42 protein-coding genes (2 of these 42 only partly in view) are annotated in these 57,671 nt (G+C 58.2%); 17 read left to right on the top strand and 25 right to left on the bottom strand.

From position 1 onward, the window contains the following. Together ACYZUC_RS26540 and ACYZUC_RS26535 are read left to right on the top strand one after the other, a co-directional pair. A protein-coding gene (locus ACYZUC_RS26540; protein WP_461991422.1) for an AAA family ATPase crosses the window boundary here: on the top strand, positions 1 to 636 show its 3' portion. Its footprint begins 366 nt before the window's first position; 636 of the gene's 1,002 nt are visible here — the last part of the coding sequence; its start codon lies beyond the left edge, outside the window; it ends in the stop codon at positions 634 to 636. Beyond that, positions 633 to 1,964 carry a DUF58 domain-containing protein gene (locus ACYZUC_RS26535; protein ID WP_461991420.1) on the top strand — a complete coding sequence of 444 codons (1,332 nt, stop codon included), beginning with the start codon at positions 633 to 635 and terminating at the stop codon, positions 1,962 to 1,964. The genes ACYZUC_RS26540 and ACYZUC_RS26535 overlap by 4 nt, the downstream gene beginning before the upstream one ends. Positions 1,965 to 2,030: 66 nt before the next feature. On the opposite strand, the gene ACYZUC_RS26530 is transcribed toward ACYZUC_RS26535, so the two are convergent. The 6 genes from ACYZUC_RS26530 to ACYZUC_RS26505 all read right to left on the bottom strand — a co-directional run bounded on the left by ACYZUC_RS26530 (position 2,031) and on the right by ACYZUC_RS26505 (position 14,405). Then, positions 2,031 to 2,570 carry a hypothetical protein gene (locus tag ACYZUC_RS26530; protein WP_461991418.1) on the bottom strand — a complete coding sequence of 180 codons (540 nt, stop codon included), beginning with the start codon at positions 2,568 to 2,570 and terminating at the stop codon, positions 2,031 to 2,033. A gap of 67 nt (positions 2,571 to 2,637) precedes the next feature. Next, entirely contained in the window at positions 2,638 to 7,296 is a 4,659-nt protein-coding gene (locus tag ACYZUC_RS26525; RefSeq protein WP_461991416.1) for a Tc toxin subunit A-related protein, read from the bottom strand. A 41-nt stretch (positions 7,297 to 7,337) separates the two neighbouring features. Next, a complete protein-coding gene (locus ACYZUC_RS26520) occupies positions 7,338 to 12,497 on the bottom strand; it encodes a Tc toxin subunit A (protein ID WP_461991414.1) in 5,160 nt (1,719 codons plus the stop codon). A 242-nt stretch (positions 12,498 to 12,739) separates the two neighbouring features. After that, positions 12,740 to 13,084, bottom strand: a complete 345-nt coding sequence (locus ACYZUC_RS26515) for a hypothetical protein (RefSeq protein ID WP_461991412.1) — start codon at positions 13,082 to 13,084, stop codon at positions 12,740 to 12,742. A 334-nt stretch (positions 13,085 to 13,418) separates the two neighbouring features. Then, a complete protein-coding gene (locus tag ACYZUC_RS26510) occupies positions 13,419 to 13,778 on the bottom strand; it encodes a PilZ domain-containing protein (protein WP_032828936.1) in 360 nt (119 codons plus the stop codon). Between the two features lie 252 nt (positions 13,779 to 14,030). Beyond that, entirely contained in the window at positions 14,031 to 14,405 is a 375-nt protein-coding gene (locus ACYZUC_RS26505; RefSeq protein ID WP_008031709.1) for a tetratricopeptide repeat protein, read from the bottom strand. A 175-nt stretch (positions 14,406 to 14,580) separates the two neighbouring features. On the opposite strand from ACYZUC_RS26505, the gene pyk reads away from it, so the two are divergent. Both pyk and ACYZUC_RS26495 read left to right on the top strand, forming a co-directional pair. Then, the gene (gene pyk / locus ACYZUC_RS26500) at positions 14,581 to 16,032 is read left to right on the top strand and encodes a pyruvate kinase (RefSeq protein WP_461953484.1); all 1,452 of its coding nucleotides are present in this window, start codon (positions 14,581 to 14,583) and stop codon (positions 16,030 to 16,032) included. Between the two features lie 259 nt (positions 16,033 to 16,291). Then, complete coding sequence (locus ACYZUC_RS26495; protein WP_461991409.1) at positions 16,292 to 17,602, top strand: delta-60 repeat domain-containing protein; 1,311 nt, start codon at positions 16,292 to 16,294, stop codon at positions 17,600 to 17,602. Between the two features lie 212 nt (positions 17,603 to 17,814). On the opposite strand, the gene ACYZUC_RS26490 is transcribed toward ACYZUC_RS26495, so the two are convergent. Genes ACYZUC_RS26490 through ACYZUC_RS26480 form a run of 3 tightly spaced genes read right to left on the bottom strand, consistent with a single transcriptional unit; the run spans position 17,815 to position 20,627 of the window. Continuing rightward, on the bottom strand, positions 17,815 to 18,564 hold the full coding sequence (locus ACYZUC_RS26490; RefSeq protein WP_008041963.1) for an enoyl-CoA hydratase-related protein: 750 nt from the start codon (positions 18,562 to 18,564) through the stop codon (positions 17,815 to 17,817). Between the two features lie 28 nt (positions 18,565 to 18,592). Next, positions 18,593 to 19,528, bottom strand: coding sequence for an iron-sulfur-binding ferredoxin reductase (locus tag ACYZUC_RS26485; RefSeq protein WP_461991406.1), 936 nt, complete (start codon positions 19,526 to 19,528; stop codon positions 18,593 to 18,595). Beyond that, complete coding sequence (locus ACYZUC_RS26480) at positions 19,521 to 20,627, bottom strand: GGDEF domain-containing protein (protein ID WP_461991404.1); 1,107 nt, start codon at positions 20,625 to 20,627, stop codon at positions 19,521 to 19,523. Before ACYZUC_RS26480 ends, ACYZUC_RS26485 begins: the two co-directional genes overlap by 8 nt. 481 nt (positions 20,628 to 21,108) lie before the next feature. Between ACYZUC_RS26480 and ACYZUC_RS26475 the strand changes: the two genes are divergently transcribed. The 6 genes from ACYZUC_RS26475 (at position 21,109) to ACYZUC_RS26450 (ending at position 35,041) form a co-directional block, all read left to right on the top strand. Continuing rightward, positions 21,109 to 22,632 (top strand): fumarate hydratase, encoded by a 1,524-nt coding sequence (locus ACYZUC_RS26475; protein WP_461991402.1) that lies wholly within the window; start codon positions 21,109 to 21,111, stop codon positions 22,630 to 22,632. A 185-nt stretch (positions 22,633 to 22,817) separates the two neighbouring features. Beyond that, positions 22,818 to 27,464: a SpvB/TcaC N-terminal domain-containing protein gene (locus ACYZUC_RS26470; RefSeq protein ID WP_461991400.1), complete on the top strand. Its 4,647-nt coding sequence runs from the start codon at positions 22,818 to 22,820 to the stop codon at positions 27,462 to 27,464. Beyond that, a complete protein-coding gene (locus tag ACYZUC_RS26465; RefSeq protein WP_461991398.1) occupies positions 27,461 to 30,292 on the top strand; it encodes an RHS repeat domain-containing protein in 2,832 nt (943 codons plus the stop codon). The genes ACYZUC_RS26470 and ACYZUC_RS26465 overlap by 4 nt, the downstream gene beginning before the upstream one ends. A 65-nt stretch (positions 30,293 to 30,357) precedes the next feature. After that, the gene (locus tag ACYZUC_RS26460; protein WP_461991396.1) at positions 30,358 to 32,124 is read left to right on the top strand and encodes a sensor histidine kinase; all 1,767 of its coding nucleotides are present in this window, start codon (positions 30,358 to 30,360) and stop codon (positions 32,122 to 32,124) included. After that, positions 32,118 to 33,452 carry a sigma-54-dependent transcriptional regulator gene (locus tag ACYZUC_RS26455; protein WP_461991395.1) on the top strand — a complete coding sequence of 445 codons (1,335 nt, stop codon included), beginning with the start codon at positions 32,118 to 32,120 and terminating at the stop codon, positions 33,450 to 33,452. Before ACYZUC_RS26460 ends, ACYZUC_RS26455 begins: the two co-directional genes overlap by 7 nt. Before the next feature lie 266 nt (positions 33,453 to 33,718). Further along, positions 33,719 to 35,041, top strand: a complete 1,323-nt coding sequence (locus ACYZUC_RS26450) for an MFS transporter (RefSeq protein ID WP_461991393.1) — start codon at positions 33,719 to 33,721, stop codon at positions 35,039 to 35,041. Positions 35,042 to 35,177: 136 nt separating this feature from the next. On the opposite strand, the gene ACYZUC_RS26445 is transcribed toward ACYZUC_RS26450, so the two are convergent. Then, positions 35,178 to 35,933: a COG4705 family protein gene (locus tag ACYZUC_RS26445; RefSeq protein ID WP_461991391.1), complete on the bottom strand. Its 756-nt coding sequence runs from the start codon at positions 35,931 to 35,933 to the stop codon at positions 35,178 to 35,180. Positions 35,934 to 36,233: 300 nt separating this feature from the next. Between ACYZUC_RS26445 and ACYZUC_RS26440 the strand changes: the two genes are divergently transcribed. Further along, positions 36,234 to 36,863 (top strand): flavin reductase family protein, encoded by a 630-nt coding sequence (locus tag ACYZUC_RS26440; RefSeq protein ID WP_461991389.1) that lies wholly within the window; start codon positions 36,234 to 36,236, stop codon positions 36,861 to 36,863. Here the strand turns inward: ACYZUC_RS26440 and ACYZUC_RS26435 are convergent, their stop codons facing one another. Together ACYZUC_RS26435 and ACYZUC_RS26430 are read right to left on the bottom strand one after the other, a co-directional pair. Beyond that, entirely contained in the window at positions 36,864 to 37,094 is a 231-nt protein-coding gene (locus ACYZUC_RS26435) for a hypothetical protein (RefSeq protein ID WP_008034307.1), read from the bottom strand. Between the two features lie 41 nt (positions 37,095 to 37,135). Further along, positions 37,136 to 37,489 carry a putative quinol monooxygenase gene (locus ACYZUC_RS26430; RefSeq protein ID WP_461991387.1) on the bottom strand — a complete coding sequence of 118 codons (354 nt, stop codon included), beginning with the start codon at positions 37,487 to 37,489 and terminating at the stop codon, positions 37,136 to 37,138. A 334-nt stretch (positions 37,490 to 37,823) separates the two neighbouring features. Between ACYZUC_RS26430 and ACYZUC_RS26425 the strand changes: the two genes are divergently transcribed. Further along, complete coding sequence (locus ACYZUC_RS26425; RefSeq protein ID WP_192228607.1) at positions 37,824 to 38,753, top strand: AraC family transcriptional regulator; 930 nt, start codon at positions 37,824 to 37,826, stop codon at positions 38,751 to 38,753. Between the two features lie 137 nt (positions 38,754 to 38,890). Here the strand turns inward: ACYZUC_RS26425 and ACYZUC_RS26420 are convergent, their stop codons facing one another. The 6 genes from ACYZUC_RS26420 to ACYZUC_RS26395 all read right to left on the bottom strand — a co-directional run bounded on the left by ACYZUC_RS26420 (position 38,891) and on the right by ACYZUC_RS26395 (position 46,312). Continuing rightward, entirely contained in the window at positions 38,891 to 39,946 is a 1,056-nt protein-coding gene (locus ACYZUC_RS26420) for an ABC transporter ATP-binding protein (protein WP_008034313.1), read from the bottom strand. 16 nt (positions 39,947 to 39,962) lie between these two features. Beyond that, the gene (locus ACYZUC_RS26415; RefSeq protein WP_461991385.1) at positions 39,963 to 40,811 is read right to left on the bottom strand and encodes an ABC transporter permease; all 849 of its coding nucleotides are present in this window, start codon (positions 40,809 to 40,811) and stop codon (positions 39,963 to 39,965) included. Beyond that, entirely contained in the window at positions 40,808 to 41,716 is a 909-nt protein-coding gene (locus ACYZUC_RS26410) for an ABC transporter permease (protein ID WP_461991383.1), read from the bottom strand. Before ACYZUC_RS26410 ends, ACYZUC_RS26415 begins: the two co-directional genes overlap by 4 nt. A 192-nt stretch (positions 41,717 to 41,908) precedes the next feature. Then, complete coding sequence (locus ACYZUC_RS26405) at positions 41,909 to 43,012, bottom strand: extracellular solute-binding protein (protein WP_094470949.1); 1,104 nt, start codon at positions 43,010 to 43,012, stop codon at positions 41,909 to 41,911. Positions 43,013 to 43,229: 217 nt separating this feature from the next. Continuing rightward, complete coding sequence (locus ACYZUC_RS26400) at positions 43,230 to 44,678, bottom strand: aldehyde dehydrogenase family protein (RefSeq protein ID WP_461991380.1); 1,449 nt, start codon at positions 44,676 to 44,678, stop codon at positions 43,230 to 43,232. Beyond that, on the bottom strand, positions 44,675 to 46,312 hold the full coding sequence (locus tag ACYZUC_RS26395) for a 5-guanidino-2-oxopentanoate decarboxylase (RefSeq protein ID WP_461991378.1): 1,638 nt from the start codon (positions 46,310 to 46,312) through the stop codon (positions 44,675 to 44,677). The genes ACYZUC_RS26400 and ACYZUC_RS26395 overlap by 4 nt, the downstream gene beginning before the upstream one ends. A 160-nt stretch (positions 46,313 to 46,472) precedes the next feature. Here ACYZUC_RS26395 and ACYZUC_RS26390 point away from each other — a divergent pair, with 160 nt between their 5' ends. After that, positions 46,473 to 47,354 (top strand): LysR substrate-binding domain-containing protein, encoded by an 882-nt coding sequence (locus ACYZUC_RS26390; RefSeq protein WP_008034326.1) that lies wholly within the window; start codon positions 46,473 to 46,475, stop codon positions 47,352 to 47,354. A gap of 88 nt (positions 47,355 to 47,442) precedes the next feature. Here the strand turns inward: ACYZUC_RS26390 and ACYZUC_RS26385 are convergent, their stop codons facing one another. Together ACYZUC_RS26385 and ACYZUC_RS26380 are read right to left on the bottom strand one after the other, a co-directional pair. After that, on the bottom strand, positions 47,443 to 48,057 hold the full coding sequence (locus ACYZUC_RS26385) for an NAD(P)-dependent oxidoreductase (protein WP_461991376.1): 615 nt from the start codon (positions 48,055 to 48,057) through the stop codon (positions 47,443 to 47,445). A 41-nt stretch (positions 48,058 to 48,098) separates the two neighbouring features. Beyond that, positions 48,099 to 48,974, bottom strand: coding sequence for an MBL fold metallo-hydrolase (locus ACYZUC_RS26380; protein ID WP_461991374.1), 876 nt, complete (start codon positions 48,972 to 48,974; stop codon positions 48,099 to 48,101). A gap of 114 nt (positions 48,975 to 49,088) precedes the next feature. Here ACYZUC_RS26380 and ACYZUC_RS26375 point away from each other — a divergent pair, with 114 nt between their 5' ends. Together ACYZUC_RS26375 and ACYZUC_RS26370 are read left to right on the top strand one after the other, a co-directional pair. Continuing rightward, entirely contained in the window at positions 49,089 to 49,994 is a 906-nt protein-coding gene (locus ACYZUC_RS26375) for a LysR family transcriptional regulator (protein ID WP_223415983.1), read from the top strand. A 226-nt stretch (positions 49,995 to 50,220) separates the two neighbouring features. Next, the gene (locus ACYZUC_RS26370; protein WP_191623667.1) at positions 50,221 to 50,397 is read left to right on the top strand and encodes a hypothetical protein; all 177 of its coding nucleotides are present in this window, start codon (positions 50,221 to 50,223) and stop codon (positions 50,395 to 50,397) included. 9 nt (positions 50,398 to 50,406) lie between these two features. Here ACYZUC_RS26370 and ACYZUC_RS26365 read toward each other — a convergent pair whose 3' ends face one another. After that, positions 50,407 to 51,303, bottom strand: a complete 897-nt coding sequence (locus ACYZUC_RS26365) for a helix-turn-helix domain-containing protein (protein WP_461991372.1) — start codon at positions 51,301 to 51,303, stop codon at positions 50,407 to 50,409. A 179-nt stretch (positions 51,304 to 51,482) separates the two neighbouring features. On the opposite strand from ACYZUC_RS26365, the gene pobA reads away from it, so the two are divergent. Both pobA and ACYZUC_RS26355 read left to right on the top strand, forming a co-directional pair. Next, positions 51,483 to 52,676 carry a 4-hydroxybenzoate 3-monooxygenase gene (pobA, locus tag ACYZUC_RS26360; protein WP_461991370.1) on the top strand — a complete coding sequence of 398 codons (1,194 nt, stop codon included), beginning with the start codon at positions 51,483 to 51,485 and terminating at the stop codon, positions 52,674 to 52,676. Between the two features lie 79 nt (positions 52,677 to 52,755). Further along, positions 52,756 to 54,273, top strand: coding sequence for an MDR family MFS transporter (locus tag ACYZUC_RS26355; RefSeq protein ID WP_008042013.1), 1,518 nt, complete (start codon positions 52,756 to 52,758; stop codon positions 54,271 to 54,273). 122 nt (positions 54,274 to 54,395) lie between these two features. On the opposite strand, the gene ACYZUC_RS26350 is transcribed toward ACYZUC_RS26355, so the two are convergent. The 4 genes from ACYZUC_RS26350 to ACYZUC_RS26335 all read right to left on the bottom strand — a co-directional run. Then, positions 54,396 to 55,244: a cache domain-containing protein gene (locus ACYZUC_RS26350; RefSeq protein ID WP_461991368.1), complete on the bottom strand. Its 849-nt coding sequence runs from the start codon at positions 55,242 to 55,244 to the stop codon at positions 54,396 to 54,398. Between the two features lie 119 nt (positions 55,245 to 55,363). Next, the gene (locus tag ACYZUC_RS26345) at positions 55,364 to 56,239 is read right to left on the bottom strand and encodes an ATPase (protein ID WP_461991366.1); all 876 of its coding nucleotides are present in this window, start codon (positions 56,237 to 56,239) and stop codon (positions 55,364 to 55,366) included. A gap of 108 nt (positions 56,240 to 56,347) precedes the next feature. After that, positions 56,348 to 57,340: an NAD-dependent epimerase/dehydratase family protein gene (locus ACYZUC_RS26340; protein ID WP_008034350.1), complete on the bottom strand. Its 993-nt coding sequence runs from the start codon at positions 57,338 to 57,340 to the stop codon at positions 56,348 to 56,350. A 54-nt stretch (positions 57,341 to 57,394) separates the two neighbouring features. Next, positions 57,395 to 57,671, bottom strand: partial view of a LysR family transcriptional regulator ArgP gene (locus ACYZUC_RS26335; RefSeq protein WP_461991365.1) — the final stretch only. It continues 617 nt past the right edge of the window; 277 of the gene's 894 nt are visible here — the last part of the coding sequence; its start codon lies off the right edge, out of view; the stop codon is at positions 57,395 to 57,397.

The following is a 57,671-nucleotide window of genomic DNA, read 5'->3' as shown; positions in this document are numbered from 1 at the left end:
GAAATCAACCGCGCCCCGGCGAAAACCCAGGCGGCGCTGCTCGAAGCCATGCAGGAACGGCAAGTCACCCTCGAAGGCCGCGCCCTGCCCATCGCGCAACCGTTCATGGTGCTCGCCACGCAAAACCCCATCGAACAGGAAGGCACTTACCCGCTGCCGGAAGCCGAGCTCGACCGCTTCATGCTCAAGGTACGCATGGATTACCCCGACGCCGAACAAGAGCTCAACATGGTGCGTCAGGTCAGCCGTTCGACCCGGGCCGACATGCTCGATGTGCAACCACTGCGCACCGTGTTGCAAGCCAAGGACGTGCTGGCCTTGCAACGTATCGCCAGTGATTTGCCGCTGGACGATCAGGTCCTCGACTACGCCGTGCGCCTGGCCCGCACCACCCGCAGTTGGCCCGGCCTGACCCTCGGCGCCGGGCCTCGGGCGTCCATCGCACTGGTGCGCTGCGCACGAGCACGCGCCTTGTTGCGCGGCGGCGAATTCGTGATTCCGGATGACATCAAGGGCTGCGCGCTGTCGGTGTTGCGCCATCGCGTACGCATCGCACCGGAGCTGGATATCGAAGGGCTGGAGGTCGATCACGTGCTGCGGCAACTGCTCGATCAAGTGCCGGCGCCACGTCTGTGAAACCCTCGCGTTTGCTGCTGATCTGGCTCGCAATCCTGCTGGCCATCGGCATCGTGCTGGGCACCTTGCGCGCACTGGACATTGCGCTGCCCTCAAGCCTGTTGTCGATCCAATGGGGTTTATTACTGGCGCTACTGGCCCTGGCAATACTCGATGCTGTCCGCCTCGCGCGCCTGCACTCGCCCCGGATAACACGACAAATGCCCGGCAGCCTGGCACTCGGTCGCTGGAGCGAAGTGCGACTGGAAGTCGAGCACAACTCTCCCCAACCACTGACGATCCAGATTTTCGACCACGTCCCCGACGGCCTGAACTTCGAAAACCTCCCCCTGTCAGTCGAACTTCAGCCCGGCCAGCACAGCCAGGTCGGCTATCGCCTGCGCCCGCTCAAACGTGGCCACTTCAGCTTCGATCACTGCGAAATCAACCTGCCCAGCCCATTGGGCCTGTGGTCCGGCAAACGGCTTCTGAGCGTCACCGACCACACCCGCGTCTACCCCGACTTCGCCCGCCTCTACGGCGGCCAACTGCTGGCGGTGGACAACTGGCTCAGCCAGCTCGGCGTACGCCAGCGGCAACGACGTGGCCTGGGTATGGAGTTTCATCAGCTACGGGAATTTCGCGAAGGCGACAGCCTGCGCCAGATCGACTGGAAAGCGACCGCCAGGCAACGCACACCGATTGCCCGGGAGTATCAGGACGAGCGCGATCAGCAGATCATGTTCATGCTCGATTGCGGAAGGCACATGCGCAGTCACGACGGCGAACTGGCACATTTCGATCATGTGCTGAATGCGTGCCTGCTGTTGAGTTACGTGGCGTTGCGCCAGGGTGATGCGGTGGGTCTGAGCACCTTTGCCAGCGATCAACCGCGCTATCTCGCCCCGGTGAAAGGTGCCGGTCAGCTCAACGTGCTACTCAATGCTGTTTACGATTTGGACAGCAGCCAGCGCCCCTCTGATTATCAGGCTGCCGCCAGCCAATTAATGGCTCGACAGAAGCGCCGAGGATTGGTGATATTGGTCACCAACCTGCGGGATGAAGACAATGAGGAACTGATAAGCGCTGTTCAACGGCTGAGCAAGCAGCACCGCGTATTGATAGCAAGCATGCGCGAAGAGGTCCTCGACACCACACGACAAATGATGGTGCAAACCTTGTCGGATGCGCTGAACTACAGCGGAACAGTTGACTATTTGAACTCACGAGCAGAACTCCATGAACGCTTGGTCGCCCATGGAGTTCCGGTAAAGGATGTCCGCCCCAGAGAGCTGGGACCAGAATTGGTGACACATTACCTGGCCTGGAAACGCAGTGGAGCTCCTTGACTGCTGCCAATTCAGCAATAAAATTTTCGCTTGGGCGAATGGGTAGATATCACTCATATCGACGCATCAATCCGGTCTCCGATACTCAACTTTATCTACGGTGAGACTCTTTAACTCCAATGGAGGCAGCTCGATCTGAATATCAAAATCGGTAGTCCGCAATCCTCTTGCACCCGTAATGTCGGCACCATGAATCTGAAGATCAACAGATTGATCAGCCTGAAGTACAGTGAGGGGGTGCCTTAGATAAGGATTCCAGCTTTCGTCATCCACCAAGTCTTTTTTCTTCCCACTTAAATCAATCGGATCCTCTGTACCATTACTGAACCTTAGAATAACTTTCGAGCCTGGACCATCACCCTTGTTTTCATATTGAAAGCCCAACAAATACTCCACTTGCGCAAATTGCGGCTCCGTAAAGTATGCCGTTGAAACAGACTGCGAGTAGACTCTTTTCCCATTCAACATCAAAAAGTTTCCGTACAAAATACTTTCATACCATCCCTCCCCACCGCCATTACCAACGCGTTGCCAATTCGTGTCCCAGCCACTAGGAAACCTCCCACTTTTTACCAGATTGCGACCGCGGATTTTTTCTGCACTCATGATGCTCACCTTTCTCTGTTAACTACTGTTGTAGTATTCGAATACGCTTCGAATTTGATAGGGCCGCTCAGCCAGGCAACAGGTCCATCACAGCATTTGTGTAGTCGTTTCCTCCCGCCTTCGCCAGATAACGAATCTCGACAATGATATCTGTCAAGCTGTCAATCAAAGCCTTCTGCCGCGTGTCGTGCCGTGTAAAGTGCAGCTGCCACCGGGATATGGCACCCGTCCCCTCAAAGGGCAAATAACGCTCATCACCAAACATCATCTGATGCAAACCGGCATCTTCAATTCCGCGGCTCACACCTATTTGTTGATGGCTACGCAGATTCAAAAGAACATACGGTGGCGGCATTTGATCCTTGTCACCGTAAAAGTAATCGAGTATCCCAATGTGTGGCTTAAGCACCGTAGTACTGGAAGTTTGTGTCAGTGTGGCGCATACATCCTTGTAAGGGCCAAGCACTACCGGGAGCGATATTGAAACGCTGACAATCTGGCGACAGTAATGCCCTGGATAATCGCAATCAAAGAGTTGTTGAGTAAACTCGAAGTCAAGTTTTCCTGTCTTTTTTATTCCATCCAGTACTTTATCCCAGACCTCTTTCGGCTTAACAAACTCGCCCGTTTCATACAGCTGACGCAGAGAAACTGTCTTGATCAATTCCAGGCGACGCTCGTTTCGACTGAGAAACTCCTTCTCAAGCGACATCAAGTCAAACAGCATGGACTCGCCAGCGCACAAACCGTAGTAGTTATCCATCCACATATTGGGTCGAATGATCTGCAAATCGAAGTCGCCCATTTCGTACTGTAAACAGGTTTCGGCACTCAGGCACAATCCGGCGACTGCATCGTATGCCTGGAAGTACAGCACAGCCATCTGGCTCAATAGCCAGCGGTACAGTTCGACATTGGTTGAACGGGTTTTATAGAACGAGTACACATCCTGAGCATGAGCGTTGGCTTTCTCCGCATGTTCCAGGCTGGATCGCGCAGCATAGACCGCATGCATCTGTGCTTCTATTTGCGCGTCCAAAACCTGCATTTCACGCTCACCTTGATTGAGCGCCAGTCCCCACTCTTCCGATCTGCGTCCATAGTGAGAGCTGGTCGCTGACCTGTCCGCCGCAATCAGTTCTTTTTCCGCCGCGCCTCCCAGCAATAGTCCCATTGCTCGAAATGAACCACCGAGTACGATGCCGCCGGTACCCGCAGCTACGCCCATGATCACCATATTCGGCGCATGGTTAGCGTAGCCTTCTGCAACGTAAGCCTGGCTCGCATCGCTCATATCAGTCCTGGCTGCCATCTGGTCCTCAAGCGCAGCGACTTCCCCCGCAGTCACGTTCTGCTCAAGCAACTGGCGATAATGATCGATGCGCCCATCAATCACTTTCTTGCTTTCCTGCAGTGACTTCAGTGACTCCTCCTGTTGTTTCAGCGACTCCTGTTGGATCGCCGTGGCGTAGGCTCCCAGTTCAATTTGCTGCTTTTGCAACTGCTCCTCAAGCAAACTTCGGTCACGCGCTTCCATGCATAGTCTGACTTCGCGACCGAAACCGATGAGTGTTTGCACCGCGTTCTGGGCCGTGCTCAACATGACCCGGAACCGATAGTGCGGAATATTGCGCCAGCCCCCCGCACTGCGGGATGCACCGGACGATCCTCCCGCCTGGGCTTGAAGCAACTTCTTCGGGTCTGTCGGTGCAGCAAATAGAGGGATAGACGACTGCTTGCCATCGATCGTCAAGTTATTGCGCATATTGCCAAGGCAGTTGTCGATGTATTTCCATATACCCAGTACATCTTCATTGGCTGTGGGACGGAAAACATCTCTTCTGATAATCGAAAAATCAGTTAACCCGGAAACTCGGGCCGGCAAATTTGCCACCTGTACGTCCAGGGTACGACTGAAGTTTTCCAATGCACTGTGAGTGCCGGCCTGGCGAGGGGAAAGAATCATGTCCACACTAGTCGGCTCCCAATGGCTCATAGCCTTCGCTTTGGGAGCATCCCCCATCAGAAACAGAGCACGGATGTACTGCAGTTTTGCCGCCGCCAGACTGTCGCGGGTCAAATGCCGGTAAAGCGAATCGGCATGGGCAATGATGCACCGTACATAAGCGATAAAAATCGCTTTACGGTAATGAATGCGTTTTGCAAACGCGATGGCGTCGGGGTCTACCAGGTCTTTGGCAACGAAACTGATATCACCCGGTTCCAGCAAAGGCCGACAGAGCCAATAACGTTCATTGTTAACCATTGCGCCAGGACGGTTCATCCGCAACTGTGGATTGAAAATGTAGTGATACCAGTTTTGTGACTCTCGATAGTTGCGCTCTTCAGCCAGCCGATAGGCGATCAAAAACGGCAGGTGAAAAAATAGCTCCCAATAAAACATGCCATGGGCACTGTTGAAGTCCATAGGAATGGTCAATGGATTCGGTGCCTTATCGGGCGACTCCCAAGGCGCTGGCTCGTGAGTAAACTGGGTAGATCTGGACAATACTTCGTCAATGGAAATCGCCGCTTTAGCGACAAGTTTATCGCCAAAGGTAGAGTTAAGCTGGACCCATTTCAACTCGGTACCCAATGGCCGCAGGTCCAGAAACTGCCCTCCGGAATCCTGCTTGCTGATCAACGGCACAGGACTGGTATTAGGCACTTGCAACACTTCCAGCTTATAACGATTGCGACCATACTCTCCGCCGCTGCTTTGACCCCATACTATATCGAAGCTCTTGTTGACAGGATTACCTGTCCAGCGATATTCAATCCAAACAGTCTGCGCCCAACCATTCAATTCAACTGTACCTTCCCAGGTATCCGCCGTAACAATGCCTCCATCAATTATTTTCAGCGCCATCGGCACTGTCTCTGGTTTTTTTTGCACCTCCAATCTATTGACGGAATTACCTAAAAACACCTCATTGGCAGCACTGGACAAACCATGAGCAATAAAAAATCCAGCTCCGCTACGAACACTACTGGATGACAGCATCCATAGTCTTTCCAGTTGCGCATGAGTCAGCGCAATATCTTTTACCAACTGAACTCCAAACGCCGTTTTGACAAACTCAGTCTTGGTAATCGATGCCAATACATCGGCAGTCTCCGCACCTTCATTTTCTAAACACAAAGAAAAATCAAAGCCTATCTCACCCTGATGATGGCAAGTCAGCTTGATGCCTTTCGCCCCGACTTTTGAAAGCTCAAAATAGGTCATCAACGATAAAACATTCGCACTAGCTGCAAAAACCAATTGATTCAATGTGTAGTCAGGCCTGTCAACTTCGCACACACCCTGAACCTGCAACACATTGGTAATAACCTCCTCCCCTCCTACTACATCCAATCGACTTTTTAAACTTATATTGGTCGATATGTACTTACTGATTAATCCTTCCTGTGTGGAGTCACCTGTTGTGGACACCGATGCCGGAACAAGCGACTGGCGTACGAGGGAACGCTCGTTGATGTGCAACTGATGCTGCAATGCCATGGGATTCGCAAATCTCCCATTGATCAATACTTCGAGACTTTCCTCCTGAGCATCTTGCGGTTCGAACCTTGAGTTCAATGACGCAAACATCCACCCTGGTTTCTCTTCGTCAGCCCTCCACATGGCGTCCTTTGACGACTCGATGGGAACATCCGTTGTCGTAAAGCAAACGGCTAATACATCATCCACGTATTTGCGCGCCCCTCCAAAAGTGACCGCCAGCAGACGTGCGGAATCCTTGGGTACAACCGAGAAGTCCTTTTTTCCGAGACTGATGGGCAGTGACCAACGGCCATTGATCGCCAACTGGGCCAGTTTCATTTCCAGATGCCACTGACCCGGAGCGACTGTACCGTTCTCAAAGTGCAGATCCGGATCACGAATGCCCTCGACGTACACGACCATCAACCGTCCTGCAAAAAAAACAGGCCGGATGGCCAATACGTCAGGGCCTAGCGGTAGATCGATAGGCAGCCATTCACTCCAGCATGCCGGATGCAAATACTTGCTTTCCTGTTTTAGCTCAACAGTTGTCTTGCGCCAATAATAACCACAGGGCTCTTCCCGACGACGACCTATAAAATAATACACCGCGTTCTTGAACTGTTCGCTGCCATCCTCGGCTTCATCTATATAAGCAGATATCAGATCGAGATTGCAGGTCTCCACAAACCTTTTGAGGTGTTCATAAAGGGCCTTTTGCACAGCCGTATTACTCACACTGGCTTGAGCCAGATCGTCCTCAAGAGCTTTGAAGGAAGCTGTTTTGTTCAAGCGCATCTTCGGACTTATATAGTTCTCCGGATAATATTCAAGAGTTGAATAACCCGCCCAATCACTGATATTGCAATAACGCTTATGCCAGGCGTCCAATTCATCCTTGGAAAAATCCCTTTGGTGACCGGTCTCCATACCGCAGTAAATTGCACCAATATAGACCTGCATCGCAGCGATGGCTTCAGCCACTCGGGATGAGTCCACTAATGAGCTGACTTGAGTATCCAGCAACAAATACTGCAACAGATCTTCCAGCGAAGACAGCTCTGGAATTTCAGGTTTTGCGGGAGCGACCTTTGCACGATAAAAGTCGGCCAGGGCTACGCTGCGATACTCATCAAGCACACCAATAATGGACTTTTCCATTTTATAATCCCTTTCGAAAATACCTTCTTCGGAATTTGAAAAAAACGCTACCGTAGCATTCAGTTGAATACCATTCATGAAATACGCTAATCCAGGCCACACTGTATTGCAGCAGTCGATCAACCTCGATCAACCACCTCTACGACATAGTTTTCCAAGTATTCCGAAGTTACTTCATCCGCGCGCAATACCGCTTTGAATGTTAAGGTCCCACTCTCGAGCGGCGGAGAAAACTGCACCCTGAAATGACCGTCCTTAGCAACAATGCCTTTGGCAACTTCAACGTCACCCTCATTACTCAACAATCGGATTTCCGCCCCTGGTAATCCCACCCCATCAACCCAGGACGAAGGCCCTACCCTAGCGTTCATCAGCGGACTGATGATGTGTGGTTTATCGATGAAGTTCGTCACCTTGACATGCGCGTCCGGCGCCCAAGCTGTACTTCCATCGAAATGACGTTGCATGACCGAGAACACATGGGAATCAAGAAGTACCGGTTCTGCCAGCCTCACCGACCAACCACCTTGGGCATTCACACTGGTTTGTGCGAGACGCGTCTTACTGTTCCGCCCTTCAAATACGCTTATTTCCGCGTAGGCACTACCAGAGCCGGTCAGCAGTGGCTGGACTTCAACCGCCTGGTCCCCATCTTCTGGATAGGTCAGGACAGGAGGCGGAGCATCCAGGCGTCCCGGTAATTCCAGGCGCTGGTTAAGGCGGTTGCAGAAGAACGTCAGTTTGAAACTGCCGTTACGTTCATCAGCACACTTGATCATCCAGCTGAGCATCAGGTCATCGGACTTGATCTGTACGTATGCGCCTGTCAGCGGCGTGAAATTCAAGCCCAGTGCCTTGGCGGAAAAATCGCCTGTCCAACTCAGCATCGCGCGGGCATTTGCAAGATCCACGTCTTTTGGCAAGTGAACATCAAGGCGATACTCATGACCTCTGACGAACAACAGAGGCGCTTCCAGGCAAGGTTTGTCAGGCAGGCTCAGATCGACCCACTGATAACGCCAGTCAATGGCGGGCACTACATCCAGCAAGAACGAAACGGTTTCTTCAACTTTGTCCGTGCGCTGCGCGGTGACCTTGTATTTTCCCGGATCCATGGCTTCAAACGGATAGGCAGAACGCCCATTTTCATCCGTCAGGATGAAAATAGAGGCCCAACGCTTAGTTTCAGGTTCATCGATCGATTCTACCGTCCATGCAATTGAACAATTGGGCACAGGACGGGCCTGATTATCCGGTTTCTCAAGCACTTTCACCCACAGCAAAGTAGAGGACTCTTTTCCGGCTACCGGATAGAGATAATCTGTCGCCTGGCCATGTATTACTGCGCCATCGGCGACGTAGAGTTTCAAGGCTTGCTCACTTGCTCCGACCGCGGCGGTGAATGTTTGCATGCCTGACACCTCAAACCCGGGCACGGTGAACCGAACAACTCCGTCTGCATCAGTTTTGAATGGGCCAAGAGTCTTGTCCCCGTACTTGAGCGTTACATCGACGTCGGGCGCGACCGCTCCACTTAACAAAATCACATGGCATCGCAGGATCAGTTCCATCCCTTTTACGGCCATACTCTCGGCCACCAACAATCTGATGGAAGGCTGGCCAACGAACGTTAGATTGCGTATCAGTTTCGGGCTGAGCGTGCTGTAACGAACAAGCAACGTCGCCTTCTCAATGGGTTCCATACTTGTGACGCGCACCTTGGCAATCCCTTTGTCATCCGTTGTCGCCGACAACTTATCGGCGAGGATTCCCAGACCGCCAAACTCCACAGTACGACCGACACCGGGATTAGAGTGATCATCTACCAACTTCACTTCGACAGGGATGAAGTCAACACCACCCGCCAGATAGTCCCTGGTGTCAACGCGAAGGCTGTCCAGATCAAACCCTAGCGATCGCTCATCACAATCGATCACGACTTCGGCAATCGCTACCTGTTGCAAGCCATAGACGGCTTTCACATGCGCGACTCCCATCCAGCTGCCAGCCTTGAACCGCGCCACGGCACGTCCGTCTTGATCAGTAAAGGATTCTTCATCGAGCAAACCTGGACGATCGCAGCTCCATCTCACGGTGAGATTTACATAAGGTTTGTCGGTCAAGTCACGCACTTTCAACTCGATCAAGGCTACCTGCTCACCGGCATTGGCAATAAGCGGAGTACCGATACAGTTGATCTCTGCAGTGTTGCTTTGCCCCAACTCGCCAAACGACTGGTCGCCCCCCTTGACCGACGTTTCGGACAAGGACTCCATCATGTGTTCTGCCGCAGCGCGATAAGCAGTCTTGCCACTGTCAGGCGTTAGCTCGCCCAACTTGATGATGGCCTTCGCATCGAGGCCGCTGCGCGCAGCCAGACCGCGAATACGTAGCAACGTATCCAAAACATCAAAACTTTGAACAACCGGTCTGGCAGGAAGAAGAAACAGGATACATTCGAGTACTTCCCTTACCCCCCACCTCAACACATGGGCCAGTTGAGTCGCAGCAGAGTCGCGAATCAACCGCAGATCCTCGGCGGTCAAAATGCTCGGCAAACTGTTGACCAGCTTTAAATAGTCCAGCAATCGTTCGGCAGGTTGCTCGGTATGAATCACTGCACGCCGATACAACGTCAGTTTGTACATCGTGTGCAGCGTCAGGTCTTTGGCTTGCAGGAGGCCGAACCATTTCCAGTTTTCACGGGTGGTCAGCGTGACAAGCATCGCCGAGCTCAAGTCCAGTTTTTTTACAACTGCCGCGCGACGCACCAAATGCGCCAGCAACGACAACACCTCGTCACCGATCCTGACTTTGTCGGCACCTGAAGTCACCGCATTCAGGGCTCGTGCAGCTTCCGTGAGCAAGAGTGGAACGCCACCCTGACTCACCCATTTGAGCAGTGGCAACGTCAAGTCCTGAGAACAATCCAGATAGACCGACAGCGTTTCCTGTACCACAGCACTTTGGGCAGCCTGGATTTGCAGCAGTATGGCCAAAATGATCGAAACCACACGCTCGGCTTCATCTCGATGAAGTTTTTCTTCACTCACCGCGAATTCGATTTCTGCGCGGGCAAGCCGCTCGTATTCCTCCCCGTCATTAGCGGCAGAAGCCATCACCATTCCGCGGGAATCGACCAACTCTTTCAGTAAATCCAGCCAACCCGCATAGTCGAAATTCTGACTAGGAGGGACACCGGCTTCCAGCAACTTGTCTTCTGTGAACAACACTGGCTGCAAACGTTTATGTAAAGTCTCAAGCAAACTTGTTTCGGCTGCGGTAGGCAATTGCGGTGGTGTTAGAGGTGACAGCATCTGAACGACGAAGAGCACGCTCAGATCATTCTCCCTGCACCACTGAACACAATCTGCTGCGGCTCGCATCACACTTAAAATGTCACCATCTCCCGTGATCCCGCTTACCGAGATACGCGCCTCTCCGGTGACTTTCTGAAGTACCCCGCCCGCACCACGATCACTGAGTGTTTCTAGCAAGGCGACCATTTCAATTGGGGTCACTTTCAGCAAGGAAGCCAACTTCACGATGCGATAGAGCGATGAAAGAATGGGCAGACTGCGCTTTAGCTGCGTGGTCAAATTGTGCCCTCTGGCAACCACTCGAGCCAAGTAACGCCAGGCTTCCTGGTTCAGCCCCAAAGCACTGCATATTTGATCGACGGTGCGCCTGTCCGCACGCGTCTGCGCATCGATAAAAAAAGCACCATCGTCAACTATCAACGGAGCATCAAAGTAAGCCTTCTCGTTAAAAATAAGGTCGAACTGAGAGGGTTCCTTTCCAGCACCAAACAGGGATACTTCGTCAATCATCGCTGCGAATTCTTCAGCGGTACATTTGAACTCCTTATTGAACTCCTGAAACAGTCCAATCGCTCGCAGCGTATTGTTGGTAATCCGCAATGGCTTGGGTTTCGGATCAGCGCTACTTTGCAAGTCCAGTCGTTGCTCGGCCCTGTTGGCGGCAACTACCAGTTGGTCGCACTGTTGGTAGGACAACTTCAGCCAACGTGCCAGACGCAACATTCGGTTGATGCGTTCCAGGCGATTTTCGCTGGTATTGGTCAACTGACGGGTCGAACCTTTTACTGCAGGACTCAAACCCAAGGCAGGATCCTTGCCATCGTTGATGAAGACAGAACCAAATTGCGCGGGCCCGAAGGCTGGATTAGTCAGGATTGTCTGATTTTTTGATCGATTAGTTGCGTAGTTTTCGATTGAAAAAAAGACAGTCAACGCCTCAGCAGCAATGGACGTTTTATGACAAAAGTGCACTGAGTCCAGCAGGGCTGAAGGGGTCGTGTCGAAATTCTCTTTTATGAAATCCTCATACGGTGTACCCAGCGTTACTTTTCGCTGCTTGCCAGCGTCGGGCACGGCATCATCGTTCTCGGCAGGGTTAGTCTGGGGAAACTTGAAATTCTCTGTCAGCAATAGCTGCCCCACAGGGCCCACGCAACTGGATTGACGAAGTGCCACATCGGAAGACGCCCCGTGCGCGCCTTTCTGTTTGAAATACGGAGCTGAAGGATCAATGGTCCGCACCACCTCACCCAACAATATATTGAATTGCTGGAGCACCTGACTCCACTGCACGAAGTACCACTCGAACGGCATACTGGGGAACGGGTACCGCGACTCCAGCATCAAATCATCAACCACATGATCAGCTTGAAGCGGTACAGAGGCTTCAATGATTGATTCCATGACTTCGTTGACGATCGAGATCGTTCGTTTGACCTGATACAGGCTTGTCGGGTCGAGTCGCATAGTGCCGATATCCGGCCTGCGACTGCTGATTTTAATTGGAGCGCCACCCGCAGCAGCTTCCAGCTGACGGGCCAGCTCATACAACCTGACCAGATAAGCGCACGGGCCATTATGTGCATCCGGACTTTGCGCAGGCGTGCAGTTTTCCCAGTCAGTCTCGAACAGACCATCGAATGTCGGCGAGTCTCCTGGCGGCCTGATCCCCGTATGGTGGAGCGGATTGGGTGGGCCTTGAAGAACCAATTGATGCTCACTGAATTCGCGAGCAGCATGGACCGCCAGGACCGTGGCCTGTTCCAGGAGTCCATGGGTGTCCTTTAGGTGCACGTCGAACTTTTTTACAATGCCCTGTGGCCCCATGTCCAATAGGTCGAATACCGTCCCACCTTCCTGAATGAAACCCTGGCACCGACTCATTACCGAGGGTTCGCCAGTGTCAAGAGTAAGCCTGAAAAGCTGCTCAAGGGCAGGGTTGGAATGGTTATTACTCATTGAACTTCTCCTGCGAGCAAGGCTGGGAGGAACGGAATGCGAAAGGCAAATCTGTTGTCGTCTTGAGTTGTTTTTTACGTTGCGTGCACCACAATTCCTACCTGTTAATACTGACAGTCATGACGAACGGTATTATTAACGTGACGCGCAATAGAACTCCTTACGGGCTACTCCGCAAAGTGATGTTTCTGGAAATTCAATTAACCCGCAGATATCTGAAAGAAAAGTTTGCGGGAGTGGAACTAGGAGGGAGGGGTCAAAACATATATATCGAAAATAAACTCCGCTTTATCCCCCTTATTACCTTCTATCCACATGAAATGTACAAATACCTGCATAGGACCTGGATCTACCGGTACCGAAACATCATAAGGCGAACCGTCAAAGCGGACGGCGTATTGTCGTTCATCTTCGTAATGGACTAATACTCCGGCAGTTGAATTCGGAGACCCAAAAAAATAAGCAAGCCCTGTAAATCTAAGGGGATTGGCTACAAACGTATTTGGTTGAGGTAATGAATCGGGCGGGTAGGGATACGATTCCGCGGAGTTGAATTCTTTAGGTGGCGTGACGCGAGGGGCTACCATGGGTTTCTCCTTTTTACATGCAGTGCTCCGGAAAAAAATGCAGCGCACTATTGTTGTTGCTATTTAGCCTCCTTACTAAAGCGTCTGGCTACTGTCAGAAATAACAGGTAGTTACTCGACACCCCGAAAAATTGCTACCGCCTGTCGGTTTTGATCAAAGATCAGCACTGGTCACCGATCCGTAAGACCCACTTGCCAGTAAGACTTTTGTTCCCACAATTCCCTTCTGTTCCATCTGTCCGACAACCTCGACGACAGCGCGGCTTAAAGTCTCCGAGTTAGGGATGTGTTGCCAGGCCTGCTCGCGAAAGCGATCACAAATGCACCGCAGATTTCACGCAGACGCCGGCAACGGCTGAAAACTGAAGTACTGCTTCAACGCCTCCACCAATTGCCCAAACTCCGGCGGTGCCCATTGCAGGCTGAACCCGGCGTCATAGTGGTGAGGTGTCGCGTCTTCATGGCACCACAGGCAGCAGGCCTTGAGGTCGATGACCTGCTGGCAGCCATCGGCCATGGGGATTTTCAGGCGCAGATCAAAATCGGCACCGATCATCATCGGTAACTGACTGATGAGCATCAGCCCGTCTTCAGAGACGTTGCCCAGGAAACCAATCGGTTTGTCGGTGACGCTGTTGAACACTTTCAGAAAATACGGCAGTTGATGCCGCTCGATCCGGCGGTCAGTGAACATGCTGATTTCGCTACGCAAGGCCCTTAAGCAGAGCCGCACTAATGCTTCGGAACGGGCCTGCCTGCCGCAATCAAGCAAGGGCCAGGCAATAAGCGCGCTCTCCCCGATCCCGGTGCGACAGTCCATGAAACCGCTGCCGCTTACGCCTGCCGATCACAGGTGTTACGTCGATTTAGAAACAGGGCTCTAAACCGGTTTATTCGACTATAGCTCACCACCGGCGCTGAGCCAGCGGTTGAATGACAGCTGCAGTCAGAACCGCGTAGGGCGCACCGCCGCCGCACTGCGCAGCGGGTAGTGACCCAGCGACTGCAAGGTTTCCAGCCGGGCGCGGGCGCGGTAGGCGTACTCGCTTTGCGGGTACGATGCCTGGATGAACTGGTAGGTTTGCGCCGCATCCACGAACATTTTCTGCCGTTCCAGACACAAGCCGCGCAGCATTGACACTTCCGGCCACACATAAGGCCGCGCGCGGCTGGCGCGTTCGACTTTGGACAGTTCGAGCGTCACTTGCTCGCAATTGCCACGGTCATAAGCGCTGTAGGCATTATTCAAATGATGGTTCATCGAAAAACGGGTGCAGCCCACGACACTGAGGGCAAGGGCGGCTATGAGCACGAATCGCATGGGGGTTCTCCTGTCTTGAGCTCTGTATCGACCCTTGGGCGAAAATCTTCAGGATTGTTCGGTTAAAGAAAGAAACGAATAACAAAGCTCCTCACAAAAAGTAGTGCACATGAACAATGACTACACCCACGGAGCATAGTAGCCTCACTCAGCGCTTGAACTCAGGAGTCTTTGCATGTCCGTCCGTCGTACCAAAATCGTCGCTACCCTTGGCCCGGCCAGTAACTCGCCGGAAGTTCTCGAACAGCTGATTCTGGCTGGCCTGGACGTCGCCCGCCTGAACTTCTCCCACGGCACCCCCGACGAGCACAAGGCTCGTGCGAAGCTGGTGCGTGACCTCGCTGCCAAACACGGCCGCTTCGTTGCCCTGTTGGGTGACCTGCAAGGCCCGAAAATCCGTATCGCCAAATTCGCCAACAAGAAGATCGAGCTGAAGATCGGTGATCAATTCACCTTCTCCACCAGCCATCCTCTGACCGAAGGCAACCAGCAAGTGGTCGGCATCGACTACCCGGACCTGGTCAAAGACTGCGGCGTGGGCGACGAGCTGCTGCTCGACGACGGCCGCGTGGTGATGCGCGTTGATACCGCCACCGCCACCGAACTGAATTGCACCGTGATCATCGGCGGTCCGCTGTCCGACCATAAAGGCATTAACCGTCGCGGCGGTGGCCTGACGGCGCCAGCCCTGACCGAGAAAGACAAGGCCGACATCAAGCTCGCTGCCGAGATGGAAGTCGACTACCTCGCCGTGTCCTTCCCGCGTGACGCGGCGGACATGGAATACGCCCGTCAACTGCGCGACGAAGCCGGCGGTACCGCCTGGCTGGTGGCGAAGATCGAACGCGCCGAAGCCGTGGCCGACGACGACACCCTCGACGCGTTGATCAATGCGTCCGACGCCGTGATGGTGGCCCGTGGTGACCTGGGCGTGGAAATCGGCGACGCCGAGCTGGTGGGCATTCAGAAGAAGATCATTCTGCACGCACGCCGCCACAACAAGGCAGTGATCGTCGCGACCCAGATGATGGAGTCGATGATCCAGAACCCGATGCCGACCCGCGCCGAAGTGTCCGACGTAGCCAACGCCGTCCTCGACTACACCGACGCCGTCATGCTGTCTGCCGAATCCGCTGCCGGTCTGTATCCGCTGGAAGCCGTGCAAGCGATGGCGCGCATCTGCGTCGGCGCTGAAAAGCACCCGACCAGCAAGACCTCCAGCCATCGCATCGGCAAAGAGTTCCAGCGCTGTGACGAGAGCATTGCGCTGGCGACCATGTACACCGCCAACCACTTCCCGGGCGTGAAGGCCATCATCGCGTTGACCGAAAGCGGCTATACCCCGCTGATCATGTCGCGCATCCGTTCCTCGGTGCCGATCTACGCGTTCACCCCACACCGCGAAGCTCAGGCGCGCGCCGCGATGTTCCGTGGCGTGTACACCATTCCGTTCGACCCGGCTTCGCTGGCTCCAAACGAAGTCAGCCAGGCGGCAATCGACGAACTGGTCAAGCGTGGCGTAGTGGAAAAAGGCGACTGGGTCATCCTGACCAAGGGCGACAGCTACCACACCACTGGCGGCACCAACGGGATGAAAATCCTGCACGTTGGCGATCCGATGGTCTGAGTGATCGGTTGTTGAAAAAAGAAAGCCCCGCCGTGTGAATGGCGGGGCTTTTTTTGTTTAAAGACAGTCTGATAGATGATTTACCGCTTCTTACCTGTCAGATCTGACAGTAGACGCCCTTGCGTTCAGCCCCTTTAATCGATTCCGTCCACCTGCTATCGCTGTCATCAAGGTTTTCTCACGCTTGGCTGTTGCGGCCTGTCATTGGCAGTTCTCCATGGATAACTCACTCCGAAACTCCAAATAAAGGAATAGAACGATGAGCCAGTACACAGCCCTGACCGCTCGCGCCGACGGTGATCTCGACCCGACATTTGGTGACGATGAAGACGGTAAGAAGATTCTACGTTTCCCCGATGCCCGAGATACTTCAGGCGAATGTATTGTCGAAGGCCCCGACGGCAATATCTATGTCGGCGGCGCCGTCGATGCAGACGGCGATGACATCATTCACAAGTTAGGCATTGCCTGCCTGCACAAAGATGGCACTCCGAACGTCGATTTTGGCAACAAAGGGTACGTAATCGTACGTTTTGGCCCTATGCAGGACACCCACCTGCGGCAGATCCTGTTTGTGACGGTCGGGGGTGAAACAAGAATCCTGCTGTCCGGTATCGATACGAAAAAAGGCGAGGTTGTACTTGCTCGCCTTCATCTCGACGGGCGTGTGGATGAACGCTTTGGCGTGAAAGGTCTGCTAACGGTCAAACTGCCCGCCAACCTTTCCGAGAGCCTTGGACTGGGTTCTACACCGCTGACGACAACCAGCAGCGGCGCCTCGGGGCCTTGCACGGTGGCGGAGGGGAAAATCTATGTGGTCATGGAAATGTACATGCCGATCTGGATTGCCAGGGTCGCATTACTGATCCGGCTCAACCCTGATGGCTCGTATGATACCGGCTTCAACAAGAGTGGCTATGTCGCCGTGACCAATCAACACTGGGGCAATAGCACCATCAGCGACATTCTGGTGCACAACGGAAAAATCACCGTGTGCGGAACACTGGCGGGTCATGGCATGGTGGCTCGTGTAACTGAGGATGGCTCTTTCGACCACATCTTCGCGGACAAGGGTTTCAAAGTGTTCGACAACCTTGGCGTCGCGTTCGAAAAGCTCACCCCGTACTCCGATAAAAGTGTTCTTGTTGCAGGTTGGGGGTTAACTCCACGCCATGGCGTACTGGCCTGCCTCACCGAAAACGGTGAGTTTGAATCCACATTCAATAACGCAAAGGTGCTGCTTCAACCCCTCGGAGAAGGTGTGATGTTTTTTGGTGTTGGACTGGTTGATGGAAAAATCATTGCATCAGGCAGGTTTTGGCAAGAAGACAAAATCCCCGAATTCGTGGTGGTGCGCTACCTGATTAACGGCACATTGGATACCGTTTTTGGCCGCGGCAAAGGCTGGAGCTCAACCCGGTTCGAAAATCATTCCACGGTTGCTAACACTATGACCTTGCAAAAAGACGGGAAGGTGCTGGTACTAGGCGATTGGGGTGGCGGCGTCAGCGACGCAGCGCTCATCGCCCGCTTCCTGAACACCACACCATCGGTGGCACCAACCGCATGAAGATCCTGCACGCTGGCGATCTGATCGTCTGAGTGATCGGTTGCTGAAAAAAGAAAGCCCCGCCATATGAATGGCGGGGCTTTGTGGTTTCTGATCCGGAAGGTATGTTGTTTTCGCGGGCCCCATCGCTGGCAAGCCAGCTCCTACAAGAGCGGTGATAACCCTGTAGGAGCTGGCTTGCCAGCGATGAGGCCAGATCAGGCACCGCAAACTCAATGCCGATTGATAAACCCCGACAACGCCGCAATCGCTTCCGGCGAACGCAATCGCTGGGTGAACAACGCGCCCTCTTCTTCTATCACCTTGCGCAATTGCTCCCGATCCGGGGCTTTCATCAACTGCTTGCTGATGCGCACCGCTTCCGGTGGCAAGGACTCAAACCGCAATGCCATCTCCCGCGCCTTGGCCAACGCCGCTTCGCCACTGCCCAGCGCTTCGGTCGCAATGCCCCACTCGGCCGCTTGCTCACCGCTGAAACCTTCACCGAGCAACAACAATTGCGCCGCTTTGGCATGCCCCAGCAATCGAGGTAAAAGCAGGCTGGAACCGAACTCCGGGCAGAGTCCGAGATTGACGAAGGGCATGCGCAATCGCGCATCACGGGCGACATACACCAGATCGCAATGCAGCAGCAACGTCGTGCCGATTCCCACCGCGGCGCCAGCCACGGCAGCGACCACCGGTTTGCGGCATTCGAGCAAGTTGAGCATGAAGTGGAACACCGGGCTGTCGAGGTTGCTCGGCGGTTGTTGAATGAAGTCGGCGATGTCGTTGCCGGCGGTGAAGCACTCGGCAGAACCGGTGATCAGCACGGCGTTGATTTCGGGGTCGGTGTCAGCCTGTTTCAACGCTTCTGCCAAGTGGCTGTACATCGCCCGGGTCAGGGCGTTTTTCTTGTCGGGACGATTGAGGCGCAGGGTCAGCAGGCCGCGTTCGCGTTCAATCTGGATGGCATCAGTCATGGTCGGTCTCGCGTCTGGAAATCAGCGCTCAACCGCGAGGCAGGAAGACGTCGGCCAGCAGTTGATTGCGCGGCAGTCCCGCCAGGTACAGGCGCCGAGCGAAGGCGTCGACGCTGTCGGGGGACCCGCAGAGTAAGGCCAGGGTTTGCCGGGAAACAAGCCGCAGTTGCGCCAAAGCCGCGGGCAACTCGGTCGGCGTCCACAGTTCGATGCTGAGGTTCGGGCGGCTGGCGGCCATGGCTTGCAGGGGTTTGGCCAGATAATGCTCATCGGCATCATGAGCCAGGTGAATGACGCGGATGGTGCCCTGATGATCCTGGCGCAGGGCTTCGCGCAAAACGCCGAACAATGGGCCAAGACCGGTGCCGGCGGCCATCAGCCACAGCGGGCGGGTGTGCCAGTCGGCGTCGTAATGCAGCGCACCGCCACGCAGTTCGCCGAGACGCAGCGAGTCGCCGATCTGCAACTGACGCGCGGCGTCACTGAATGCACCGGGTTGGCGACAATCAAGGTGAAATTCCAGAAACCGGTCTTCTCCCGGCAGGCTGGCGAGGGAATATGGCCGCGCCACGTGACCGGCCCACAACACCAGATGCTGCCCGGCGCTGTAGCGCAACGGACGCTGAGGGGTCAGGCGCAAACGCAAGACGCTGCTGCTCAACCAATCGACGGCGGCGACCTCGGCCGGGCTGCCGTCCTGTAGCGGGTCGAAGGCATGCACCTGCAAATCCTCGACCACCTGACACTGGCACGCCAGGCGCCAGCCTTGCTGACGCTGTTCTGCACTCAAGGCATCGGGGCGGCTATCACTCGGCAATCCTTGCGTGCATTGCACCAGGCACGCATGACAACTGCCGGCGCGGCAACTGTAGGGAACGGACACGCCGTTTTGATTCAACGCGTCGAGCAGGTTGCTGCCCACTGCCACCGACCATTGACGATCGCCGACCCGCAACTCAGGCATCGACGTTCTCCCACGCCGCTGCGCAACGATTGCGGCCGTCGCGTTTGGCGCGATAAAGCGCCTGATCGGCACGTTGCAAGGCATCGTCGAGATCGTCGCCCGGCTCCAGCAGCGTCATGCCCGCCGACAGACTGAGATTGCCAACCTTCAGGCCGATCAACTCGACATCGGTAAAGGCAATGCGCAGCCGTTCGCAGCAGGAGGTCAGGCGTTCGCCGCTGCAATCGGGCAGCAACACCACGAACTCTTCGCCGCCATAACGGGCCAGTACATCGCCCTCGCGCAGGCAGGCGCTGGCCACACCGGCGAAGGCTTGCAGCACTTGATCGCCAGCAGCGTGGCCGTGCATGTCGTTGATGCGTTTGAAGTGATCGAGGTCGATCAGCGCCAGGCCATGCACCACGCCGGGTTCCATGGCGTTGAGTTCGCGGGAGGCCAGGCGCAGGAAATGCCGGCGATTGAACAGCCCGGTCAATTCGTCGGTGGCCACCAGGTCTTCGAGCTGGCGCATCATTCCGCGCAGGGTGTCCTGATGCGCCTGCAAGGCGAAACGGCGCTGGCGCATCCGCAGGCGTGAGGCCTGGACGTAACGGGCGTAAAGCTCCAGCCAGACCAGCACGATGAACAGCACGCACACCTGCAATGCCGCCAGCGCCGGGTCGGCCAACTGGAAGTGGTAGCCCTCCCACAGCGTGATCGCACTGAAACTGAAAAACACCAGCAAAGCGCACCGCACAAAGGCCCGACGCGACAGGTGAAACAGCCCGAACAACAGAATCAGCACGTAGAACACCAGGAACGCGCCGCGTGCCTCATCCAGATTGGCGATCAGCCAGGTTTGCCAGCCCAGCCCCAGCAACACTTGCGCCTCGGTCAGGCTGGGGTCGGAAAAACGCAGGTTGCAACCGCTGTAAAACACCGCGAACAGTGCCGCCTGACTGATGACCACCAGTGCGCTGCCGACGGCGACATTCGCCAGGGGTTCATCGTAATGACCGGTGAAAAACGCCAGCCACAGCAGCAGTAGAGCCAGGGCATAGGTGCCGGCCGCAAGGGCAAAACGTTTGAGCAAAAGGCGCTGGATAGCGTTATGGGTCAATCGTTGACTCACCGTGCGAAAGGAGGCTGATCGAGTGTCCTACTCTACAGACCGAATGCCACTTTAGTGGCGTGTCTGATAAATGACCATTCAATTTTCAGGCCGGAAAACCGGCGTCAAGGGCATGACTTTAGACCCTCCCTGAATTTGTGCACAAACATCACCAAACTGTAGGAGCCGGCTTGCTGGCGATAGCGGTGTAACAGTCGACGTTAATGTTGAATGTCAGACCGCCATCGTCGGAACGCCGCCCGCAGCAAGCCGGCTCCTACAGGTGAGTGCGCGTTCGCAAGCTTGATCTGTACGACCAACGATTGACTGCCGGCGCGTGTGCCCGCCTGCGAGGCGCGTTATACTGCCGCGCCTTTTTAGCGTCGCGCCAGCATGCCCGGCGTGCCTTGAAAGGTGCTTGCAACCGACCGATGCACCCAAGCTGCAAGCACCTTATTGAATGTTCCCGTCTTTTAGAGGAGCGCGACTCATGACCGTGATCAAGCAAGACGACCTGATTCAGAGCGTTGCCGACGCCCTGCAATTCATTTCCTATTACCACCCCGTGGATTTCATCCAGGCGATGCACGAAGCCTACCTGCGCGAAGAATCGCCAGCGGCCCGTGACTCGATGGCGCAAATCCTGATCAACTCGCGCATGTGCGCCACCGGCCACCGCCCGATCTGCCAGGACACCGGCATCGTCACCGTGTTCGTTCGCGTGGGCATGGACGTACGTTGGGATGGCGCCACCATGGGCCTCGACGACATGATCAACGAAGGCGTGCGCCGGGCTTACAACCTGCCGGAAAACGTCCTGCGTGCCTCGATCCTCGCCGACCCGGCGGGCGCTCGTAAAAACACCAAGGACAACACCCCGGCCGTGATCCACTACTCCATCGTTCCGGGTAACACCGTGGAAGTGGACGTGGCGGCCAAGGGCGGCGGTTCCGAGAACAAGTCGAAAATGGCCATGCTCAACCCGTCCGACTCGATCGTCGACTGGGTACTGAAGACCGTTCCGACCATGGGCGCCGGCTGGTGCCCACCGGGCATGCTTGGCATCGGCATCGGCGGCACCGCCGAGAAAGCCGCCGTCATGGCCAAGGAAGTGTTGATGGAATCCATCGACATTCACGAGCTGAAGAAGCGCGGTCCGTCCAACCGTATCGAAGAGATGCGTCTGGAGCTGTTCGAGAAGGTCAACCAACTGGGCATCGGCGCCCAGGGCCTGGGTGGCCTGACCACCGTGCTCGACGTGAAGATCATGGATTACCCAACCCACGCCGCTTCGTTGCCGGTGTGCATGATCCCGAACTGCGCCGCCACCCGTCACGCGCACTTCGTGCTCGACGGTTCCGGCCCGGCATCCCTGGAAGCGCCGCCACTGGACGCCTACCCGGAAATCGTCTGGGAAGCCGGCCCGTCGGCCCGTCGCGTCAACCTCGACACCCTGACCCCGGAAGACGTGCAGAGCTGGAAGCCGGGCGAAACCGTCCTGCTCAACGGTAAGATGCTCACCGGTCGCGACGCTGCGCACAAGCGCATGGTCGAGATGCTCAACAAGGGTGAAACCCTGCCGGTGGACCTGAAAGGTCGCTTCATCTACTACGTCGGCCCGGTTGATCCGGTGCGCGAAGAAGTGGTGGGCCCTGCTGGTCCGACCACCGCGACGCGAATGGACAAGTTCACCCGTCAGATCCTCGAGCAAACCGGCCTGCTGGGCATGATCGGCAAATCCGAACGCGGCCCGACCGCGATCGACGCGATCAAGGACCACAAGGCCGTTTACCTGATGGCGGTTGGCGGCGCGGCTTATCTGGTGGCACAAGCCATCAAGAAATCCCGCGTGGTGGCCTTCGCTGAACTGGGGATGGAAGCCATCTACGAGTTCGACGTGAAGGACATGCCGGTGACGGTTGCGGTCGACAGCAAAGGTGAATCGGTACACATCACCGGTCCTGCCATCTGGCAGAAAAAGATCAGTGAGAGTCTGGCGGTGGAAGTGCAGTAAGTTGCGCTGAAACGCCTCTGAAAAAACCGGCCTGTCGGCGACGACAGACCGGTTTTTTTTCGCCTGGGGGAATACCGGAATTTCCCTGACTAATAGATCTGACCTGTCAGATTTGACAGGTCACAGCCGCCGTAGCCCCTGATAAGTTGAATGCACTTGTGCGTCCTTGTCAGGTGGAAACGGAAATGGCCACGGAAGAACAAAAAGGCACTATCAATATTTCAGCCCCCGCCCAACCGAAAATCGGCGGCGCCATTGCCAGTTTTGGCGGCTGGGGAGCAGTGGGGACTACAGGTTCGGCCTCGTTGGCCATACCGGTGCCCATTTCCCAGGCTCCCAATCGGGAAATGGTGCCGGCCCTTTCGCTGAGCTACAGCAGCCACGTGGGCAACAGTATTTTCGGTATCGGCTGGCATTTGACCGTGAATGCGATAACGGTGCGCACGAGCAAGGGCGTTCCGCTTTACGACAAGCGCAAGGATCTGATGGTCGGCGCCGACGGCGAAACCTGGATGCCGGAACTGGATGCCCAGGGCGAGATCGTTGACAGAACCGTCACTCTGGGGACAACAAGCTATCGAGCCATTCGCTATCAGCCACGCATCGAGGGCGGTTTTGCCAAAATCGAACGGTTGATCAGCGACGACGATGCGGCCGGTTTCTGGCTGATTCATAGCGCCGATGGCAATCGCCATGTCTATGGCAAGACGCTGGCCTCGCGCCGGGCGGAACCCAGGGACGAGAACAAACCTCAGGAGCCTGAACGCGTCGGGGTCTGGCTGCTGGACGAAACCGTCACGCCTCGGGGTGAGCACATCGTCTATGAGTACAAGGCCGAAACGCAGAAACCGGTCGCGCCCGATTTTCGCGACTACCGTGCCCAGCGTTATTTGCAGCGAGTGCTTTACGGCAATGCCGAGGCGGAGTCAGAGCTGTATTCGTTGAAAGACGGTGGCTGGAAAGACGTCGATTTCCACTTTCATCTGCTGTTCGATTACGGCGAACGCAGCCACGACTTGATGCAAATACCGGTCTACGGCCCGCCTTACACGCAGATCGGCGATCAGTACGGCGACTGGCTCGAACGCAGCGACCCGTTCTGGAATCACGATTACGGTTTCGAACTGGGCAATCGGCGCCTCTGCAGACAAGTGCTGATGTTTCACCATTTCCGCAACGAACTGGGTGACTCACCAAAGCTGGTTCAACGACTTTTTCTGCAACACCGCCAGGGTGCGCTGGAATACAACCACCTGACTGCCGCTCATCTTCAGGCTTACGATAAACAAGGCAATGTCGAGAGCCGGCCGCCGTTCGAATTCAGCTACGCGCCCTTCGATCTGAAAAAAGCCGATCAACCCGGCTGGAAAGCGTTTCCGAAGATGCCAGGCCTCAATGACGGTCAGCGTTACCAGTTGGTGGATTTGTACGGCAAAGGCATGCCCGGCATTTTATGTCGCTACGACAAGGCCTGGTTCTACCGCGAACCGTTGCGCGATAACTACCCCAGCGATGACGTTCGCTACGGCGACTTGACTGAACTGCCGTACATTCCGCTGGCCGACAGCAGTAAACCGCTGCGTCAGACGCTCACCGACCTGAACGGTGACGGCAAGCTCGAATGGGGTGTGCACGCCCCGACCATGAATGGCTGTTTCACCATGAACCCCGACCGCCAGTGGTCAGGATTTGTCCCCTACAAAGCCTTCCCGCTGGAGTATTTCCATCCTCAGGCACAGATGACCGACCTGGTAGGTGACGGTCGCACTCACGTGGCCCTGATCGGCAGCAACAGCGTGCGTTTGTACACCAATCTGGGCGATGACAAGGGGTTCAGCGCCGGCCGAAATGTAGAACACGACAACGACGATGCCCTGCCACTGCCGAGCAATTCTGAAACCGAAGTGGTGGGCTTCAGTGACGTGCTGGGCAGCGGCAAACAGCACCTGTTCCGTCTCCGTCACAACAGCCTGGAGTGCTGGCCCAACCTCGGTCATGGGCGCTTCGGAAAAAAAATCGTGCTCAGCACCCCGACGTTTCCTTACGAGTCATTCAATGCTTCGCAAGTCTTGCTGGCGGACCTCGATGGCTCGGGTGCAACTGACCTGATCTATCTGGAATCCGACCGGATGCGGGTGTTCATGAACCACTGCGGCAAGGGTTTCACCAGCGAGTCGATTGATCTGCCCTGGCCTGAAGGTGTGCGCTACGACCGATTGTGCCAAGTCACCACTGCGGACCTGCTGGGACTGGGCTGCACCAGCGTGATCCTGACCGTACCGCACATGTCGCCTCGGCACTGGCGCTACGATTTCGTCAAAGCCAAACCGTACCTGGTCAACCGCAGCAACAACAACATGGGCACGCTCAGCCTCATCGACTATCGCAGTTCGGCACAGGAGTTCCTTGACGAGGAATACGAGCACCATCAGATCGATAAAGACAAAGTCATCGAGTCCGGTGTGCCGTTCGCCATGCATCTGGTCACGCGCCAGACCCAGATCGATGAAATCACCGGCAATAAACTGACCCAGCTCATGAGTTACCGCCAGGGTTATTACGACCCCTTCGAACGGGAGTTCCGTGGTTTTGGCTTGTTATTGCAGACCGATACCGAAGCCACCGAGGCAGAACGAAAAAGCCTGGGCTTCACCGCGCCGATCCTGAGTAAAACCTGGTTTCACACGGGCAAGACCATTGATCAGCCAAGGGTCGGGTATTACAGCAGCGATGCGCAGGCTGTTGCGCTGAAAGCCACCAAACTGGAACGTTTTCACGTACGCGACAGGGCCGGCGAACCGCTTGAGCCTGACGAAGAAACGGCCCGCCAGATCGCACGTGCGCTGAGTGGCTCGACGTTGCGCTCTGAAATTTTCGCTCGGGATAACCCGGTTGTGCCATATGCGGTCACGGAAGCTCGCTTTCAGGTACGCCTGCTGCGTGCAAAAAACGAGCATTACCCCTATGCCGTGCTGCAACCCATGGCGCTGGAATCGATCAGTTATCAGTACGAACCTGAACTGCCGGACGATCCACGCTGCGAACACAGCCTGAGCCTGAAATGGGATGAGTTCGGCAGTGTGCTCCACGCAATGACTGTCTACTACGCCCGGCGCAAAACCGACGAGTCACCACCTTTTGATGACGAGCATAAAAACCGGTACTGGAAGGACGCTCACGATGAGGCGCAGCAGCGCTGGTATTTAACCGAGTCCAAGGCCGAATCCATTCATGTGTACGACGAAGCGGCCTGGAAACCGGGCACGCCTTTCCGTCTGGGGTTGCCGTATCGGGAGCGCAGTAATGCGCTGGTGCTGGAAAAGGTGCAACTGAGCGCCAGGGATATCTGCCACGAGAAGTTCCTTGAATGGAGCAAGGACGACGGAGATTGGGCGAAGCAGTCGGTACTCGCCGGTATGTCGATGCAGCTCTACACCGATCCTCTCAACAGTCAGACCCTGGAACAAGGCTCGGCGACGGTCCATGCGCTACCGGCCCATGTGGTGATTGCCGAACTCGATGCCACGGCCTTGAGCGCTTACGACAAGCTCATGGACAAAGACGGCAACATGCCCTTCAACCTCAAGGAGAAGCTCGAATCGCCCGAGGTGGGTTACCACATCATGAAGTGGTTCTTGCCTGAAGTTGAGCAGTCGGAACCCACCGACCCGACTGACGCGAAAAACTACCTGTGGTCTGTGCACCGTGGTTTCCCCAGCTATTACGCTGCAGACGGTTTTTACAACGTCCGGCACTTCCAGCAAACCCAAAGCCACGGCATCACCAAAGTCACCTACGACCCTTACTGGTGCCTTCACACGGCCATCGAGTTGCCGGACGGTTGCATCACTCAGATCCTCGACACTGATTACTGCACGTTTCTGCCCGCAGCGATCAAAGACCCTAATCAGAATACCCAGGAAGCGCGCTACAACGCTTTTGGCGAAGTGCTGGTCACCAGTTTTTATGGCACCGAACTGGGTGAGGCGGTGGGCTTCGACCCGCTGAGCGACTACGTGCGCCCCGACGACCACAGTCCGGCCCATGCCATCGAATCGCCCCTTGCCGCCATCGGCAATTACGCCATGGCCATGTTCAGCGACGCGTTCAGCTGGATGGGCCGTCTGCCGACAACCGAGCCGCCCACTGCGCAATGGCTGACCTGGGCGCTGGCAGAAGGGTTTGTGCTACCCAGCGGCCACCTTTGCGATCACGCTCGCGAGCATCTTCACCAACTAGAAAACCCCACTGCCTTCGAGCTGCTTCTCCAGCAATACGTCGATGCCGCCCATCGTGAGCCGGTGCACATCGCGATCCTGCAAGCAGACCGTTATCCCGGCGATCCGGAGTTGCAGATTCGCATCGCCATCAGCCATCAGGACGGCTTCAGTCGGGTACTGCAAACCAAGCAGGAGGTCGAACCGGGCAAGGCTTGGGTGGTGCTGGACGACGGCACCTTGAAACTCAAGGACGATGGCACCCCGCAGGAAGCCGAAGCCGCACGACGCTGGCGGGTCAGCGAGCCGGTCGAATACAACAACAAGGGTGAAAAAGTACGGATCTACCGGCCGTACTTTGCGGATAGGTGGATAAATATCAAAGACCACTCGATGCGTGAACACGCCTATCACGACCAGCAGTTCTACGATGCCGCAGGGCGTCCGACCGAAACCGTGCTGGCGAAAAAAATGCTGCAAGGTGATCCACCGGAGCTGAAACCGCTGCGCCGGGAAATGTGGTACTGGATCTGGTGCACCGTGGCGTTTGACGAGAATGACCTGTTTGAGCCGCCGCCACCCGAAAAGCGCCGAACCAACAGGACGCTCCATTGAACAAGGGGTTCCATTCGCATACGCCACAACTGGCAGTCATCGACAACCGCGGCCTGCCAGTCCGTCAGGTCGCGTACTGGCGGCGAGACGCCGGTGAGCTCAGGCCCGAAGCGCTGGTGACGGCTCAGGAACATGACGGCGCCGGTCGCCTGGTGGCGCAACGGGATCCACGCTTCCTCGCGCCCGCGTCCCGCCCGAACATGGCCACGGTTTACAGCCTGTCTGGCGCTGCGTTGTGCACTGATAGTCGCGACGCCGGATGGCGCCTGGGCTTACCGGACAGGGCCGGGCAAATGCGCGAGCATTGGGACGGTCGTGGCAGTCATTGGCAGAATGAGTACGACGCACAGCGACGGCTGACCGCAGTCCATGAACAAACCCGGGGCTCGACCTTACGTACTGTCGAACGCCTGACCTACGCCGACAACGCTGGTGAGTTCGCCGAGCGCAATCAGTGCGGACAATTGATCCGCCACGATGATCGGGCCGGTGTGGTCTGGCTCGACCAGCAAGCGCTCAATGGCGGCGTCATCCGCCAACGCCGACGATTTCTGCCGGATCAGCCGAACGACCATCCCCACTGGCCCGTCATCGAAGCGGAGCGCGACACCCTGCTGCAACCCGGCGCGGGGTACATCACCGCGAGCCGCATCGGGCCGTTGGGGCAAGTGCTTGAGCAGACCGACGCCGCTGGCCATCGACAACACTTCAGCATTGATCGCGCCGGGCAATTGCAACGCATTGACCTGACCCTCGACTCTCAAGGCCTGCAACCGCTGTTGAAAGCGGCGAGCTACAACGCCGAAGGACAACTGCTGACTCAGGTAACCGGTAACGACGTCACCAGCAGCGCGACCTACGAGGCGGCGAGCGGCCGGTTGAAGCGCTTGACTGCCACCACGCAGGAAAGTATTCGTTTGCAGGACCTGCGTTATGAGTACGACCCGGTCGGCAACATCCTGCGACTGGTGGACCATACCCAACCCGTCACGTTTTTCTCCAACCAGCGTGTAGCGGCAGAAAACACTTACACCTACGACAGTCGTTACCAACTGACCTGCGCCACGGGTCGTGAGACTGCCAATGCCGGTCAGAACCCCGGCTTGCCGGAGCTGATCACGCCCAGTCCCATCGACCCCGGGCGGCTGCTCAACTACACCGAATTCTATGAGTACGACGCGAGCGGCAACCGCACCGAACTGCGTCATGTCCGCGATGAAAATCCGTTCAGGCAACAGCTGCGCGTCGATCCACAGAGCAACCGCGCCCTGCCCTGGAACGAGGGTGAAGACGAGCCGGACTTCCCGCGTAATTTCGACGCAAACGGCAACCAGCAATATCTGGCCCCCGGGGCACAGCCGATGACCTGGGACGCGTTGAATCAGTTGCAAAGCGTGACCACCGTCGGCCGCCCGACCGAGGCCGATGACGCTGAGGGGTTTCGCTACAACGCGGCCGGTGAACGGGTGGTCAAGTTCAGCACCCAACAGGCCCGTGCCGTGGCTCATCGACGTGTCGTTCATTACCTTCCGGGGCTGGAAGTGCGCACCACCGATGACGCCGAAGAACTTCAGGTGATCTGCGTTCCTCTGGCCCGTGGCAGCGTGCGGTGCCTGCATTGGGTCAAGGGCAAACCCGGCGATATCGAGGCTGATCAGTTGCGCTACAGCGTTGACGATCATCTGGGGTCTTGCAGCCTGGAACTGGATAAACACGCGGCCGTCATCAGCCACGAGGGTTACTACACCAATGGCGGGACAGCGTGGTGGGCGGCGCGCTCGAAGGTCGATGCGGATTACAAGACCCTTCGGTATTCGGGCAAGGAACGGGATGCGTGCGGGCTTTATTACTATGGGTTTCGGTATTTTGCGCCGTGGTTGGGGCGGTGGGTGAGTCCGGATCCTGCGGGGCATGTGGATGGGCTCAATCTATTTAAAATGGTAGGCAACAACCCACTTGTGTACAGAGATTTGCAAGGACGGGAAAAAACCCCAGTCAACAAAGAGATCATTTTAATATGGGCTGGTGAAAATCCGGGCAAGCTGAAAGATAGAGCGGAAAACATTAACAATATCGTTACACAAGCTGACGGCTACAAGGTAAATCTCTACATTGATACTTACGCCGAAGACACCTTCAATGAGACCCTTAAAGATCTAAAGGTGCATGAGGTGCACCATTTGCAAGGCAGCGAAGAATTTAATAGGTTCTATGCCACCCCCGCATCCAGCGTTTACGACGACTTTAGAAATTATGGTGAAAAAAACCTGGCATTTGCAGTAGATGTATTAAGAGTGCACTTATTAAACGAACGTGGCGGTCTTTACTCCGACTCGGACGACATTTATTACGACAGTAAGGAGGGAAAATATACACAGTTAGGAAACACATCACTGGAAGCAGAACCCGACCAAGTGCTGACTTTGTTACCCAACACAACCGAATGGAACGAAATCCCTCATGTAAACAACAGTTCATTCGCCGCCCATGCGAACAATGCATCTTTGAAAGCCATATTGGATGAAATGGTTGTACGTTATGACAAAGCAGTCGCAAATGTTGGAAGGCTAGATCCCAATGGTTTAGGGTTCATGACGCTTAATGACGAAAAACTGGACAGGACAAACCTTCTGATCTCAATGGTAGGCGCCGGTGTTCTGACAGATGTTCTCAGCCAACGAGATCCTGTATTCAATAGCATTGTCACCCACTTCGCTGATTTCCAGGCGGGTAGAACCAAGGTAATCGACCAAGATCTTATAGCGCAATCAGACATACTAATGCCTCTCTCCCGACATATAAAAAGCGGCGGAATGGGCACCTGGTAAAGAAATGAACCCTCTTCAAACACATGCTATTGTGCCCGCCCATACGGCTGCGTATTACTCATTGCATGATCCAGACTGCCCGCGCTGTGCGCCTGACGCTATACACCTTTGTTATCCTCGCCGGGGCGGTTATCGCAGCCACCCTGGCCATGCGTCACGCCGAGCGCCAGGCTCTGGTGGAAGACGCCGCCCGCGCCAATCTGCAACTGGGCCTGTACGCCACGTCCCTGCACACCCTGATCGAACGCTACCGCGCCCTCCCCGCCGTGCTGGCGCTGGACCCGGAGCTGCGTTCGGCGCTCAACGGTCCCGTCACTCCGGAACAGCAGGACGCGCTGAACCGCAAACTGGAAAAAATCAACGGCGCCGCCGAGTCCTCGACCCTGGAACTGCTCGATCACACCGGCCTCGCCGTGGCGGCGAGCAACTGGCGCTTGCCCAGCAGTTACGTCGGTCACAACTACGGTTTTCGCCCCTACTTCAGCCAGACCCGCACCCAGGGCACCGGGCGTTTTTATGCAGTGGGCGTGACCAGCGGGATTCCCGGTTACTTCCTGTCCAGCGCCGTCACCAGTGACGCTGGGCAGTTTCTCGGCGCGATGGTGGTGAAGCTCGAGTTTCCCGAACTGGAGCGCGAATGGCGTCAGGGCAGCGACACGCTGCTGGTCAGCGATGCACGCGGGATCATCTTCATCGCCAATCAGCCGGGCTGGCGCTATCGCCAGTTGAAACCGCTGAGTGACAGCGATCACGCCGAGCTCAAGGCCACCCGCCAATACGACAAGCAACCGCTGACGCTGCTCGGCTATCAATCGCTGCGGCGCTTTGACGACAACAGCGAACTGGCACGTGTCGAAGGCCCGGACGGCAAAGCGGATTACCTGTGGGAATCCCTGCCGCTGACCGCCGAGGGCTGGACGCTGCACTTGCTGCGGCGTCCGCAAGTGGCGTTCGAAGACAGTCGCAACGCCGCCCTCGCCGCTGCCGGTCTGTGGCTGACGCTGGTGTTTCTGTTGCTGTTCCTCAACCAGCGTTGGCGTCTGGCCAAGATGCGTCAGCGCAGTCGTGAAGAGCTCGAACAGTTAGTGGAAGAACGCACCCGCGACCTGCGCACGGCGCAGGACGGTCTGGTGCAATCGGCCAAACTTGCCGCCCTCGGGCAGATGTCGGCGGCGCTGGCCCATGAAATCAATCAACCGCTGACCGCCCAGCGCATGCAATTGGCGACGCTGCGGCTGTTGCTCGATCACGGCCGGGTCGACGACGCCTACAAGGCACTGAAACCGGTGGATGAGATGCTGACGCGCATGGCCGCCCTCACCGGCCACCTGAAAACCTTCGCCCGCAAAAGTCCCAGCGGCTTGCGCGAACGCCTGGACCTGGCTTCAGTGGTGGACCAATCGCTGCAACTGCTCGACACGCGTCTGCGCGATGAACAGGTCAGCACCGTGCTGCACCTGACGCGCCCGGCGTGGGTGCGCGGCGATGCAATTCGTCTGGAACAGGTGCTGATCAATCTGCTGCGCAACGCCCTGGATGCGATGCAGGACAAACCCTGCAAACGCCTGGAAATCCGCCTCGAAGCCGACGAACAACTGTGGCGCCTGAGCGTCATCGACAACGGTGGCGGCATCGCCGAAGAAAATCTGTCGAAGGTCTTCGATCCGTTTTTCACCACCAAACCGGTGGGCGATGGCCTGGGCATCGGTCTGGCCGTATCCTTTGCCATCGTTCACGAATCGGGCGGACGCCTGAGCGCCGATAATCACGACAACGGCGCGGTGTTCACCCTCACCCTGCCCATCGATCAGGAGGCGCCTGGCGCATGCTGAATTCTGTGATGGTGGTCGACGACGAAAGCAGCATCCGCAGTGCCGTCGAGCAATGGCTGAGCCTGTCGGGTTTCGAGGTGCAGTTGTTCAGCCGCGCCGATGAATGCCTGGCGCAGTTGCCCAAGCACTTCCCCGGCGTGATCCTCAGCGACGTGCGCATGCCCGGCATGACCGGGCTGGAACTGCTCGCCGAAGTGCAGCGCCGCGATGCCGATTTGCCGGTGATTCTGCTGACCGGCCACGGCGATGTACCAATGGCGGTCGATGCGATGCGCGATGGCGCCTACGACTTTCTCGAAAAACCCTTCAGCCCGGAAACCCTGCTCGGCAGCCTGCGTCGTGCGCTGGACAAGCGTCGGCTGGTGCTGGAAAACCGCGCGTTGCACGAGCAGGCCGATAACCGCGCCAAACTCGACGCGACCTTGCTCGGCGTGTCCCGTGGCTTGCAGACCTTGCGTCGGCAAGTGCTGGATCTGGCGGCGTTACCGGTCAACGTGTTGATTCGCGGTGAAACCGGCAGCGGCAAGGAGCTGGTTGCCCGTTGCCTGCACGATTTCGGGCCGCGCGCCGACAAACCGTTTGTCGCGCTGAACTGTGCGGCGATTCCCGAGCAATTGTTCGAGGCCGAGCTGTTCGGCCACGAGAGCGGCGCGTTCACCGGCGCTCAGGGCAAACGCATCGGCAAGCTCGAATACGCCGATGGCGGCACGCTGTTTCTCGATGAAATCGAAAGCATGCCGCTGGCCCAACAGGTGAAATTGCTGCGGGTGTTGCAGGAGCAGAAGCTGGAACGCTTGGGTTCCAATCAGAGCATTCGCGTGGATCTGCGGATCATCGCTGCGACCAAACCGGATTTGCTGGATGAGGCGCGGGCCGGGCGTTTTCGCGAGGATCTGGCCTATCGGTTGAACGTTGCCGAGTTGCGCTTGCCGCCGTTGCGTGATCGACGCGAAGACATTCCGTTGTTGTTCGAGTCGTTTGCGCACAAGGCTGCCGAGCGACTGGGCCGCACGTTTGCGCCGCTGAGTGGCCCGCAGTTGAGCCATCTGCTGAGCCACGACTGGCCGGGCAATGTGCGCGAACTGGCGAACGTGGCCGAACGGCAAGTGTTGGGGCTGGAAGAGCCCACGCCTGCGGGCATCGATCCGGGGCAGTCGCTGGCAGCGCAGCAGGAAGCGTTCGAAGCGCATTGCCTGCGCGCGGCGTTGACGCGGCACAAGGGCGATGTGAAAGCGGTGCTTGAAGAGCTGCAACTGCCGCGTCGGACTTTCAATGAAAAGATGCAGCGGCATGGCCTGACCCGCGAAATGTTCACACAAAACCTGTAGGAGCGAGGCTTGCCCGCGAAGAACGATAACGCGGTATTCCAGTTACACCGCGTTGGATTCTTCGCGGGCAAGCCTCGCTCCTACAGGATTGTGTGCGTACGCGGAAATCCGCTTGTGCCCCCCGACCTAGTAAGCGGATTTCCGCTCACCCCAACCTCAATACCCCTCTAAACCAGCCCTCCCCCCGTTGGCACACCTCCTGCTATAGCCCCCGCAGGCTGCGTTTAAACGCGCTCCACAAAAACAATTAAACGAAGGATCCTTCAATGGATAACTCCAACGCCCTGCCCCTTGGGTCGGCTGCCGTGCCGGTCAAAGAAAGAACCACCGCCAGTCGCATAAAATCGATCTTCAGCGGTTCGGTCGGCAACATGGTCGAGTGGTACGACTGGTACGTCTACGCCGCCTTCTCCCTGTACTTCGCCAAAGCGTTTTTCCCCAAAGGCGACACCACCGCCCAACTGCTGAATACCGCCGCAATCTTCGCCGTGGGCTTCCTGATGCGCCCGATCGGTGGCTGGCTGATGGGCCTCTACGCCGACAAGGCCGGTCGCAAAAAAGCACTGATGGCTTCGGTGTACCTGATGTGTTTCGGCTCGCTGGTGATCGCCCTGAGCCCGGGTTATGAAACCATTGGCATCGGCGCACCGATCCTGCTGATTTTCGCCCGTCTGCTGCAAGGCCTGTCGGTCGGTGGCGAGTACGGCACTTCGGCCACCTACCTCAGCGAGATGGCGACCAAGGACCGTCGCGGTTTCTTCTCCAGCTTCCAGTACGTGACCCTGATCTCCGGCCAGCTCATCGCTTTGGGCGTGCTGATCGTGCTGCAAAACATCCTGACCACCGAAGAGCTGTACGCGTGGGGCTGGCGCATCCCGTTCGCCATCGGCGCATTGTGTGCCGTAGTCGCGCTGTATCTGCGTCGTGGCATGGAAGAGACCGAGTCGTTCACCAAGGTCAAGAAAGAGAAAAAAGAAAGCGCCATGCGCACGCTGATGCGCCATCCCAAGGAACTGATGACCGTGGTCGGCCTGACCATGGGCGGCACCCTGGCGTTCTACACCTACACCACGTACATGCAGAAATACCTGGTGAACACCGTCGGCATGAGCATCTCCGACTCCACCACCATTTCCGCTGCCACGCTGTTCCTGTTCATGTGCCTGCAACCGATCATCGGCGGGCTGTCGGACAAGGTCGGTCGTCGGCCGATCCTGATTGCCTTCGGTGTCCTCGGCACGCTGTTCACCGTACCGATCCTCACCACGCTGCACACCATCCAGTCGTGGTGGGGCGCGTTCTTCCTGATCATGGCGGCGCTGATCATCGTCAGCGGTTACACCTCGATCAACGCAGTGGTGAAAGCCGAGCTGTTCCCGACCGAGATCCGCGCACTGGGCGTTGGTTTGCCGTATGCCCTGACCGTATCGATCTTCGGCGGCACCGCTGAATACATCGCGCTGTGGTTCAAGAGCATTGGCATGGAAACCGGCTACTACTGGTATGTCACCGCGTGTATTGCCGTGTCGTTGCTGGTGTACATCACCATGAAAGACACCCGCAAACATTCGCGGATCGAGACGGACTGATCGTGCGTCGCTTCAGATAAACCGTGGTGAATTCATCGCCGGCAAGCCGGCTCCTACAGGTATGGGTCGTTCACTGAATGTGTATACGACTTCAATCTGTAGGAGCCGGCTTGCCGGCGATGGCCGCGACTCGGTCTCAGCTCAACTCGGCAGCGGCCGGCCTGGCGTACTTGTTCTGCGCATACGAAGCCCCCGCAATCAGCACCACCAGAATCCCCGCCAACACCAGCGACGAGCCGATCGTGCCGAAATCCAGACCACCCTTTTCATGAGGTTTGGTCAGGAAATCCCCCAGGGTCGCACCGAACGGTCGGGTCAGCACAAACGCCACCCAGAACAACGCCACCGACGAAATCTTCGTCAGGTACTTCAACAACACCACCACCAGAATGGTCGAGCCGATCAACAGCGCGCCACCGGCAAAACCCAGGCCCGAATCGTCGGCCAGGTAGTCGCCGAGCGCCGTGCCCAAGGTGTTGGAAAACAGAATCGCCATCCAGTAGAACATCTCGCCACGGAAGGTCTGGACCTTGGTGACGTTCAGCGAATCGCCGCTCAGGCGCCACGCCGCAAAAATCCCGATGAGGATCGCAATCAGGATCATCGAGCCCGTGGCATAACCCAGGCCGAGGGTACGGTCCATGAAGTCGGACATGGTGGTACCCGCCGTGCTGGTCGACAGAATCACGATCCAGTACAGCACCGGTTTGTAGGTCTTGGACATCAGTTGCGTGACCAGGGTCAGCACGAACACGCTGATCAAGATCAGCGAGCTGATGGCGTAACCGACATTAAGGGTCATCGACAGCAAATCACCCGCGGTTTCCCCCAGGGTCGTCGCGCAGATTTTCATCACCCAGAAGGCCAGGGTGATTTGTGGAAGTTTGTTCATTGAGGGTAAAGCTCCAGTGGTCATGACGGCCCGTGTGCAAGGGGTGTGGCCGGTGCCGCGAAGACTGGAGGTGAAGCGGTGAAAATTAGGTCGGGGCTTTATGAAAAATCTGTCACACCCACAAATCGACACAGTCCGTGTAGGAGCCGGCTTGCTGGCGATGGTGTGTCAGTCGGCATCAACGTGTCTGACACTCCATCGCCAGCAAGCCGGCTCCTACAAAGGATCGAGTCGACTGGAAATTGTGGGTTCGTCCTTGCACTATTGGCGCATCCAGAATACAGCCCAGGAATCCCCGCCATGCCCGACGACATCCACTACTACGAACCCGCCAACGGCCACGGCCTGCCGCATGACCCGTTCAATGCCATCGTCGGCCCGCGCCCCATCGGCTGGATTTCTTCGCAGGATGCCAACGGCCGCCTGAACCTGGCGCCCTACAGTTTCTTCAATGCCTTCAACTACATTCCACCGATCATTGGATTTTCCAGCGTCGGACGCAAAGACAGCCTCAACAACATCGAGCAGACCGGCGAATTCGCCTGGAACCTGGCAACCCGGCCGCTGGCCGAGCAGATGAACCAGAGCTGCGCGATGGTCGGGCCAGAGGTCAACGAGTTCGAGTTGGCCGGGCTGACGCCTGTCGCGTCGAAAATCATTCAGGTGCCACGGGTCGCCGAAAGCCCGGTGTCTTTCGAGTGCAAGGTCACGCAGATCATCCAGTTGCAGCGCGCCGACGGCAACGTGGTGCCGAGCTGGCTGATTCTCGGCGAAGTGGTCGCCGTGCATATCGCCAAATGGCTGTTGAAGGACGGGGTGTACGACACCGCCGCGGCAGAACCGATTCTGCGCGGTGGCGGACCAGCGGATTACTTTCAACTGGGCCCGGAGGCCTTGTTCAAGATGTTCCGCCCGGGAGCGGTCAAGTAATTACCAGATCAGCTCGCCGTCTTCGCCGACGCCCTTGAGGTGCGTCAGTTGCAGGGCGGCAGCTTCGTCCGCTTCTTTGGCGGTCTTGAAAGTCTGGTCTTCCAGCAATTTGTTAAAGCGCGGTGCGCCCGAGCCACCGATGGCTTTGGTGGCAATCGCCGCATAGTAACCGCCCTCGCGGGGCACTACGGCGGATACGGCTTCGAAGGTTTCAAAGGCTTTGCGTGCCATGTCGCGGATCCTGGCTGATTGAGAATGGCGTCATTAAACCCTCAACCCGCCAGTTTGTGTACCCGCGACCGGGACTGCCCCAGCGCCTGGGCCGCCGACACGTCCTTGAAGGTATGGAAATCCAGGCTGTTGACCACCAGCTCTTGCACCAGCTCAGCGAAAATATCCATTGCCGGCGTGCTGAAATAGGCCGTCATGGCTTGCTGATGGGTCCAGAAACCGGACACCAGCCACAATTGCGGATCGCACTGCGAATGCTGCAGGGAAAAACTCAGGCAGCCAGGCGCGGCGCGCGACGGTTCGATCAAGGCGCTGAGGCGCGCACCGAGTTCCGCCGAACACCCGGCGCGGGCCCGGACGAAGGCCATATGACTGACGGGGATCTGCTTAGACATGTTCAACCCTCCCAGGTACTCGAGTGGCAGCCGTGGGACGGGCTGCGACAGGATCCAAGATTAAGCCCCTGCACGCCGCCCCGTTAGTCGATTCCTGCCGGCTTGTTGCACAATCCTGCGCGGCTGCATTCGGTACCTGTAACAATGTGTTAATACTGTCACAGGCCTGAAACACGAGGTTCGAGCAAGTTTTCTCTGCCATAGACTGCCCTGGCAGCACACCTCTTCAACCCCGTGCAGAATCAGGCAAGCTTTTCGCAGGATGTGTCTACCGCTGCGCCTTGCACAAACTTAAGCTCAGCTCATTCCCACTGTTTCGCCGAGGATGCCCTGCATGTCGTCGCTCGATCACTTTCAAGCCCCGCTGGACGCCGACATGGAGAAACAGCGCGCGGAACTGGCCGCCATCATCCGTCGCAACACGATGGAGGATGGCACTTATGCCACTGCTGTCGCCTCGTTGTTCATGGGCAAACACAGCCAGTCCCATGAATTCGCCCCGGTGCTGGCGCAACCGGCGTTGTGCATCATGGCGCAGGGGCGCAAAGAGGTCAGGCTGGCCGACGAATACTTCAATTACGACCCGCTGAATTACCTGGTGGTGTCGGTCTCCATGCCCCTGAGCGGGCGGATAGTGAACGTCACCTCTGAAGAACCGATCCTCTCGGTGCGGCTGGACATTGATCCGGCGGAAATCACCGCGCTGATAGCCGACGCCGGTCCTTTGGGCGTGCCGACCCGCCCGACCGGTCGCGGTTTGTATGTCGAACGGATCGACACCGCGATGCTCGATGCGGTATTGCGCCTGGCGCGATTGCTGGACACGCCGAAAGACATCGCCATGCTCGCACCGTTGATTCGCCGGGAGATTCTCTATCGGTTGTTGCGCAGCCAGCAGGGCCATCGCTTGTATGAGATCGCGATTGCCAATAGCCAGAGCCACCGCATCAGCCAGGCGATCAAATGGCTCAACGGCAATTATGAGCAGCCGCTGCGCATTGATGATCTGGCCAAGGAAGTGAATCTGAGCGTGTCGACCTTGCATCACCGGTTCAAGGCGATGACGGCGATGAGTCCGTTGCAGTATCAGAAGCAACTGCGCTTGCAGGAAGCGCGGCGGTTGATGCTGGCCGAAGGGCTGGAAGCATCGGCGGCAGGGTATCGCGTCGGGTATGAAAGCCCGTCGCAGTTCAGCCGGGAGTACAGCCGGTTGTTCGGGGCGCCGCCGTTGCGGGATTTGGCGCGGTTGCGGTTGACTGTTTAGCCGAATTCAACCGCACATTTGTAGGAGCGAGCGGGCGGCGATCCGACTTGCCCGCGAAGGGGTCACCGCGGTCATATCTGAATGACCGCGTTATCGTTCTTCGCGGGCAAGCCTCGCTCCTACAGGGGATGCGCTTTTTACGCGCCGAGTACGCGACACGCCTCCGCCGGAAGGGTCACCGACACCGGGTTGCCAATGCTCAACCCAAACCCCTGGCACGGCGTGCTCAACGCGGTAAACGACACCCCGGAACACTCCACGGTCGTCTCGATCGTCGCGCCGATGTCACGCACGAACGTCACGGTGCCCAACAAGCGATTCCCTGCCGTCGCCTGCGGGTGCGACAGTTGCAGGTCCTCAGGGCGGATCAGCATCTTGACCTTCTCCCCCGCCGCAATGCTCGTGCAGATCGGCACTTGCAGCGCATCGCCCCCCGGCAGGCTGACCTGGCCGTTACCCAGCGCGGTCGCCGGGAAGATGTTGCCCGAGCCGATGAAGTCCGCGACAAACTCATTGGCCGGATGACGATAGATCTCGATCGGCGTGCCCACTTGCTGCACGCGATGCTCACCCAGCACCACGACGATATCGGCCATGGTCATCGCCTCACGCTGGTCGTGGGTGACCATGATGGTGGTGATGTTCAGGCGCTGTTGCAGCTGACGAATCTCTACCTGCATCGACTCGCGCAGCTTGGCGTCCAGCGCCGACAGCGGTTCGTCCAGCAGGAGGATTTTCGGGTGGTTGGCAATCGCCCGGGCAATCGCCACACGCTGACGTTGACCGCCAGACAGTTTCGCCACCGGGCGATCAATCATTTCCTGCAACTGGATCAGTTCCAGCAATTCCACTACGCGCTTGTGCTGATCAGCCTTGCTGACCCCGCGCAGTTTCAGCGGATAGGCGATGTTTTCCCCAACGGTCATGTGCGGAAACAGCGCCAACGATTGAAACACCATGCCGAAATTACGCAGATGCGCCGGGGTTTGGCCGATGTCTTCACCGTCCAGACGAATCTCGCCGCCGGTCAGGGTTTCGAGGCCGGCGATCATCCGCAGCAAGGTGGTTTTACCGCAGCCCGAAGGGCCGAGAAAACACACCAGTTTGCCTTCCGGCAAATGCAGGTTCACATCCTTTACCGCGCAGGCCGAGCCGTAATGTTTCTCGACGTTTTCCAGAATCAGACCAGACATAAATCACCTCAAGAAATCAGAACGAAACGCCGCCTTCGCCAACCAACTTTTCCAGCGCCCAAATGAGCACGAAGTCGATCAGCACGATCAGCACGGCAAACGAAAATACGGTAGGGTCGAGCGACGACACGGTGCGGCTGTACATCCAGATCGGCACGGTCATCACGTCGATGGTGTAAAGGAAATAGGTCACGGTGAATTCGTTGAACGAGACGATGAACGCCAACAGCATCCCCGCCAGAATCCCCGATTTCATCAGCGGCACCACCACATCGATGATCGCCCGCGTTGGCGAAGCACCGAGCATTTGCGCGGCCTCTTCGACTTCGCTGCCGATGGACAGCATTGCCGCCGTGCAGTTTTTCACCACGAATGGCAGCGCCAGGATCACGTGGGCAATCACCAGCCGCGAGGTGGTCATCTGGAACGGCAGGCTGTCGAACACCAGCAGCAATGCCAGGCCCAACACCACCATCGGAAACACCAGCGGCAGCGACATCAGTTGCAGCGCCACCGCTTTGCCGCGGAACTCGCAACGGGTCAGCGCATAAGCTGCCGGCACCGCGATGATCGTGGCGAAGACCATGGTCAGGCACGCGACCATCAGGCTGGTGGTCATGGCTTTGCCGAGGCTCAGCACATCACTCGCGTCCGGCGACACGAAGGTGTGCCAGGCGGCCTTGTACCATTGCAGGCTGTAGCTGCTCGGCGGGAAGTCGAGGTTCGACGAACCGCTGAACGACATGACGATCATGGTCAGGATCGGCAACACCGCCAGCAGCAAAATGAAACCCGAGAGGATGCCGGCAAACTTGCCGGTTTCGCCTGGCAGCAGCGAATAACGCTTCTTGATCACAGAGCTCATTGCGAAGCCTCCAGCATGCGCCGACGACGGCCAGTGATGTATTCGGACAAAGTCATGATCGCGAGCGTGGTGACAATCAGCACCACACCGGCGGCGGACGCGGCGGGCCAGTTCATCAGCGGGGCGATCTGGTCATGGACCATCACCGCCAGCATCGGCACGCGTCGGCCACCCAGCAGCAACGGCACCACGAAGCTGCTGGCGTTGTAAGCGAAAACCAGTGTCGCGCCGGTGATGATCCCCGGAAAACTCATCGGCAGAACCACCTGGCGGAACACCTGAAAGCGACTGGCGCCCAGGGTGGCGGCGGCCTCTTCGTAAGTGCGGGCGACGCCGCGCATGGCGCTGGCAATCGGCAGCACGGCCAACGGGAACGCGGTTTGCACCAGGCCCATCAACACGCCGTTCTGGTTGTACAGCAGCATGATCGGACGCTTGATCAGGCCCAGGCCCATCAGTGCCTGATTGAGCATGCCGCCCGGGCCGAGAATCACCAGCCAGCCGTAGCTTTGCAGCAGCAGGTTGACCAGCAATGGCAGCAGCACCGCAGCGAGGAAGATCCTGCGCACAAACGGCGACGTCAGGCGCGACATGGTGTAGGCCACCGGGATCGCAAGCACCACGGCGATCACTGCGCTGATCAGCGCCAGGCGCAAGGTCAGCAGCAAGGATTTGAGGTAATACGGTTCCAGCAATTGGGCGTAGCTGGCCAGGCTGAACCCGGTCCATTCCGCGCCTTTGGTGCCGACGCTCATGCGCAGCACCAGCAGGCTGGCGGCAATCAGCACGCCGAGAAACAGCATCGACGGCGTAAGAAAAAACCAGGCGCGGGTCGTCGGCGAAACACCCCGATTGGCGCGCGCCGGAGCTGCATCGACCGGATGAGTCAGAGGTTGGTGTTCCATAGCAAGGGTCTCGTCAATGGAAAGCAGCTGGCGTACACAAATTCTGAATCCACCTCGCCCCCTGTGGGAGCGAGCCTGCTCGCGAAAGCGGTGTGTCAGTCACATCAATGCTGGGTGTGCCGACGCATTCGCGAGCAGGCTCGCTCCCACAGGGGATCTTCAGTGGTTGAAGACCCTGTGTTCGCCACTCGATCAGGAAGAAAAGATTTCCGTGTAGCGACGAATCCATTGGTCATGCACGGTAGCCAGGAAGGCGTTGTCGTGCATGATCGCCTTCTCGGCGATCTGCTCCGGCGTGAGGATGTACGGGCTCTTGCGCGCTTCGGCGGAGATGATCGCCTTGGCGTTGACCGGGCCGTTGTAAATGTCCTCAGCCATCTTGCCCTGCACCAGCGGGTCCAGAGAGTGGTTGATGAACGCGTAGGTCAGGTCGGTATCGCCCGGACGGTTTTTCGGCATCACCGACAGCATCAGGTCGGTGTAGAAACCTTCTTTCATGCCGAACGTGGCGCCCAGACCGTAGGCCGGATCGCGGATCTGTTTCGGGAAGAAAGCCGGTGCGTACAGGCCACCCATGTCCAGGGAACCGGTGCGGAACAGCTCGGCGATCTGGTTCGGGTTTTCACCCAGGGTCACCACACGATCCTTCAGCTCGGCGAGTTTCTTGAAGCCGGGTTCGATGTTGTGTTCGTCACCACCGGCCAGTTTGGCGGCGATGATGATCAGGTCCATCGCTTCGGTCCAGTTCGGCGGCGGCAGGAAGATGTTCGGCGACAGCTCGGCGTCCCACAGGGCGGCGTAACTGTCCGGTGCTTCCTTGATGGTACGGGTGCTGTAGACCAGGCTGTTGCACCAGAGCAGGTAACCGATCCCGTGGCCATTGGCGCCGGTGCGGTATTTCTCCGGGACATCCACCAGGTTGGGGATGCGGTTGAGGTCGGGTTTTTCCAGCAGGTTGGCGGCGGCCAGACCTTCGGCACCAACGCCGGCCAGGGTGATGATGTCGTATTGCGGACGATCACCGCCGGCCTTGAGTTTGGCGACCATTTCCGAGGTACTGCCGGTGCGGTCAGCGATGACCTTGCAGCCGTACTTGTCTTCGAACGTTGCGGCGATGTTGCGCAGTGCAGCCAGGCCGGTGTCATCGGACCAGGTCAGCAGGCGCAGGGTCTTGCCCTGGAAGCGCGTGTCGCTGGCATTGGCCTTGACGAAGGGCAAGCTCATGGCTGCCGCAGCAACCGAGGCCACGCCTACGGTTTTGATGAATTGACGTCTGTTCAGATCATGCTCGCCCATTACGGACTCCCTTTGTTTTTGTAGGTATAAGGCAGGTCGAAACTGTTGCATCCGCGCGGCCGGATCAGTGTTATCCCTCGTATTTTCGGGGGCTTGGCTGAACCAGTGAGTTCATCCTGAGGTCGCGTAAAACACCTGACTATCGATAAAAATTCATTGAAGCCATGACGCCAGCGCATGCCTCCTTTGAAGGCATGCGCTCACCTTTTTCGTGCCGTCAGACGGCGCGAATCACGTGTTTGATTTCCTGGAAAGCCTGCAAGCCCCACGGCCCCAATTCGCGGCCGATGCTGCTCTGCTTGTAGCCGCCCCAGGCGGTCTGCGGGAAGATCACTTGCGGTGCGTTGATCCACACAAGCCCCGCCTGCAAAGCGTTGGCAACCCGATCCGCCGCCTCGGCATCGCGCGTCACCACGCTGGCGACCAGGCCGAACTGGCTGTCGTTGGCCAGGGCAATCGCCTCGGCCTCGGTGGCGAAACTGCGCACGCAGATCACCGGGCCGAAAATCTCTTCACACCACAGCGCACTGTCGAGGGGCACTTCGGTGAAAATCGTCGGCTGCAAAAAATAACCGCGCGGCAAGTCTGCGGGGCGATTGCCGCCGCAAATCAGCTTGGCGCCAGCACTCAAACCACGATCGATGTGGCCGAGCACGCGTTGGTATTGCGCCTGATTGACCAGTGCGCCCATTTCCACGTTCGGGTCGAACGGGTCGGCCACGCGGATGGCTTCGGTACGCGCCTTCAGGCGCAAGAGGAATTCGTCGGCCAGTTCATCGGCGACCAGTACGCGGCTGGTGGCGGAACACATCTGCCCGGCGTTGAAGAAACCACCGCCACAGGCCACTTCCACGGCCAGTTCGATGTCGGCATCGGCCAGCACCAGCAGCGAGGATTTGCCGCCCAGCTCCAGGCTCACGCCCTTCACGGTTTCTGCTGCGCGTTGCATCACCTGCACGCCGACCGCATTGCTGCCGGTGAAGGAAATCTTGGCGATGCGCGGGTCCGCCGACATCGGTGCGCCGACCGCCAGACCGGTGCCGCAGACCACATTGAACACGCCCTTCGGCAGCCCGGCGTCGGCGATGATCGCCGCCAGTTCCAGCTCCGGCAGCGGCGTCACTTCGGAAGGCTTGAGCACCACGCAGCAACCGGCGGCCAAGGCCGGGGCGAGTTTCCAGGCGGTGGTGACCATCGGGAAATTCCACGGCACGATCAGGCCGACCACACCGCACGGCTCACGGCGCACACGGGCGCTGAAGTCGTCGGTGGGCAGCTCGACGTTGCTGTCCTGTTTGGCGTCGAGGCCTTCGGCCAGGCCTGCGTAGTACTCGAACGTAGCGATCACGTCATCGACGTCGATGGCCGCTTCGAACAACGGTTTGCCGTTGTTGCTCGACTGCAAGTGCATCAACTTGTCGCGACCGGCCTGCACGCCCGCAGCGATTTTGCGCAGGATTGCACCGCGCTCGGCACCGGTGGTTTGCGACCAGGCCTTGAAGGCTTCGGTGGCTGCGTTTGCGGCTTGATCAACGGAGTGCGCATCACCGCCATTCACGGTGGTCAGCAGCGCTTCGGTGGCCGGATTGATCACGCGCAGGTGTTCGCTGCCCGCTGACCATTTCCCGTCAATGAACAGACCGTCGAGGGTGGTAGGGAACGTCATTTCGACACCGCCTTCATCCACACAGTCTGATCGATTTCAATCAGGGTCGGGCCTTGGCGATCAGCCGCGCAGCGCAATGCACCGCGCAGTTGCTCGACACCGTCGACCGCTTCGGCCGCACAACCCAATGCCTTGGCGACACCGATGAAGTCTGGGGTGTAGATGTCTACGCCGACCGGCTCGATGGCGCGGTTGACCATGTATTTCTTGATCTCTTCGTAGCCCTGGTTGTTCCACAGCAGGACGATCACCGGGGTGCGCGCTTCAACGGCGCTGGCCAGTTCCGGCAGGGTGAATTGCAGGCCGCCGTCGCCGATCAGGCACACCACCGGAGGACGCGCGCCGTTTTCAACGCTACCGCCGAGCCAGGCGCCAATCGCTGCCGGCAAGGCGTAACCGAGGGTGCCGTAGCCGGTGGACGAGTTGAACCAGCGGCGCGGGCGCTCCGGGTTGAAGGTCAGGTTGCCGGTGTACACCGGTTGGGTCGAATCGCCGACGAACACCGCGTCCGGCAATTCGTGCAGGACAGTTTCCAGGAAACGGGTCTGGGCCAGAGTCGGCGCGTCCCAAGTGGCGGCGAGGTCTTCGCGCAGACGTGCAGCGCGGACCTGGCCCCAATCGTTGCGGCGCTCGGCCAGCGATTTGTGGGACAGCGCGCTCAGCAAGGCTTGGGCAGCGTTGCGCGAATCGGCCACCAGTGCGATGTGCGGCGGGTAGTTACGCACGGTCTGATCCGGGTCGATATCAATGCGCAGCAGCTTGCCGGGAATTTCGAAACCACCGGCGAAAGTGACGTCGTAGTCGGTCTCGGCCAGCTCGGTGCCGATGGCCAGAACCACATCGGCCTCGGCAACCAGGGCGCGCGTCGCGACCAGGCTCTGGGTCGAACCGATCAACAGCGGATGGCCGGATTCGAGCATGCCTTTGGCGTTGATAGTCAGCGCGACTGGCGCGTCCAACAATTCAGCCAGTTCAGTCAATTCCGCAGCGGCATCGATGGCACCGCCACCGGCGAGAATCAGTGGGCGCTTGGCGCCGGCGAGCAGTTCGGTCATGCGGCTGATCGCGCTTGGCGAAGCACCGGCGCGGTCGATGTTGACCGGCAGGCTGCTGAGCAGGTCGTCGGCTTCTTCAACCAGAACGTCCAGTGGAATTTCGATGTGAACAGGACGCGGACGACCGGCCTGGAACAGCGCGAAAGCGCGGGCCAACACGCCCGGCAATTCGGACGCCGACATCAGAGTGTGGGAGAACGCCGCCACGCCGCCGACCAATGCGCTCTGGTTCGGCAGTTCGTGGAGCTTGCCGCGACCACCGCCCAACTGGCTGCGGGTCTGTACGCTGGAGATCACCAGCATCGGGATCGAATCGGCGTAGGCCTGGCCCATGGCGGTGGTGATGTTGGTCATGCCCGGACCGGTGATGATGAAGCACACACCCGGTTTGCCGCTGGTGCGTGCATAACCGTCGGCCATGAAGCCGGCACCCTGTTCGTGACGCGGAGTGACGTGGTTGATGCTCGAACGGGCCAGCCCGCGATACAGCTCCACGGTGTGAACCCCAGGGATGCCGAACACCTGCTCAACCCCGTAATCTTCGAGTAACTTGACCAATACTTCGCCGCACGTCGCCATGTCTTTTGCCCTTTTTGTTCGTTTGAGACGCCGGGCCTGCGCAGTGTTTATGATGAGCGGGCAGGTCCAGGGATGGCCTCATTGGAACGGGCGACACGTAGCCGCAACAATGGATAAAAAGTCATACTAGCCATGTCCTCACGTCATACCTTGGATCCCAATGAAACGATTGCCTCCCCTGCCGGCGCTGCACACTTTTCTGATTACCGCGCAGTGCTGCAACTTCACCCGTGCGGCCGAACAGCTGTTCATCACCCAGGGCGCGGTGAGTCGACAGATCGCCGGGCTGGAAGAACATTTGGGTTATGAGTTGTTCATTCGCCAGGCCCGCGGCCTGGATTTGACGGCTGAAGGACGGGAGTGGCTGCCACGGGTGCAGCAGATTTTCGGCTTGATCGACGAGGCGGTCGAACAGATCGGCGAGAAGCGCGAAACCCTGCAACTCAAGGCGCCGACCTGTGTGATGCGCTGGTTGTTGCCGCGTCTGTTGCAGTGGCAACGGGAGCGTCCGGATGTGCCGGTGGAGCTGACCACCACGGTCAAGCACGGCGTGGATTTTCATCGCGAGCAATTCGATGCGGCGGTGATGTATGGCGCGCCGCCGGACAACGCGCTGACGTCTTATCTGCTGTTCGACGAGCAACTGACGCCGGTGTGTTCACGACCGATGCTGGAAGGGCCACAGGCCTTGCAGTCACCGGCGGACCTGCAACAGCACTTGCTGCTGCACCCGACGCGGGATGAGCGCGACTGGAATGCCTGGCTGAAAGCGGCGGATCTTCAACTGAGCAATGTCAGCAAGGGTCAGCATTTCGAAACCCTGGACCTGGCGATGTCGATGGCGTCTCAGGGGACAGGTGTGGCGATTGGCGATTGGTCGTTGATTGGCGATGACCTGAGTGCCGGGCGGCTGGTCATGCCGTTTGAATTGAAGGTGAAAACCGGGTTGGCGTATTACCTGGTATTCCCGGAGAAACCTGCACCTTCGCCGAAGTTGCGCGAATTGATGGGGTGGTTGGTGGAGCAGGCGCAGAGTCGGTGAAGGCCCAAAAGCATCGCCGGCAAGCCGGCTCCTGCAAGGGCAAATCCCTGTAGGAGCTGGCTTGCCAGCGAAGGTTTAAGCCGCGCCATCAATACCCGACAGTAAACCGCTGACGGGAGTGCTTCGGCACTTCCACTTCATCCAACATCGCAATCGCATAATCAGCAAACGTAATCCAGCTGCGCCCCGCCTCGCTCACCAGCAAATCATCCTTGCCAACCCGGAACGTACCCGTGCGCTCACCTTCGACAAACTCCGCCGACGGCGACACAAACGTCCAGTCCAGCTCCTGTTCCTGACGCAGGTTCTGCAGAAACAAGGCACCGGCGCTCGCCTCGGCTTTGTACGCTTCAGGGAAGCCCTCGCTGTCGATAACGCGGGTGCCGTCCGGCAGCAACAGAGAACCTGCACCGCCCACCACCAGCAGACGTTTCACCCCGGCTTTCTTCGCCGGCGCCACAACGGCAGCGGCGGGAATCGTGGCGAAATGTGCCGCGCTGATGACCACATCATGCCCCGTCACAGCGGCTTGCAAGGCGTCGCCATCCAGCACGTCGACATTCTTGCTGACCACCCCGGCACGCTGGCCGATTTTCGACGTATCGCGCGCGATGGCCGTAACGCTATGACCACGACGCAGGGCTTCTTCCAACAGTTGGCTGCCGGCACGGCCGGTGGCACCGATGATTGCGATGTTGCTCATGACGTTCTCCAGTGTGGATCAGTGTGAGTGGGTGAATCGGGTTACCACTTCATCTCGCCCTTGGCGACTTTGGCGCTCAGCTCCAGCGAGCTTTCTTCGCCCAGTTTCGGGTAGCGTTTTTTCATCGCGGCGATCAGCGCGGCGGCGTCTTTGGCCTTGGCAGTTTCTTCGTCGAAGGCTTTGATGTAATCCGCGGTGAACTGCACGGCGGCCAGGGAGCGGGCACTTTTGCCGAGGTAGTGACCCGGCACGAGGGTGTGCGGTTTCAGGGTTTCGATGGAATGCAGCGTAGCCAGCCAATCAGCATGGGACTGCGCGGTTTGGGTATCGGCCATCCACACGTGAATGTTTTCTGCGACGACCACGCCACCGACCACTGCCTTGATCGACGGGATCCACACAAAGGTGCGATCCGGTTGCTTGCCCTCAAGACCTACCACCTGCAACTTCTGCCCTTCGAGCATCAGGCTGTCGCCCTTGAGCACGCCCGGCACGATGGTTTTGGCCGGCACGTCAGCGCCCATTTTCGGCCCCCAGAACGCCAGTTTGCCGTCGACGGTTTGCTTGATGTGGTCCACGGTCGGTTGCGAGGCGAGCACCTTGGCGTTGGGGAACGCGGCGGTCAGGGTGTCGAGGCCGAAGTAGTAATCCGGGTCACCGTGGCTGATGTAGATGGTGGTCAGTTGCTTGCCGCTGGCGCGGATTTTTTCCACCACTTGCTCGGCCTGGGATTTGCCGAATTGCGCGTCCACCAGAATCGCGTCTTTCTCGCCGCTGACCAGCACCGACGTCACCGGGAAGATCGCTTTCTCGCCGGGGTTGTAAACATCCAGCGTCAGCGTCGATGCCGCCGCGTGGGCCGCGAAACCGAGGGTGGCCGTGGCCAGCAAAATACGCTTGAGGGTGAAACCGATCATCTGTTGCTCCGTTGTCCGAGTGCCATGTTTGGCGATGGAACAGAGCTTAGTTGCCTTATTCATTACAAAAAATGCGATGCTTAGACATAGTTTGTTTCTGAAAGCGGGCAAATCATGGATCGTCTACAAGCAATGCGCGTATTCGTCACGGTGGTCGACCTCGGCAGCCAGTCGGCCGCCGCCGATCACCTGGACCTGTCGCGACCGGTGGTTTCGCGGTATCTGGCGGAACTGGAAGACTGGGTCGGCGCGCGCCTGATGCATCGCACTACGCGCAAATTGAGCCTGACTGCCGCTGGCAGTGAAATCCTGCCGCGCTGTCGGCAGATGCTCGACCTGTCCACGGACATGCAGGCCGCCGTCAGCGAGCCGGACGATGCGCCGCGCGGCCTGCTGCGGATCAGCGTCAGCACTTCGTTCGGCCAGGCGCAATTGGCGGATGCGATGGCCGCCTACGTCAAACGTTACCCCGGCGTCAGCATCGATCTACAGATGCTCGACCGCACGGTGAACCTGGTGGATGAGCGCATCGATCTGGCGATTCGCACCAGCAATGACCTGGACCCGAACCTCATTGCGCGGCGGCTGACGGTCTGCCGCTCGGTGATCTGCGCCGCCCCCGCTTACCTGCAAGAGCACCCGACGCCAATGCGGGTGGAAGACCTGAGCCAGCACAACTGCCTGACCCACTCCTACTTCGGCAAAAGCCTGTGGCATTTCGAGCAGGACGGCGAACCGGTCTCGGTGCCGGTGCAGGGCAATATCAGCGCCAACGAAGCGAGCACCCTGCTGCGCGCAACAATCGCTGGCGCCGGGGTGGCGATGCTGCCGAGTTATCAGGCGGGTGTGCATATCCACAGCGGCGAACTGATCCGCCTGCTGCCCCAGGCCGAACCGCGCCAGATGAACATCTACGCGGTGTATGCCTCACGCAAGCACATGCCGGCGGCATTGCGCAGCGTGCTGGATTTTCTGGTGCTGCGGTTTCCGGAAGAACCGGAATGGGATATCGGCCTGTAAACACGCCCTGTAAACGCGCGCATTCGTTAACAACCCAAACCCTGTAGGAGCCGGCTTGCCGGCGATGGTCGTTAACGATAACGCGGGCTTACCGGATGAACGCGGTGCCTTTACGTTCATCGCCAGCAAGCTGGCTCCTACAGGGGGTAATGCATGACTGGCAACTCACCGCCGCTGACCTATGCTGAACTTAGTACCGAAGGGTATTCGTTCAGAGGTCAACGCCATGAACACGAAAACAAGAAGATACCTCGCCATTTTCATCACCTGCGCGGCGACGCTGGCGCTGTACGGCACCGCGGCGTGGCGCGTTGAGCAATTGCGAAACCTGCCCCGTGAGTACGCGAGCTGCAACTTCGAGCGCTGCATTCCCCACAACGCGACCCTCAACGCCCTCCGGTGATGAAGGGGATCAGGCCTCGTTGTCCTGATCGGCCTTCAAGCGGTCGCGAAACGCCTTGGGTGAGATCCCTACACGACGCCGGAACAGGCGCGTGAAGTTGGTCGGATCGGAAAAGCCCAACACATCGGACATTTCATAAATGGTCATGCTGGTGTAGGTCAGCAAACGCTTGGCCTCCAGCAATTGCCGCTCGTGCATGATCTGCAACGCCGGTTGTCCCGCCAATTCACGACACGTGCCGTTGAGATGCGACACCGAAATCCCCAGCCGATGCGCCAGGTCTTCGACCTTGACGTGCTGGCGATACGTCTCTTCCACCAGTTGGATAAACCCGTTGAGGTACTCCCGCGCGCGCTGCGGACGCTGACTGGCCGAGCGACGCTGCAGCGCCTGCCGGCTGACCCACACCATGATCACGCTGACCAGCGAATGCATGAGCATTTCCCGGGCCGGTTGATGGCCGGTGTATTCGGTTTGCAGCGCAGAAAGCAGGCTGTTGAGGTACTCGCTGTCGTTGCCGGCCGGATAACTTTCGGCCTGGGCCAGGGCATTCACCGAGTTGCCCAGTTGCGCCTGAAGATGGGCGACCAGCGGCGCGGCGAGGGTCACGACAAAGCCTTCGACATCCTCGGAAAAACGATAACCGTGCACCGATAACGGCGGCAGAACCAGGATCGCCGGTTCGCCCAATTGCGTACGTTTGCCTTCGATTTCAAGCTCTGCCTGACCTTTGAACACGAAGAGTAATTGGCATAAATCGGCGTGGCGATGGGGTTTGATTTCCCATTGGTGTTCGCGGCTGCGTTTGGAAATGGTTTCACAGTGCAGCAAGTCCGGGGTCGGCCAGTCCAGGCTTTCACCGTAGAGCTTGAACACCGGTATCGAAGGCAGGGCAGGCTTGTTCATAACTTCAATCCAGGCCTCGGGAGGTGACGGGCGATAATCGCACCGATTGGCAGAAAGTACAGCTATCGGCTCAGTTTTCACCTTCAATTGACAGACCCGCAAGTGAAAAATGCAAGCACTCGATCCATAAAAATAATTCACCGACGCAGGTCGTGTGGAGCTTGCGAGTCATAAAAACAATGAAAACGCTGAAAACCCAAGTCGCCATCATTGGCGCCGGCCCCTCCGGTTTGCTGCTCGGCCAATTGCTGCACAACGCCGGTATCGACACCCTAATTCTCGAACGCCAGACCCCGGACTATGTGCTCGGGCGAATCCGTGCCGGTGTCCTCGAACAAGGCATGGTAGAGCTGCTGCGTCAGGCCGGCGTCGGCCAGCGCATGGACGCCGAAGGGCTGGTTCATGGCGGCTTCGAACTGGCCCTCGACGGGCGCCAGGTGCACATCGATCTGCACGCCCTGACCGGGGGCAAAACCGTGATGATCTACGGGCAAACCGAAGTCACTCGCGACCTGATGGCCGCTCGTCGGGAGGCCGGCGCGCAGACGATCTATGAAGCCAGCAACGTCGTGCCTCACGGTATGAAAACCGATGAAACGTTCGTGACGTTCGAAAAGGACGGCGAAGCGTATCGGCTCGATTGTGACTACATCGCCGGTTGCGACGGTTTCCATGGTGTAGCGCGGCAATCGATTCCCGCCGACAACCTGAAGGTGTTCGAACGGGTTTATCCGTTCGGCTGGCTGGGGATTCTCGCCAACACGCCACCGGTTCACGATGAGTTGGTCTACGCCCGTCACGAACGCGGTTTTGCCCTGTGCAGCATGCGCTCGGCGACTCGCACCCGGTATTACCTTCAGGTCCCTGCCGACGAGTCTGTCGATAATTGGTCCGATCAGCGTTTCTGGGATGAGCTCAAATCCCGGCTGCCGGCTGCGCTGGCCGAGTCTTTGGTGACCGGGCCGTCCATCGAAAAAAGCATCGCGCCGTTGCGCAGTTTCGTGGTCGAACCGATGCAATACGGGCGGATGTTTCTGGTCGGCGACGCCGCGCACATCGTCCCGCCGACCGGGGCCAAAGGCCTGAACTTGGCGGCCAGCGACGTCAGTACGTTGTTCAATATCCTGCTGAAGGTTTACCGCGAAGGCCGTGTCGACTTGCTGGAGAAATACTCCGAGGTCTGCCTGCGCAGGGTCTGGAAAGCCGAACGATTTTCCTGGTGGATGACCTCGATGTTGCACCGCTTTGACGATCACGATGCGTTCAGCAAGCGAATCAGCGCATCGGAGCTGGACTACTTCGTCAGCTCCGAAGCGGGTCGGAAAACCATTGCAGAAAATTACGTCGGACTTCCGTATGAGGCTATCGAATAGCCTGCTACCGACTTACACTGGCGAGCATCCCCGCTCGCCCTTGCTTCCTGCGGGACCCTCACTGCCCGCAGGTTCTCCCGTGACCAATCTCAACCAGCCTGAAACGCCCAAACCGGCCATCCGGAGCGTGCTGATCGCCCTGATGCTGGCCATCTTTCTCGGGGCGCTGGATCAGACGATCGTCGCTGTATCGATGCCCGCCATCTCCGCGCAGTTCAAGGATGTCAGCCTGCTGGCCTGGGTGATTTCCGGCTACATGGTGGCGATGACCGTGGCCGTGCCGATCTACGGCAAACTCGGCGATTTGTACGGTCGGCGCAAGTTGATGCTGTTCGGCATGGGGCTGTTCACGATTGCTTCGTTCTTCTGCGGCATGGCCCAGAGCATGGAGCAACTGGTGCTGGCGCGGATTCTTCAGGGCATTGGCGCCGGCGGGATGATTTCGGTCAGCCAGGCGATCATCGGCGACATCGTGCCGCCTCGCGAACGCGGTCGTTATCAAGGCTATTTCAGCAGCATGTACGCGGTGGCCAGCGTCGCCGGGCCGGTACTCGGCGGTTACATGACCGAATACCTGTCCTGGCGCTGGGTGTTCCTGATCAACCTGCCGCTGGGCCTTGGCGCCTGGCTGGTCGCCCGTCACACCCTCGTCGGGCTCCCGGTGCCGCAGCGCAAACCGATCATCGATTACCTCGGCACCGTGTTGATGATCATCGGTTTGACCGCCTTGTTGCTCGGCATTACTCAGGTCGGCCAAGGGCATTCGTGGCGCAGCGCCGAGGTGCTGGGTTTGCTGGGTTGTGCGGTGGTGGTCCTGGCGTTGTTCGTCGGGCATGAGCGCCGTGCACGGGAGCCGTTGCTGCCGATGCACCTGTTCGCCAACCGCAACGCGATCCTGTGCTGGTGCACGATTTTCTTCACCAGTTTCCAGGCGATTTCGTTGATTGTGCTGATGCCGTTGCGCTTCCAGAGCGTGACCGGCGCCGGGGCCGACAGTGCCGCGCTGCACCTGTTGCCACTGGCCATGGGTTTGCCGATCGGCGCGTATTTCGCCGGGCGCCGAACCTCGGTGACCGGGCGCTATAAACCGATGATCCTCGCGGGCGCCCTCCTCATGCCGATCTCGATCCTCGGGATGGCGTTCAGCCCGCCACAGGCGGTGGTGCTCAGCAGTCTGTTCATGGTGCTCAGCGGGATCGCCTCCGGCATGCAGTTCCCGACGTCATTGGTCGGGACGCAGAATTCGGTGGAACAACGGGACATCGGCGTAGCGACCAGCACCACCAACCTGTTCCGCTCCCTAGGCGGCGCGGTGGGCGTGGCGTTGATGTCGGCGTTGTTGCTGGCATTGCTGCAAGACTCAAGTTTCGCCCATCTGGCCGGCTCGACGCTGATTGCCGAGGGCAGCTCCGGGAACGTCTTGCTGGATGGCCTGAACGCCGCGCCGGGGGATGCGCAGAACGCCTTGCGCGCCGAGCTGCTGCTGACCTTCCGGCATTTGTTGATGGTCAGTGCGGCGGTATCGTTGCTTGGGTTGGCGGCGGCGATTGCCATGCCGAACCGGGTGTTGCGTGGGCGGGAAGACAAGGCTCGGTAGTTGAACCGAGTCGCGGCCTTCGCGGGCAAGCCTCGCTCCCACAGGTTTGCATTGCTCTTGTAGGAGCGAGCGGTGCGGCGATCCGACTTGCCCGCGAAGACGTCATCCCATGTGATAGAGATTCAAGGGCTGTAATACCCCACAGCCACCAGAAAATGCCCGACCTTCCTCAGGTACGCATGCTTGTCCTCGACCTTGCCGGTCACCGGGTTTTTCCACCGATACGCGTACTCGCCATAATCCTGCCCGGCCATCAACGCCAGGATCGGCTCGCCGACCGGTTTGCCTTCAGGGTCCTTGATCTTGCCGAAATCGGTGTTGATCAAGCGCAGATTTGTACCGTGGGCGACATAACGCTGGGTGTTCAAATCGACGACGAACACATACAAGTCATCCTGCAAATAACCGCCCTTGAGCGAGTTGATCGACGTGAGCGTGCCCTTCTCGTCCTTGGCCAGATCGGTCGCCGCTTTGTTCAGCAACGCCATCGCCTGCTCCGCCGACGCCCGTGGCAAGTAGTAACCCACCGCCAGAATCCGCTGGCCGACCCGTTGATAGTAGACATGCTTGCGTTCAACCTTGCCGTCGGACCAGTTCTGCCAACGATACTCCGCTTGCTGAATGCCATTGCCCTCCGGCACTTTCAATGCGTCCTTGAAGGCCTTTTGCAAATCCGGCCCGAGCACATCCGACACATCACGCCCGATCAACGCCGAAGAAGGCCCACCGCTGGCGAGCATTACGCCTTTGGTATCGAGCACGAAGACGTAGCGGTCCTTGTCGACAAACTCGCCCTGACGACTGAAGGCCGCGAACGCCTTGTCGCCGTTGTCGTGGTAATAGGCCAGGGCTTTTTCCAGCAAGGCGATGGCGGCCTGGCTGTCGTCCTTCTCGGTCCCGGCGGCTTGCGCCTGCCCCAGGCACAGCAACAGCATCCCGCCCAGCAGGGCCAACCTGTGCAAAAACCCCATTGCGCATCCCTCGTTCTCTTCGGTGTTTGAAGAGCGTAGACGGCAATGGGGCATGTATGGATATTCAGCGAACCGCAGTCTGCAAAATGGTATTGCAGCGCATTACCGCGCCTTCAGCCTCAAGGCTTGGCCCGCAACTGCTGCTGCAAATTCTGAATCTGCGCCTGAAGGGTGTTGATGTTGCGGGTGACCTGGCCACGGAAGGCGTCGAACTCGGCGGTGTTGGACGAGCCTGACGCGGCGGCCGGGCGGTTGTCCTGCTCGCTTTTGAGCACGATCATGTCTTGTTCCAGACGTTCGATGGCGGCGCTCGGGTTGCCTTGTTTTTTCAGCGCAACGATGTCGGCACCGAGGCTTTTTAGCTGGGCGTCGAATTTTTCAGTGTCCGCCGGGGCGCTTTTCAGGGCGGCCAGTTCACTGCTCAGGGCTTTGACCTGGGCCTGCAATTGCGTGTTGGCGGTCTGGTGCTCGGTGTTCTGGGCGGTGGCTTGCGCCAGGCGCTTGTCCAGGTCGGCGGTTTGCGCAGTCATTTGCGCCAGACGCTTGTCCAGGTCCGACGTCTGGCCGGCAACGCCCTGCTGCTGTTTGCTCTGGTCCTGGAGTTTGCTTTCCAGTTGCCTGATCTGCAGTTTCAGCGCTTCGCTGTCACTGGTGACGTTGGTCTGACTGGCGACCACCTTGCCGGAAATGTCCTGCAAGCGCCCCGCTGCATCCTCACTGATACGCGCGAAACTTTCCTGGGTCGCCACCAGTTGCTGTTCCATTAGCGAGATCTGCTGAAAGCTCCACCACGCAAGGCCGGCGAACGCAAAGAACAAGGCGCCGACCAGCGCCCACAACGGGCCGGTGCTGGCCGCCCTGACCTTGACCACCGGCGGCGTGCGCGAATGCACGGCGGTGCGGGCGGTGGGCACAAAATCATCGTCGTCGAGGCTGTCGGCGCGCAGGCTCGGTACATCGTCGAAGTCGTCGTTGGCATCGTTACGCATGGACATTGAGTCAACCTTTGTGGAACGCGGTGATGGCTTGATGGGGCGAAGTATAAACCCGTCAGCCGCATCGATTGACCCTGAACCCCACTCTGCGTTCAGTAACGGGATTTGTCAGTGAATGTCCTGAGCCTTCCACCAGCCGCAGAATTCATCGAGCGCAGTCCAGAGACTGACCTTCGGGTCGTAGTCCAGATAATGCCGCGCGCGACTGATGTCCAGGGTGAAATTTTTGTTCATGACCTGCATGCCCAGGCGCGACAGGGTCGGTTCGGGGCGACCCGGCCACAGCTTGCACGCGCCCTCGTTGAGCGCCGCCACAGCGTAGGCCAGACCGTAGGAACGGTAGCGGGTCACCTGTGGGACGTCCATTTTGCGCATGACGTAATTGACCACGTCCCACAATGGAATCGGCGTGCCGTTGCTGATGTTGTAGGCCTTGCCCAACGCCGAACCGCTGGCCAGCAAGCTGCTGAGCAACGCTTCGTTGAGGTTTTGCACGCTGGTGAAATCGACCTTGTTCAAACCGTTTCCGATGATTGCCAGGCGACCTTTGCGTTGCATGTTCAGCAGTCGCGGGAAGATGCTCATGTCGCCGGCACCGGTCACGAAACGCGGGCGCAGGGCCAGGGTTTCGAGGCCGAACTCCTGGGCGCCGAAGACCTTTTGCTCGGCCAGGAATTTGGTCGCGGCGTAGGGATGCTTGAAGCGCTTGGGCACCTGTTCTTCGGTCAATCCGAGGTGATCGCGGCCGTCGAAGTAGATCGACGGCGAGGACAAATGCACCAGTCGCCGCACACGTTGCTTCAGGCAGGCTTCGACCACGTTTTCGGTGACCTGAACGTTGCCTTGATGGAAGTCCTGATAACGTCCCCACACGCCGACAGCACCGGCGCAATGCACCACGGCTTCGACATCGGAACACAGGTCGCGCGCCAGTTGCGGGTCGCTCAAGTCGCCCGCAATGAACTCGGCGCCACGGCGCACCAGATGCTCGACGCTTTCGGCCCGGCGACCGTTGACCCGCACGTCCAGGCCCTGCTCCAGGGCGAAACGCGCAAAGCGCCCGCCGATGAAGCCGCTTGCGCCGGTGACCAGAATCTTCATGTAGTGCTCCGAATATTTCGTTTTGCGTAGTGCGTGAGGTCTTGACGCTGCCGGTCAGGTCAACGGCACCAGCCATTGCCTCGACGAGCGCACCAATTGATCGGTCAGCAACCCCAGCAACTGACCGCCATTGCGCCAATGATGCCAGTACAGCGGCACATCGATGGGCTTATCTGGCAAAAGCTCCACCAGAACGCCGCGCTCAAGTTGCTCGCGCACCTGTAATTCCGGCACCAGGCCCCAGCCGAGGCCGGCTTCCGTCAGGCGAATGAAGCCTTCGGATGACGGGCATAAATGGTGTTCGAAACCGCCGTCAACGCCGAGGGACGCG

The sequence above is a fragment of the Pseudomonas sp. GT1P32 genome, from assembly GCF_054897805.1.
Note: the sequence above shows the minus strand (reverse complement) of the source record. Positions and strands in the feature narration are given on the sequence as shown.

Coding starts and splice junctions, on each gene's coding strand:
- ACYZUC_RS26530 (WP_461991418.1), bottom strand. CDS start 2,570: ATGAGTGCAGAAAAAATCCGCGGTCGCAATCTGGTAAAAAGTGGGAGG.
- ACYZUC_RS26525 (WP_461991416.1), bottom strand. CDS start 7,296: ATGAATGGTATTCAACTGAATGCTACGGTAGCGTTTTTTTCAAATTCC.
- ACYZUC_RS26520 (WP_461991414.1), bottom strand. CDS start 12,497: ATGAGTAATAACCATTCCAACCCTGCCCTTGAGCAGCTTTTCAGGCTT.
- ACYZUC_RS26515 (WP_461991412.1), bottom strand. CDS start 13,084: ATGGTAGCCCCTCGCGTCACGCCACCTAAAGAATTCAACTCCGCGGAA.
- ACYZUC_RS26510 (WP_032828936.1), bottom strand. CDS start 13,778: ATGTTCACTGACCGCCGGATCGAGCGGCATCAACTGCCGTATTTTCTG.
- ACYZUC_RS26505 (WP_008031709.1), bottom strand. CDS start 14,405: ATGCGATTCGTGCTCATAGCCGCCCTTGCCCTCAGTGTCGTGGGCTGC.
- pyk (WP_461953484.1), top strand. CDS start 14,581: ATGTCCGTCCGTCGTACCAAAATCGTCGCTACCCTTGGCCCGGCCAGT.
- ACYZUC_RS26495 (WP_461991409.1), top strand. CDS start 16,292: ATGAGCCAGTACACAGCCCTGACCGCTCGCGCCGACGGTGATCTCGAC.
- ACYZUC_RS26490 (WP_008041963.1), bottom strand. CDS start 18,564: ATGACTGATGCCATCCAGATTGAACGCGAACGCGGCCTGCTGACCCTG.
- ACYZUC_RS26485 (WP_461991406.1), bottom strand. CDS start 19,528: ATGCCTGAGTTGCGGGTCGGCGATCGTCAATGGTCGGTGGCAGTGGGC.
- ACYZUC_RS26475 (WP_461991402.1), top strand. CDS start 21,109: ATGACCGTGATCAAGCAAGACGACCTGATTCAGAGCGTTGCCGACGCC.
- ACYZUC_RS26470 (WP_461991400.1), top strand. CDS start 22,818: ATGGCCACGGAAGAACAAAAAGGCACTATCAATATTTCAGCCCCCGCC.
- ACYZUC_RS26460 (WP_461991396.1), top strand. CDS start 30,358: ATGATCCAGACTGCCCGCGCTGTGCGCCTGACGCTATACACCTTTGTT.
- ACYZUC_RS26455 (WP_461991395.1), top strand. CDS start 32,118: ATGCTGAATTCTGTGATGGTGGTCGACGACGAAAGCAGCATCCGCAGT.
- ACYZUC_RS26450 (WP_461991393.1), top strand. CDS start 33,719: ATGGATAACTCCAACGCCCTGCCCCTTGGGTCGGCTGCCGTGCCGGTC.
- ACYZUC_RS26445 (WP_461991391.1), bottom strand. CDS start 35,933: ATGAACAAACTTCCACAAATCACCCTGGCCTTCTGGGTGATGAAAATC.
- ACYZUC_RS26440 (WP_461991389.1), top strand. CDS start 36,234: ATGCCCGACGACATCCACTACTACGAACCCGCCAACGGCCACGGCCTG.
- ACYZUC_RS26435 (WP_008034307.1), bottom strand. CDS start 37,094: ATGGCACGCAAAGCCTTTGAAACCTTCGAAGCCGTATCCGCCGTAGTG.
- ACYZUC_RS26430 (WP_461991387.1), bottom strand. CDS start 37,489: ATGTCTAAGCAGATCCCCGTCAGTCATATGGCCTTCGTCCGGGCCCGC.
- ACYZUC_RS26425 (WP_192228607.1), top strand. CDS start 37,824: ATGTCGTCGCTCGATCACTTTCAAGCCCCGCTGGACGCCGACATGGAG.
- ACYZUC_RS26420 (WP_008034313.1), bottom strand. CDS start 39,946: ATGTCTGGTCTGATTCTGGAAAACGTCGAGAAACATTACGGCTCGGCC.
- ACYZUC_RS26415 (WP_461991385.1), bottom strand. CDS start 40,811: ATGAGCTCTGTGATCAAGAAGCGTTATTCGCTGCTGCCAGGCGAAACC.
- ACYZUC_RS26410 (WP_461991383.1), bottom strand. CDS start 41,716: ATGGAACACCAACCTCTGACTCATCCGGTCGATGCAGCTCCGGCGCGC.
- ACYZUC_RS26405 (WP_094470949.1), bottom strand. CDS start 43,012: ATGGGCGAGCATGATCTGAACAGACGTCAATTCATCAAAACCGTAGGC.
- ACYZUC_RS26400 (WP_461991380.1), bottom strand. CDS start 44,678: ATGACGTTCCCTACCACCCTCGACGGTCTGTTCATTGACGGGAAATGG.
- ACYZUC_RS26395 (WP_461991378.1), bottom strand. CDS start 46,312: ATGGCGACGTGCGGCGAAGTATTGGTCAAGTTACTCGAAGATTACGGG.
- ACYZUC_RS26390 (WP_008034326.1), top strand. CDS start 46,473: ATGAAACGATTGCCTCCCCTGCCGGCGCTGCACACTTTTCTGATTACC.
- ACYZUC_RS26385 (WP_461991376.1), bottom strand. CDS start 48,057: ATGAGCAACATCGCAATCATCGGTGCCACCGGCCGTGCCGGCAGCCAA.
- ACYZUC_RS26380 (WP_461991374.1), bottom strand. CDS start 48,974: ATGATCGGTTTCACCCTCAAGCGTATTTTGCTGGCCACGGCCACCCTC.
- ACYZUC_RS26375 (WP_223415983.1), top strand. CDS start 49,089: ATGGATCGTCTACAAGCAATGCGCGTATTCGTCACGGTGGTCGACCTC.
- ACYZUC_RS26370 (WP_191623667.1), top strand. CDS start 50,221: ATGAACACGAAAACAAGAAGATACCTCGCCATTTTCATCACCTGCGCG.
- ACYZUC_RS26365 (WP_461991372.1), bottom strand. CDS start 51,303: ATGAACAAGCCTGCCCTGCCTTCGATACCGGTGTTCAAGCTCTACGGT.
- pobA (WP_461991370.1), top strand. CDS start 51,483: ATGAAAACGCTGAAAACCCAAGTCGCCATCATTGGCGCCGGCCCCTCC.
- ACYZUC_RS26350 (WP_461991368.1), bottom strand. CDS start 55,244: ATGGGGTTTTTGCACAGGTTGGCCCTGCTGGGCGGGATGCTGTTGCTG.
- ACYZUC_RS26345 (WP_461991366.1), bottom strand. CDS start 56,239: ATGTCCATGCGTAACGATGCCAACGACGACTTCGACGATGTACCGAGC.
- ACYZUC_RS26340 (WP_008034350.1), bottom strand. CDS start 57,340: ATGAAGATTCTGGTCACCGGCGCAAGCGGCTTCATCGGCGGGCGCTTT.